Annotated in this window: 43 protein-coding genes and 1 riboswitch (1 of these 44 running past the window's edge); of the genes, 13 read left to right on the top strand and 30 right to left on the bottom strand. The window is 73.6% G+C overall.

What is annotated here, in order from left to right:
• Positions 1 to 317: the 5' end (the start) of a ferrochelatase gene (locus ACFQ8C_RS12240; RefSeq protein WP_383455358.1), read on the bottom strand. 811 nt of this gene lie to the left of the window's left edge; 317 of the gene's 1,128 nt are visible here — the first part of the coding sequence; it begins with the start codon at positions 315 to 317; its stop codon lies off the left edge, out of view.
• Positions 318 to 476: 159 nt separating this feature from the next.
• Here ACFQ8C_RS12240 and ACFQ8C_RS12235 point away from each other — a divergent pair, with 159 nt between their 5' ends.
• Positions 477 to 1,742 (top strand): MFS transporter, encoded by a 1,266-nt coding sequence (locus ACFQ8C_RS12235; protein ID WP_383455357.1) that lies wholly within the window; start codon positions 477 to 479, stop codon positions 1,740 to 1,742.
• Complete coding sequence (locus tag ACFQ8C_RS12230; protein WP_383455355.1) at positions 1,678 to 3,030, top strand: D-arabinono-1,4-lactone oxidase; 1,353 nt, start codon at positions 1,678 to 1,680, stop codon at positions 3,028 to 3,030. Before ACFQ8C_RS12235 ends, ACFQ8C_RS12230 begins: the two co-directional genes overlap by 65 nt.
• A 7-nt stretch (positions 3,031 to 3,037) precedes the next feature.
• Here ACFQ8C_RS12230 and ACFQ8C_RS12225 read toward each other — a convergent pair whose 3' ends face one another.
• Complete coding sequence (locus ACFQ8C_RS12225) at positions 3,038 to 4,012, bottom strand: hypothetical protein (protein WP_383455352.1); 975 nt, start codon at positions 4,010 to 4,012, stop codon at positions 3,038 to 3,040.
• 411 nt (positions 4,013 to 4,423) lie between these two features.
• On the opposite strand from ACFQ8C_RS12225, the gene sepH reads away from it, so the two are divergent.
• Positions 4,424 to 5,476, top strand: coding sequence for a septation protein SepH (sepH, locus tag ACFQ8C_RS12220; RefSeq protein WP_383455349.1), 1,053 nt, complete (start codon positions 4,424 to 4,426; stop codon positions 5,474 to 5,476).
• 148 nt (positions 5,477 to 5,624) lie between these two features.
• On the opposite strand, the gene ACFQ8C_RS12215 is transcribed toward sepH, so the two are convergent.
• Positions 5,625 to 6,452 (bottom strand): sulfurtransferase, encoded by an 828-nt coding sequence (locus tag ACFQ8C_RS12215; protein WP_383455346.1) that lies wholly within the window; start codon positions 6,450 to 6,452, stop codon positions 5,625 to 5,627.
• 158 nt (positions 6,453 to 6,610) lie between these two features.
• Between ACFQ8C_RS12215 and ACFQ8C_RS12210 the strand changes: the two genes are divergently transcribed.
• Positions 6,611 to 7,384 carry a VOC family protein gene (locus ACFQ8C_RS12210; protein ID WP_383455343.1) on the top strand — a complete coding sequence of 258 codons (774 nt, stop codon included), beginning with the start codon at positions 6,611 to 6,613 and terminating at the stop codon, positions 7,382 to 7,384.
• A 22-nt stretch (positions 7,385 to 7,406) separates the two neighbouring features.
• Here ACFQ8C_RS12210 and ACFQ8C_RS12205 read toward each other — a convergent pair whose 3' ends face one another.
• The 8 genes from ACFQ8C_RS12205 to ACFQ8C_RS12170 form a co-directional block, all read right to left on the bottom strand.
• Positions 7,407 to 8,882, bottom strand: coding sequence for a polysialyltransferase family glycosyltransferase (locus ACFQ8C_RS12205; protein WP_383455341.1), 1,476 nt, complete (start codon positions 8,880 to 8,882; stop codon positions 7,407 to 7,409).
• Positions 8,883 to 8,884: 2 nt separating this feature from the next.
• Entirely contained in the window at positions 8,885 to 9,850 is a 966-nt protein-coding gene (locus ACFQ8C_RS12200; protein ID WP_383455338.1) for a glycosyltransferase family 2 protein, read from the bottom strand.
• A gap of 105 nt (positions 9,851 to 9,955) precedes the next feature.
• The gene (locus tag ACFQ8C_RS12195) at positions 9,956 to 12,733 is read right to left on the bottom strand and encodes a YfhO family protein (protein ID WP_383455335.1); all 2,778 of its coding nucleotides are present in this window, start codon (positions 12,731 to 12,733) and stop codon (positions 9,956 to 9,958) included.
• A 202-nt stretch (positions 12,734 to 12,935) separates the two neighbouring features.
• Positions 12,936 to 15,212 carry an FG-GAP repeat domain-containing protein gene (locus ACFQ8C_RS12190; RefSeq protein ID WP_383455332.1) on the bottom strand — a complete coding sequence of 759 codons (2,277 nt, stop codon included), beginning with the start codon at positions 15,210 to 15,212 and terminating at the stop codon, positions 12,936 to 12,938.
• Between the two features lie 93 nt (positions 15,213 to 15,305).
• Positions 15,306 to 15,956 carry a thymidine kinase gene (locus ACFQ8C_RS12185; RefSeq protein ID WP_383455329.1) on the bottom strand — a complete coding sequence of 217 codons (651 nt, stop codon included), beginning with the start codon at positions 15,954 to 15,956 and terminating at the stop codon, positions 15,306 to 15,308.
• 51 nt (positions 15,957 to 16,007) lie between these two features.
• Positions 16,008 to 17,213 carry an alkaline phosphatase family protein gene (locus ACFQ8C_RS12180; RefSeq protein ID WP_383455326.1) on the bottom strand — a complete coding sequence of 402 codons (1,206 nt, stop codon included), beginning with the start codon at positions 17,211 to 17,213 and terminating at the stop codon, positions 16,008 to 16,010.
• The gene (locus tag ACFQ8C_RS12175; RefSeq protein ID WP_043227249.1) at positions 17,213 to 17,812 is read right to left on the bottom strand and encodes a DUF5998 family protein; all 600 of its coding nucleotides are present in this window, start codon (positions 17,810 to 17,812) and stop codon (positions 17,213 to 17,215) included. Before ACFQ8C_RS12175 ends, ACFQ8C_RS12180 begins: the two co-directional genes overlap by 1 nt.
• A 39-nt stretch (positions 17,813 to 17,851) precedes the next feature.
• A complete protein-coding gene (locus tag ACFQ8C_RS12170) occupies positions 17,852 to 20,821 on the bottom strand; it encodes a GNAT family N-acetyltransferase (protein WP_383455323.1) in 2,970 nt (989 codons plus the stop codon).
• 204 nt (positions 20,822 to 21,025) lie between these two features.
• Between ACFQ8C_RS12170 and ACFQ8C_RS12165 the strand changes: the two genes are divergently transcribed.
• Positions 21,026 to 21,307, top strand: coding sequence for an HPr family phosphocarrier protein (locus ACFQ8C_RS12165; protein WP_043227291.1), 282 nt, complete (start codon positions 21,026 to 21,028; stop codon positions 21,305 to 21,307).
• 164 nt (positions 21,308 to 21,471) lie between these two features.
• Here the strand turns inward: ACFQ8C_RS12165 and ACFQ8C_RS12160 are convergent, their stop codons facing one another.
• The 4 genes from ACFQ8C_RS12160 to ACFQ8C_RS12145 all read right to left on the bottom strand — a co-directional run bounded on the left by ACFQ8C_RS12160 (position 21,472) and on the right by ACFQ8C_RS12145 (position 26,234).
• The gene (locus ACFQ8C_RS12160; protein ID WP_383455319.1) at positions 21,472 to 22,155 is read right to left on the bottom strand and encodes a GntR family transcriptional regulator; all 684 of its coding nucleotides are present in this window, start codon (positions 22,153 to 22,155) and stop codon (positions 21,472 to 21,474) included.
• Positions 22,156 to 22,354: 199 nt separating this feature from the next.
• Positions 22,355 to 23,125 carry a M23 family metallopeptidase gene (locus tag ACFQ8C_RS12155; protein WP_383455316.1) on the bottom strand — a complete coding sequence of 257 codons (771 nt, stop codon included), beginning with the start codon at positions 23,123 to 23,125 and terminating at the stop codon, positions 22,355 to 22,357.
• Positions 23,126 to 23,133: 8 nt separating this feature from the next.
• Positions 23,134 to 23,294, bottom strand: a riboswitch (cyclic di-AMP (ydaO/yuaA leader).
• A gap of 199 nt (positions 23,295 to 23,493) precedes the next feature.
• Positions 23,494 to 24,858: a M16 family metallopeptidase gene (locus ACFQ8C_RS12150; protein ID WP_383455383.1), complete on the bottom strand. Its 1,365-nt coding sequence runs from the start codon at positions 24,856 to 24,858 to the stop codon at positions 23,494 to 23,496.
• A gap of 26 nt (positions 24,859 to 24,884) precedes the next feature.
• On the bottom strand, positions 24,885 to 26,234 hold the full coding sequence (locus tag ACFQ8C_RS12145; protein WP_383455314.1) for a M16 family metallopeptidase: 1,350 nt from the start codon (positions 26,232 to 26,234) through the stop codon (positions 24,885 to 24,887).
• A 182-nt stretch (positions 26,235 to 26,416) separates the two neighbouring features.
• Here ACFQ8C_RS12145 and ACFQ8C_RS12140 point away from each other — a divergent pair, with 182 nt between their 5' ends.
• Positions 26,417 to 28,876 carry a DNA topoisomerase (ATP-hydrolyzing) subunit A gene (locus ACFQ8C_RS12140; RefSeq protein WP_383455311.1) on the top strand — a complete coding sequence of 820 codons (2,460 nt, stop codon included), beginning with the start codon at positions 26,417 to 26,419 and terminating at the stop codon, positions 28,874 to 28,876.
• Between the two features lie 318 nt (positions 28,877 to 29,194).
• Here ACFQ8C_RS12140 and ACFQ8C_RS12135 read toward each other — a convergent pair whose 3' ends face one another.
• On the bottom strand, positions 29,195 to 29,863 hold the full coding sequence (locus ACFQ8C_RS12135; RefSeq protein ID WP_383455308.1) for a TetR/AcrR family transcriptional regulator C-terminal domain-containing protein: 669 nt from the start codon (positions 29,861 to 29,863) through the stop codon (positions 29,195 to 29,197).
• 93 nt (positions 29,864 to 29,956) lie between these two features.
• Between ACFQ8C_RS12135 and ACFQ8C_RS12130 the strand changes: the two genes are divergently transcribed.
• Positions 29,957 to 31,423, top strand: coding sequence for an FAD-dependent monooxygenase (locus ACFQ8C_RS12130; RefSeq protein ID WP_383455305.1), 1,467 nt, complete (start codon positions 29,957 to 29,959; stop codon positions 31,421 to 31,423).
• A gap of 4 nt (positions 31,424 to 31,427) precedes the next feature.
• Here the strand turns inward: ACFQ8C_RS12130 and ACFQ8C_RS12125 are convergent, their stop codons facing one another.
• Entirely contained in the window at positions 31,428 to 32,477 is a 1,050-nt protein-coding gene (locus ACFQ8C_RS12125; RefSeq protein WP_383455302.1) for a CobW family GTP-binding protein, read from the bottom strand.
• A 226-nt stretch (positions 32,478 to 32,703) separates the two neighbouring features.
• Between ACFQ8C_RS12125 and ACFQ8C_RS12120 the strand changes: the two genes are divergently transcribed.
• Positions 32,704 to 34,395, top strand: a complete 1,692-nt coding sequence (locus tag ACFQ8C_RS12120; protein WP_383455300.1) for an ATP-binding protein — start codon at positions 32,704 to 32,706, stop codon at positions 34,393 to 34,395.
• Entirely contained in the window at positions 34,392 to 35,072 is a 681-nt protein-coding gene (locus ACFQ8C_RS12115) for a response regulator (RefSeq protein WP_383455298.1), read from the top strand. The genes ACFQ8C_RS12120 and ACFQ8C_RS12115 overlap by 4 nt, the downstream gene beginning before the upstream one ends.
• A 38-nt stretch (positions 35,073 to 35,110) precedes the next feature.
• Here ACFQ8C_RS12115 and ACFQ8C_RS12110 read toward each other — a convergent pair whose 3' ends face one another.
• The 3 genes from ACFQ8C_RS12110 to ACFQ8C_RS12100 all read right to left on the bottom strand — a co-directional run bounded on the left by ACFQ8C_RS12110 (position 35,111) and on the right by ACFQ8C_RS12100 (position 39,472).
• The gene (locus ACFQ8C_RS12110; protein ID WP_383455295.1) at positions 35,111 to 36,703 is read right to left on the bottom strand and encodes a cation acetate symporter; all 1,593 of its coding nucleotides are present in this window, start codon (positions 36,701 to 36,703) and stop codon (positions 35,111 to 35,113) included.
• A complete protein-coding gene (locus ACFQ8C_RS12105; RefSeq protein ID WP_383455381.1) occupies positions 36,700 to 37,083 on the bottom strand; it encodes a DUF485 domain-containing protein in 384 nt (127 codons plus the stop codon). The genes ACFQ8C_RS12110 and ACFQ8C_RS12105 overlap by 4 nt, the downstream gene beginning before the upstream one ends.
• Positions 37,084 to 37,354: 271 nt before the next feature.
• Complete coding sequence (locus tag ACFQ8C_RS12100) at positions 37,355 to 39,472, bottom strand: type IIA DNA topoisomerase subunit B (RefSeq protein WP_383455292.1); 2,118 nt, start codon at positions 39,470 to 39,472, stop codon at positions 37,355 to 37,357.
• A gap of 435 nt (positions 39,473 to 39,907) precedes the next feature.
• Between ACFQ8C_RS12100 and ACFQ8C_RS12095 the strand changes: the two genes are divergently transcribed.
• Positions 39,908 to 40,138: a hypothetical protein gene (locus tag ACFQ8C_RS12095; protein ID WP_030495106.1), complete on the top strand. Its 231-nt coding sequence runs from the start codon at positions 39,908 to 39,910 to the stop codon at positions 40,136 to 40,138.
• Positions 40,139 to 40,263: 125 nt separating this feature from the next.
• Here the strand turns inward: ACFQ8C_RS12095 and ACFQ8C_RS12090 are convergent, their stop codons facing one another.
• The 7 genes from ACFQ8C_RS12090 to ACFQ8C_RS12060 form a co-directional block, all read right to left on the bottom strand.
• The gene (locus ACFQ8C_RS12090; protein ID WP_383455289.1) at positions 40,264 to 41,085 is read right to left on the bottom strand and encodes a serine protease; all 822 of its coding nucleotides are present in this window, start codon (positions 41,083 to 41,085) and stop codon (positions 40,264 to 40,266) included.
• Between the two features lie 140 nt (positions 41,086 to 41,225).
• On the bottom strand, positions 41,226 to 42,779 hold the full coding sequence (locus ACFQ8C_RS12085; protein ID WP_383455287.1) for an RNA polymerase sigma factor: 1,554 nt from the start codon (positions 42,777 to 42,779) through the stop codon (positions 41,226 to 41,228).
• Positions 42,780 to 43,159: 380 nt separating this feature from the next.
• On the bottom strand, positions 43,160 to 44,050 hold the full coding sequence (locus ACFQ8C_RS12080) for a FadR/GntR family transcriptional regulator (RefSeq protein WP_383455284.1): 891 nt from the start codon (positions 44,048 to 44,050) through the stop codon (positions 43,160 to 43,162).
• A 160-nt stretch (positions 44,051 to 44,210) separates the two neighbouring features.
• Entirely contained in the window at positions 44,211 to 46,019 is a 1,809-nt protein-coding gene (locus ACFQ8C_RS12075) for an ATP-binding cassette domain-containing protein (protein WP_383455281.1), read from the bottom strand.
• A 121-nt stretch (positions 46,020 to 46,140) separates the two neighbouring features.
• Entirely contained in the window at positions 46,141 to 46,902 is a 762-nt protein-coding gene (locus tag ACFQ8C_RS12070; RefSeq protein ID WP_383455278.1) for an NUDIX domain-containing protein, read from the bottom strand.
• Positions 46,903 to 47,010: 108 nt separating this feature from the next.
• Positions 47,011 to 49,065, bottom strand: coding sequence for a glycogen debranching N-terminal domain-containing protein (locus tag ACFQ8C_RS12065; protein ID WP_383455275.1), 2,055 nt, complete (start codon positions 49,063 to 49,065; stop codon positions 47,011 to 47,013).
• A gap of 115 nt (positions 49,066 to 49,180) precedes the next feature.
• Complete coding sequence (locus ACFQ8C_RS12060) at positions 49,181 to 50,575, bottom strand: DUF4192 domain-containing protein (protein WP_383455272.1); 1,395 nt, start codon at positions 50,573 to 50,575, stop codon at positions 49,181 to 49,183.
• Positions 50,576 to 50,716: 141 nt separating this feature from the next.
• Here ACFQ8C_RS12060 and ACFQ8C_RS12055 point away from each other — a divergent pair, with 141 nt between their 5' ends.
• Together ACFQ8C_RS12055 and ACFQ8C_RS12050 are read left to right on the top strand one after the other, a co-directional pair.
• The gene (locus ACFQ8C_RS12055; RefSeq protein WP_383455269.1) at positions 50,717 to 52,900 is read left to right on the top strand and encodes a RecQ family ATP-dependent DNA helicase; all 2,184 of its coding nucleotides are present in this window, start codon (positions 50,717 to 50,719) and stop codon (positions 52,898 to 52,900) included.
• Between the two features lie 228 nt (positions 52,901 to 53,128).
• Positions 53,129 to 53,758, top strand: coding sequence for a hypothetical protein (locus ACFQ8C_RS12050; RefSeq protein ID WP_383455266.1), 630 nt, complete (start codon positions 53,129 to 53,131; stop codon positions 53,756 to 53,758).
• 52 nt (positions 53,759 to 53,810) lie between these two features.
• Here ACFQ8C_RS12050 and ACFQ8C_RS12045 read toward each other — a convergent pair whose 3' ends face one another.
• The 3 genes from ACFQ8C_RS12045 to ACFQ8C_RS12035 all read right to left on the bottom strand — a co-directional run bounded on the left by ACFQ8C_RS12045 (position 53,811) and on the right by ACFQ8C_RS12035 (position 55,945).
• Positions 53,811 to 54,419, bottom strand: coding sequence for a hypothetical protein (locus tag ACFQ8C_RS12045; RefSeq protein WP_383455264.1), 609 nt, complete (start codon positions 54,417 to 54,419; stop codon positions 53,811 to 53,813).
• 106 nt (positions 54,420 to 54,525) lie between these two features.
• Positions 54,526 to 55,233 (bottom strand): ribonuclease HII, encoded by a 708-nt coding sequence (locus ACFQ8C_RS12040; RefSeq protein WP_383455261.1) that lies wholly within the window; start codon positions 55,231 to 55,233, stop codon positions 54,526 to 54,528.
• A gap of 85 nt (positions 55,234 to 55,318) precedes the next feature.
• A complete protein-coding gene (locus ACFQ8C_RS12035; RefSeq protein ID WP_383455258.1) occupies positions 55,319 to 55,945 on the bottom strand; it encodes a TetR/AcrR family transcriptional regulator in 627 nt (208 codons plus the stop codon).
• Between the two features lie 133 nt (positions 55,946 to 56,078).
• On the opposite strand from ACFQ8C_RS12035, the gene ACFQ8C_RS12030 reads away from it, so the two are divergent.
• Complete coding sequence (locus ACFQ8C_RS12030) at positions 56,079 to 57,632, top strand: MFS transporter (protein WP_383455256.1); 1,554 nt, start codon at positions 56,079 to 56,081, stop codon at positions 57,630 to 57,632.
• The last annotated feature ends 39 nt before the right edge of the window (positions 57,633 to 57,671 follow it).

The following is a 57,671-nucleotide window of genomic DNA, read 5'->3' as shown; positions in this document are numbered from 1 at the left end:
TCGTGGATCATCTCGCGGAGGGTGTCGGTGAGGTACGGGGCCCAGTTGCGGTTGCCCCAGTAGACCGGCAGGCGGAGGCCGGCCCCGTCGAAGTCGGCCCGCAGCGCGTCGAGCAGCGCGCGGTTCTGGCCGTTGATCGGGCTGACGCCGCCGAAGAGGAAGTAGTGCTGCCCCACCTCTTTGAGGCGCTCCTTGGGGATGCCTCGGCCGCGCGTCACGTTCTCCAGGAACGGGACGACGTCGTCCGGGCCCTCGGGACCGCCGAAGGAGAGCAGCAGCAGGGCGTCGTACGGGGCGGGATCGTGCTGATCGGACATGGCACCGATCCTGCCACCCGGCGCCGACGGCCCGGGGCGCGGCCCGTCCGGAATTCGGGGGTGACCCGATGGCTTCGAACCCTTAGGCTTTAGCTATTAATTACACGTGTTGACCGCGACGAGCGGACGGCACGCCGCGTCGCAGAGCCGGAGAACCCCTTGCCCAGTCCCTACCGCGCGATCTTCTCGGCGCCCGGTACCACCGCGTTCTCCGTGGCCGGCTTCTTCGGCCGGATGCCGCTGTCCATGATGGGCATCGGCATCGTCACCATGATCTCCCAGGTCACCGGCCGGTACGGCCTCGCCGGCGCCCTGTCGGCGACGCTGGCGATGTCCGCCGCCGTGCTCGGCCCCCAGGTCTCCCGGATGGTCGACCGGTACGGGCAGCGCCGGGTGCTCCGCCCGGTCACCCTGATCTCCATGGCCGCGGCGGCCGGGCTGCTCCTCTGCGTGCAGCAGAAGGCGCCGGACTGGACCCTCTTCGCCTTCACGGCCGTGATCGGCGTCGTGCCGAGCGTCGGCGCGATGACCCGGGCCCGCTGGGCGGACATCTACCGGGGCGACGCGCGCAAGCTGCACACCGCGTACTCGTGGGAGTCGATCGTCGACGAGGTGTGCTTCATCTTCGGCCCGATCATCTCCATCGGCCTGTCGACCATCTGGTTCCCCGAGGCCGGCCCGCTGCTGGCCGGCGTCTTCCTCGCGATCGGCGTCTTCTGGCTGACCGCCCAGCGGGACACCGAGCCGGAGCCCCACCCGCAGCCCGCCGTCAAGGCCGGTTCGGCGCTCCGCTCCCCCGGCCTCCAGGTCCTCGCCCTGGCCTTCGTGGCGACCGGCGCGATCTTCGGCGCGGTGGACGTGGTGACCGTGGCCTTCGCCGAGGAGCGGGGCCAGAAGGCCGCCGCGAGCCTGGTCCTCGCCGTCTACGCGCTGGGCTCCTGCCTGGCCGGCGCGGTGTTCGGGCTGCTCCACCTCAAGGGCGAGCCGTCCCGCCGGTGGCTGCTGGGCGTCTGCGCGATGGCCGTGAGTATGATCCCCCTCCTACTGGCCGGGAACCTGCCGTTGCTGGCCGTGGCGCTCTTTGTCGCGGGCCTCTCCATCGCGCCGACGATGGTGACCACGATGGCCCTCGTCGAGAAGCACGTACCGCACACCCAGCTGACCGAGGGCATGACCTGGACGGGCACCGGCCTCGCGGTCGGCGTGGCGCTGGGCTCCTCGGCGGCCGGCTGGGTGGTCGATGCCTCGGGGGCCCAGGCGGCGTACGTGGTACCCGTCGTCGCGGGCGCGCTCGCGGTCGTGGTGGCGCTCCTCGGCCACCGCCGGCTGCGCAGGCCGGTGCCGAACCGGGAGGGGCGAGATGAGCACGAGGACAGCGGGACCGGCGGGGCCGACGAGCGCCGGGGCGGGCAGCCCGTGGCGTAACTGGGCGGGGAACGTCATCTCCCGTCCGGTACGGGAGGTGAGCCCCGCCTCGGCCGAGGAGCTGGCCGCCGAGCTCCGCCGGGCCACCAGGGACGGGCTGCGGGTGAAGACGGTCGGCACCGGCCACTCCTTCACCTCGATCGCGGCCACCGACGGCGTACTGGTCCGCCCCGATCTGCTCACCGGCATCCGGCGGATCGACCGCGAGGCGATGACGGTGACGGTGGAGTCCGGCACCCCGCTGAAGCGGCTCAACGTGGCGCTGGCCCGGGAGGGCCTGTCGCTCACGAACATGGGCGACATCATGGAGCAGACGGTCGCCGGGGCCACCTCGACCGGCACCCACGGCACCGGCCGCGCCTCCGCCTCCCTCGCGGCCCAGATCCGCGCCCTGGAACTGGTGACCGCCGACGGCACGCTGATGACCTGTTCGGAGGAGGGGAACGCCGAGGAACGCGCGGTCTTCGCGGCCGCCCGGATCGGCCTCGGCGCACTCGGCGTGATCACCGCGATCACCTTCGCCGTGGAGCCGCTCTTCCTGCTCACCGCGCGGGAGGAGCCGATGCGCTTCGACCGGGTGATCGCCGAGTTCGACCAGCTGCACGCGGAGAACGAGCACTTCGAGTTCTACTGGTTCCCCCACACGGACAACTGCAACACCAAGCGCAACAACCGCAGCGACGGCCCCGCCGCCCCGCTGCCGCGCCTCGCCGGCTGGTTCGAGGACGAGTTCCTCTCCAACGGCGTCTACCGGGCGGCCTGCGCGCTCGGCCGGGCGGTGCCGCCGGCCATCCCCTCGATCGCCCGGGTCTCCAGCCGCGCGCTCTCCTCGCGCACGTACACCGACGTCCCGTACAAGGTCTTCACCACCCCGCGCCGGGTCCGCTTCCTGGAGATGGAGTACGCGCTGCCCCGGGAGGCGGCGACGACGGCGCTGCGCGAGCTGAAGGCGATGGTCGAGGGCTCACCGCTGAAGGTGAGCTTCCCGGTGGAGGTGCGCACCGCGCCCGCCGACGACATCGCGCTCTCCACGGCCTCCGGCCGGGAGACGGCCTACATCGCCGTGCACCTCTACAGGGGGACGCCCCACCGCGGGTACTTCACCGCGGTGGAGCGCATCATGACCGCCCACGGGGGCCGGCCGCACTGGGGCAAGGTCCACACCCGGGACGCCGCCCACCTGGCGGCCGCCTACCCGCGCTTCGCCGAGTTCACGGCCCTGCGCGACCGGCTCGACCCGGAGCGCCTCTTCGCCAACGACTACCTGCGCCGGGTCCTCGGCGACTGACGGGGACTCACCCCGTCGGGTCGCCGGACGGGGCCGTGGGAGCCGCGTCCCCGGAGGCCGGGCCGGTGCCGGGGTCCCCGGTGGGCGCGGTCGGGGTCCCGGGCGCCGTCGGCTCGGCCGTCGGCTCGGCGGGCTCCTCGGTCGGGTCCGTGCCGTCGTCGGCGGAGCCGGTCGGGTCCGGGGCCGGCGCCGTCGTGGCCCCGTCGCTCGGCGTCCCGGTCCCGGTCCCGGGGGCGGGGGTGGCGCCGCCGGACGGGGTGCCCGCGTCCGGGCCGGCGTCGGGGCTCGCGGAGCCGGTCGGCGCGGGGGTCCGCGGCTGCCGCTCCCGCTCCTGCCCGGGCTGTTCGGGGGCGTCCCGCTGTCCTCCTCCGCCGCGGACCACGGAACCGAAGGTGGTGGTGCCCTTGGTCCCGCTGAAGTCCTCGCCGGAGACCAGCTCGTAGGTGGTGATGCCGCCCATGGTGACGCCGAAGACGAGCGCGGCGGCCAGCACCGGGCGCTTCCAGCCGCGCAGCCGGGTGCCGTGGGTGGTGGCCGAGCCGAACTCCTCGTCGTACGGGAACGGGGCCGCGGCCTCGGGGACGGTGCCGAGCATCAGCGTGTGGCGGTCCCCGGCCGGGGCGTGCCCCGGGGCCGCGAGCGGGACCTGACGCGCCTTCGGCTTGGCGGCGACGGTCGCGTCCCGCACCTGCTCTCCGGTGTGTTTGAAGAGCTGCTGGAAGAGCGGGCCGCCGCAGGTCGCGATGACGCTGATCACGCCGGCGCCCAGGATCGTCCCGTAGACGCCGAGCGTGGAGGCGAGTTTGGCGGCGATCACCGCCGCGACGGCGCTGCCGGCCACCTGGGGCACGCTCAGGTCGATCTTCCGCTTCGCCCCGGGTCCGGGCTCCGGAGGCTCGCCCCCGGGCTCCGGAGTCCGTATCTCCGGGTCGTCCGTACCGGTCGGCTGCCTGTGACGCATCTCCACCCTCTGCTTGCTCATCTGTTCCACCGTGCACCCAGAAGGGACATATGAGCGAAGCGAATAGTTCCGGTTCAGGGGGTTCTGTGAAGAGTGCCACGCGGGAGGAATGGGGACGGAGGCCCAACTCCCGCGCACCCCGAGAAGTTGGGCGGCGCGCCGGTCCACCCGAGTGGCCCGAATGGAGTACATTGACGAACCCTGGGTCCGGACGCCTTCCGGGGCGCCCGGGAACGGAACCGCTACCCAGTGTGACCCCCGGTCACTCCGGGTAGTGATCAGGTAACCGTGCCATAACGGCGGCCCCGGGTCCACGCCCGACACGCCGGGCAACTCGGCAAGGTAGTGGCAGGCTGCACCCGGGCAGGCCACACTCGACTAGCGGAAGCAGCGACGCACGTGACGTCGGCAGGCACCACCCGGGAGGTCCCCATGCCCGAACTGCGTGTCGTGGCCGTCTCCAACGACGGCACACGACTGGTGCTCAAGGCTGCCGACAGCACGGAGTACACACTTCCGATCGACGAGCGGCTCCGGGCCGCCGTGCGCAACGATCGCGCGCGCCTCGGGCAGATCGAGATCGAGGTCGAGAGCCACCTCCGCCCCCGGGACATCCAGGCGCGGATACGAGCCGGTGCCTCCGCGGAGGAGGTCGCCCAGCTCGCCGGCATCCCCGTCGACCGCGTCCGCCGCTTCGAGGGCCCCGTCCTCGCCGAGCGCGCCTTCATGGCCGAGCGCGCCCGCAAGACCCCGGTGCGCAGGCCCGGCGAGAACAGCGGGCCCCAGCTCGGCGAGGCGGTGCAGGAGCGGCTGCTGCTGCGCGGCGCCGACAAGGACACCGTGCAGTGGGACTCCTGGCGGCGCGACGACGGCACCTGGGAGGTGCTGCTCGTCTACCGGGTCGCCGGCGAGGTGCACACCGCCAGCTGGACCTACGACCCGCCGCGCCGGCTCGTCCAGGCCGTGGACGACGAGGCGCGGGCGCTGATCGGCGAGACCGACGACACCCTCGCCGCCGCGCCGGAGCCGAGCTTCCCCTTCGTACCGCGCATCGCCCGGCTGCCCCGGGACCGGCCGCTCGACCGCACCCTGGACCGGCCGCTGGACCGCGCCCTCGACCGGCAGCTCGACCGGGCCCCGCTGACGGCCTCGGCGTCGGAGCCGGAGGAGGAGCGGGACTCGCTCACCAGCCTCCTGGAGGCGGTGCCGAGCTTCCGAGGCGACCTGGTGGTCCCCGAGCAGCCCGACACCGAGCCGTCCGACGAGGTCGAGGCGGAGGAGCCGCCCGCTCCCGCCGCCTCCGCGGGGGCCGGCGCGGCCTACGCCGACGTCCTCATGCCCCGCTCCGTCTCCGGCCACCGCGACCGGCTGCACGGCGCCACCGACCGGCAGGCGGAGGCCGACGGCGTCCGCCCCGGCCGCCGCGCGGCGGTCCCCAGCTGGGACGAGATCGTCTTCGGGACGCGCAGGAAGAAGCAGGAGTAGTCCGGCATACGCCGGCCGGGCCGCCCACACCGTCCGGTGCGGGCGGCCTTCCGCGCCTCACGGCGGCGGATCCGGGACCTGCCGCGGGTCCGGACCTGCCGCGGATCCAGGCCCTACCGCGGGTCCGGACCTGCCGCGGACCCGGGACCTACTGCGGGTCCGGGCCCGTCGCCACCGGGCGGGACGGGTCCGACGACCACTCCGACCAGGAGCCGGCGTAGAGCGCCGCCGGGATGCCGGCCAGCTCCAGGGCCAGCACCTCGTGGGCGCCGGAGACGCCCGAACCGCAGTAGACGCCCACCTCGGGGGTTTCCGCCGCGCCCAGCGCGGCGAACCGGCCCCGGAGCGCCTCGGAGGCGAGGAAGAGGCCGTCCCCGCCGACGTTCTCCGTCGTCGGCGCCGAACGGGCGCCGGGGATGTGACCGCCGACCCGGTCGATGGGCTCCACGTCGCCGCGGTAGCGCTCGGCCGCCCGGGCGTCCAGGAGCAGCCCCGACCGGGCCAGCGCCGCCGCCTCGTCCGCGTCGAGCAGCCGCAGCCCGCCCGGCTTCGGCGTGAAGTCGCCCGCCTCCGGCTCCGGCACCTCGGTCGACAGCTCCCCCGGCCAGGCCGCCAGGCCCCCGTCGAGCACCCGCACGTCCTGGTGGCCCGCCCAGCGCAGCAGCCACCAGGCGCGGGCGGCGCCCCAGCCGAGGCCGCCGTCGTAGACCACCACCGGACGGTCGGCGCGGACACCCGCCCGGCGCATGGCCGCCCCGAAGACCTCCGGGTCGGGCAGCGGGTGCCGGCCGCCCTCCCCGGGCGGCCCGGCCAGTTCGGCGTCGAGGTCCACGTAGACCGCGCCGGGCAGGTGCCCGGCCTCGTACACGGGGCGTCCCGGCGGGCCGCCGAGGGACCAGCGCACGTCCAGGAGCACCGGCGGCCGGGCTCCCGCCGACTCGCTCACGAGTTCGCTTGCGGAGATGATGGGCTTCATGGGGCCATCCTCGCGCAGCCATGCCCGCGCCGGGGAGGGACCCGGCGTCCTCCCGAAGGATCGCGCCAGGCACGGTGCGACCGGGGCGCGCCGTGCGCGGACCGGCGAACCCACCGGCGGCGGGCACGGTCACGACCAGGTCCGAGGAGAGAGTGACGATGACCGAGGCGGCTCGACGCAGCCCGGGAACACCCTGCTGGGTGAGTCTGATGGTGCACGGGATCGACGCGACGCAGGAGTTCTACCGGGAGCTCTTCGGCTGGGAGTTCGTCCCCGGCCCACTGCAGCTCGGACCGTACGTGCGGGCGCTGCTCGGCGGCCGTGAGGTGGCCGGCATCGGGCAGCTGCCCCCCGACCGGCACCTGACCCCGGCCTGGACCACCTATCTGGCCACCGACGACGCCTACGAGACCGCCGAGGCCATCCGCTGCTGCGGCGGGACGGTCGCGGTGGGCCCGCTGGACGCGGGCGAGGCCGGCCGGCTCGTCATCTGCGCCGACCCGACGGGGGCCGTGTTCGGCGTCTGGGAGGCGGAGGCCCACCACGGCACCGCGCTCGCCGGGCCCGCCGGGACGCCGGTGTGGAACGAGCTGCTCACCTACGAGACGGCCACGGTCGGCAAGTTCTACCGGACGGTCTTCGGGTACGAGGTCGAGCCGGTGGTCTCGGCCGACTTCGACTACGCCACCCTGCACGTCGGCGGGCGCCCGGTCGCCTCGCTGCACGGGGTGGGCGAGGCGCTGGCCCGGGACCGGGGCCCGCACTGGATGACGTACTTCGAGATCGACGACACGGACGCGGCGGCCGGTCTGGTGACGGAGCTGGGCGGTCATGTGCTGCGGCCGCCCCGGGACGGAACCGCCGGGCGGCTGGCGCTGGTCTCGGACCCGGAGGGCGCGGTGTTCACCCTCGTGAGGTCGCGCTCCCGTTGACGGCACCGGCCCGGCCGCCTCCTCAGCGGCGGGTGCGGGCGAGGCTCCGCCGGAGCAGCGAGGGCCCGGCCGGGGCCGGGTCGCCGCCCGGGAGGCCCAGCTGGGTGAGGCGTCCGGAGTCGAAGTGGTGGGCGACCGCCGGGTCGGCGTGGTGCGCCGCCAGGTAGAGCTCGGTCTCGGCCCGCATGCCGGGGTGGGCCTTGTGCCGCATGCAGTAGCCGACGGCCCGGACCAGCGGGGCCAGCGACTCCGGGGCCGGGCCCGGCACGGCCGGCTCCGCGCCGCCCTCCAGGTCGGGGACGAGGTGGTCGACCACGGTGAGCGGGATGCGGTTGCTGTTCTCGAAGGGGGTCAGCCGTTCGAGGAGCTCCTCGGTGCCGACCCGGGCGACGGGGACCCCGTAGTAGACGGCGGCGGTGAGCATCGCCGTGGAGAAGCAGCCGACGACAAGCCTCAGCCCGCAGCGCTCGTAGAAGGTCTCGGCGAGCAGCGGCACGTCCAGGACGGTGAGCCGGACCCCGGCCTCCTCGGCCGCCTCGCGCAGCGCGGTGGAGTAGCCGGCGGGCGCGGTGGGGTGCGGCTTGAAGACGATGCTGCGGTGGCCGAGGGCGGCGGCGCCGCGGACCATCCGGACGTGCAGTTCCTCCTCCTCCTCGACGGTGAGGAGGCCGAGCGCGGCGAGGTACTGGCCGAGGAGCAGTGCCGTGGGCTCGGCGGCCACGGCGGCGGCGACCGCCGGGTCGTCGCCCGCGTCGGCGGCGATCTCGGCGAGGACCGCGCGGAAGGCGGCGTCGGGGACCAGCTCGGAGGGGGTGCCGTACTCGGTGAGGAGCAGCGGGGTGAGGCCGGGCACCAGATCGAGGTGGAGGAGCCGGCGGATGCGGCAGGCCAGGGACTGGGCGACGTCCGTGCGGGTGGGGCCGTAGCTCATCAGCCCGTCGGCGTACACCTCGACGGAGCTCTCCGGGAAGCAGGCGCCGAGCGCCTTGGCCGGGTTGACCTGGATGGACTCCACGATCAGCTCGACGCGGGCGGCACCGAGGTCCCAGGCGGTGCGCAGCACCCGCTGCCAGAGCGGGGCCTCCTCCGGGCGCGGGGCCCAGGCGGCCGGGTGGTACGGGTGGATCGTCTCGTTCCAGTCGAGGACGCCGTCGAAGCGGGCGGCGATCCGCGCGTAGCCGGTCATCGACTCCAGGCGGAGCGCGGTCTCCGGGATCTCGGCGTTGTGCGAGAGCAGCAGCAGGCGGCGGGCGTCGCCGGGGGCGCCGTACAGGCCGGCGTCGATCGCGGCGGCGACGGTCGCGGCGCCGTAGAGGGTGGAGACCTGGAAGATCTGGACCGGGCGGAGGGCGGTGGCAGCGCCGGTGGGCACGGCCTCGTCGGTGGGCACGGCCTCGTCGGTGGGCACGGCCTCGTCGGTGGGCACGGCCTCGTCGGTGGGCACGGCCTCGTCGGTGGGCACGGCCTTGTCGGTGGGCACGGCCTTGTCGGTGGGCATGGTCAGCGGGTCCTTCCGGTCTCGCGCAGGCTCCGCAGGAGGGTGGCGCGCGGCGTGTCCATGGTGGCGAGGGTCTCTTCGAGAACGTCCTGCGGCATGCGGTGCAGGGCGTCGGCGACGTCGGCTCGCAGCCGCTGGGCGACCTCGGGCTCGTACTTCCCGGCCTTGTTCACGTGGAAGGCGATCATGGCGCAGTAGGTGCGGACGGCCTTCGGCAGGAAGCGGTCGGCGTCGCGGTCCCGGGAGACCTCCTCCAGGAGGAGGTCGTAGGAGGGGATGAAGTCCAGCTGGCGGTTGTCGCTGATCTGCGTCAGCGAGGTGGTGACGCCCCGGCGGTAGAAGACGCCGTGCAGGGAGAGGGCGGCGTAGGTGCGGGCCTTGAGGTGGAGGCGCCAGACCCAGAGCCGGTCCTCGGCGGTGCGCAGCTTGGTCTCGAAGCGGGACCCGCCGTCCTCGAAGAGGGTGCGGCCGTAGATGCCGAAGGGGACGAAGGGGTAGTCCACCATCGTGATCATGCTGGCCGGGGCGATGCCGTCGCGGGGGTCCATGACGGCGTCGCGGACCTTGGCGGGGGCGTACTTGACGTTCCGCTTGCGGCCCTCGGCGAGGACGTGGTCGGTCCGGGCGAAGTCGCAGCCGAGGCGCTCTATGCCGTCGACGGCGGCACGGAGGTGGCCGGGGGCGTACCAGTCGTCGCCGTCGAGGAAGGTGACGTAGTCGCCGGTGGAGGCGTCGATGCCGGTGTTGCGGGCCTGGGCGACGCCGAGGTTGGTCTCGTGGCGGATGACCCGGGCGTTCGGGATGCGGTCCTTCCAGCGGTCGAGGACGTCCGGGGTCTCGTCGGTGGAGCAGTCGTCGATCAGCAGGAACTCGAAGTCCGGGTCCGCGTTGCGGGCGAGGCTGCGCACGGTGTCGGGGGCGTACGGCCCGACGTTGTGGAAGGGGACGACGACGGAGAGTTTGGGCACGCGGAGAATCCCCACACTGGATCGGAGGCGGACACGGACGGCTCGGAGCGGAGGCGGCGTACGGAGTGCCGTACACCGGTGGAAATCGGGGGTGTCCTCCGGCTGTCAGGCGTCGGTACGGCGGGCAGCGTATGCGGCGTCCTGGCCGCTCGAACGAGCCTCGTGTGGACGGTCGGTGAACTCTTGCCGTCCCTCGTGCGAACCGCCCCGCGTCCGCCGTGCGCGGCGTCGCGCGAGGAGCGCGGTGGCGAGGAGGGCGAGGAGCGCGGCGCCTCCGGCGGCGGCGCCGAGCCGGACGCCGGGCGGCCGGAAGGAGCAGCTCACCCGGGTCGCGCGGCCGTCGAGGGGGACGGCGAGCAGGCCCCGGTGGGAGCGGGCGGAGACGGGTTCGGCGTCGCCGGCCGCGCACCGCCAGCCGGTGGCCCTGGGGACGGCGACGACGGCGAGGCCGGTGCTGCCGGGCGGCAGTTCGGCGGTGAGGCCGTGGCCGGTGGCGGTGACGCGGGTGGCTCCGGTGGCGGTGAGCCGGGTGACGGCGGCGGCGAGCCGGGCGCGGTCGAGGCAGCCGACGGACCGGTCCGGCAGGGTGGGCTTCCGGTCGGTGACCAGCTCGATGCGGACCCCGCCGTCGGCCGGGACGGTGCCGAGGGCGCGCATCGGGGCGCGGACGGCGGGCGGGCGGCCGTCGTAGTCGGCGGGGGCGGCGCCGGCCAGGGCGGCGGTGCCCTTGTACTCGGGCGCCCAGAACCAGACCTCGGCGCCGGCCGGGCAGCGGGCGGTGAGCGTGCGGCCGGCGCGGCGGACGGCGGGCAGCGCGTAGACGGAGGAGCCGAGGAGGAGTTCCTGGTTGCGGAAGGCGGAGTCGGCCGGGTCGACGGCGGCCGGCCGGCCGGGGTGGACGGTGACGAGCGGCGGTACGGGGGTGCGGGCGGTGGTCGCGGTGCCGTGCGGCGCGGCGTCCTGGCGTACCGGCTCGGTGGCCTCGGAGCGGATCCGGGCACCGACGGAGAAGATCGCGTCGGTGACCGGGTTGTCGAGGGTCTCGGGGTGCCGGCCCTTGGCGTAGTGGCCGAAGCCGAGGGAGTCGAGGGTGCGGGAGGTGTTCTCGGTGGTGAGGCTGGAGTACGCGTCGGCGCCCTCGCCGCCGAGCAGCAGGGGTTCGTTGCCGCCGGGCAGCGGACCGGGGTCGGTGCGGTACGCCGGCCAGGCGTCGGCGCGGGCCACCTCGTCGCCCACCGCCCGCTGCCACGGCCCGATCCGGGGCGCCCAGGAGACGTCGGCGCGCTGCTGCCGCTCGATCCGGGCTCCGCTGACGACCGTCTCGCCCGTCTGGGCGGCGAGCAGGAGGACGGCTCCGGCGACGGGCAGCACGCGGGAGGTGGCGGCGGAGGCGGCGGACCGGAAGGCGGGCCGGGCGACGGCGGCCGCGGACCGGGTGGCCGCGGACCGGTCGGCCGCGGACCGGTCGGCGCGCGACCCGAGGAGCACCGCGGCGAGGGCGAGCAGGAGGACGGCGACGCCGGCTGCGGGGTAGGTCCAGCTGTCGAGGTCGGCGCTGGTCCGGGCGGCGAGGGCGAGCGCCCCGAGGAGGCCGGCGGCGCCGAGCAGGGCGGCCGGGCGGGGCACGCCGGGGGCCGCGGAGAGCCAGGCGGCGACGAGCAGCAGGCCGCACAGGACGAAGGTCTGCCGGTAGGGGTTGCCGTTGGGCGAGGCGCCCGCGTGCCAGAGGAGGTGGGTCGGTCCCCACTGGAGGGAGAGCGTCACCAGGACGAGCAGCGCCGTCCAGCCGGCCCGGACGCGCGGGGCGACGGCCCGGTTGAAGGGCAGGCTGAGGGCGAGGAGGAGCGCGGGCGTGCCGATGAAGAGCGCCGGGGTGTCCACGTTCGCGGTGGCGGGCAGGAAGCGGCCGGACAGCTCGGCCCAGGAGGCGGGCGCGAAGACGGTCTCGGGCGTCGGGTCGGCGTACCTGGTCCCGCTGAACACGACGAGGACGAGCGGTGCGGCGAGCCCGACGCCGAGGCCCACGGTCCACGCGGCGCGGAGCAGGGCGGCGAGCCGTCGGCGGGCGCCGGTCGTGTCGCCGGTCCTGTCGCCGGTCCTGTCGCCGGTTGTGTCTCCGGTCCTGTCGCCAGTCGTGTCGTCGGTCGTGTCGTCGGTGAGGAGCCGGACGACGAGGAAGAGCGCCGCGCCCAGGGTGGCCATGTAGGCGGTGTAGAAGTTGGCGGTCCAGGCGGCGGCGACGACGAGCGGGCCGAGCACCGGCCGCCGGCCGGCCCGGGCCCACTCCGCGACCAGGCAGAGCAGCGGGAAGGCGATGAGCCCGTCCAGCCACATGGGCACGGAGGCGCCGTGGTTGAAGGTCCATCCGCAGAGCGCGTAGGCGGCCCCGAGAAGGACGGCGAGCGGCCACGGGCCGCCGGGCCCTCCGGCCGGGCGGAGCCTGATCAGCAGCGCGGCCATCGCCGCCCCCGCCGCGGTGATCTTGAGCGCGGTGATGACGTACAGGGCGAGTTCCGGCCGGTCGGCCGGGAAGAGGACGACGAGGAGCGAGAAGGGGCTGCTCAGGTAGGTGCCGATGTCGCCGAGGAAGCCCGCGCCGAAGCCGGAGTTCCAGTTGAGGAAGGCGTCGCCGTGGGTGTCGCCGAGCAGGAAGGCGCGCCAGTAGGCGTGGTACGGCAGGTACTGCTGTCCCAGGTCGACGACGTTCCGGGTGTACGGCCCGAGGGGGTGGCTGCGGGCGAGCGCGGTGGCCAGGACGAAGACGGCGGCGGTGAGCGCTCCGGCGCCTGCCGGGGCGAGCAGCAGCGGGTTCCGGACCCGGCGGGGACCGCCCCGCGCCCCCTCCCGGTCGGGGATGGGCGCGGGTGTGGCGGCGGGTGGCACGGGTCCTCCAGGGAGCACGGGGCTCTCGTCGGTCACCCGCGGCGAACGCACGGCGGGACGAACCCATTACTCCTGGTTCGGGCGACCCGAAGTGGATCACCCGGCGATCTCCCGGCAGCCCCCGGGTGAACACCCGGTGTCTCCCCCGGCCCGCCGGTCCTGTCGGAGGACCGGCGAGGGGGCTTCCTCTTGCCCGGGCGGGTCAGAGGACGTGGTCGAACGCGGGCTGTCCGGTGAGGACGGGGCTGGCGACGCGGGTGCCGAAGGGCTTCCGGTAGTCGCCGGTGCCGGCGTAGAAGTAGGCGGTCTTGTTCGGGCCGTACGCGAACAGGTCGGGGCGGCCGTCGTAGTTGCCGTCACCGATGCCGATGGTGTCGGTGTAGGCGTTCCAGCCGCCGCCGATCTGCTTGCGGGCGACGAACGTGCCGTCGCCCTTGCCCAGGTACAGCCAGAGGACGCCGTCCTTGTCGCGGGCGACCAGGTCGCCGGCGGCGGCGCCGCCGATGTTGCCGGTGGCGGTGATCTGGTTGTAGATCCCCCAGCCGCCGGTGCCGATCTTCTTCCGCGCGGCGAACGGAGCGGCGACGTTCCCGGTGTTCTTGTAGAGCCACAGGGCGCCGGCCTTGTCGACGGCGACCAGGTCGGAGCGGCCGTCACCGTCCAGATCGCTGCCGCCGGTGAGCCGCGTGTACGTGTTCCAGCCGCCGCCGATCCGCTTCCGGGCACCGATCTTCGCCTCGGAGCTCACGTCGTACAGCCACAGGACGCCGTTCCGGTCACGGGCGACGAAGTCGGCGGGGCCGTAGCCGACGGACCCGAGGGCCTCGATCCGGTCGTAGATCTGCCATCCGCTGCCGGCCTCGTGGAACCCGTAGACCCCCGTGAGGGTCTTCTTGGCCGCGTCGTAGCCGGTGTCGGTGCGCCACAGCACGCCCTGCGCGTCCCGGGCCAGCAGCCCGGCGGTGCCGCTCCAGGAGAAGTCGTGCTGGGTGGCGAGGTTCCGGCCGGCCGTGAAGCTGCCGGAGGCCTTCAGGTCCGGGCCGATGCCGTTCTGCGGGACGGCCGTGTACGACCAGTCGTACGTTCCGGTCGGGGCGTCCGGGCCCAGGCCGGCGGCGACCTCGGCCCAGCGGATGCCGAACTCCCCCGGACCGTAGTAGTAGTCGCTGCCGGCGGACTCGGTGTAGAGGTGCAGCTTCTTCGAGAAGGACCGGCCGGTCGCACGGTGGACGATCTTCAGGCTGACATCCGCGTTGTCCCGGGACATCTTCCACTTGAGCGGGATCGAGGAGGCGAGGTCGAACGGCTGCGGGAACCGCGTGCCGAGGTGGACCAGCTGCGTCGGCTCGCCGGTGGAGGCGACCAGCGTGGCGGTCGGCCTGCCGTCCGCGCCGAGGGAGATCCGGTAGAGCCCCTCGCCGTGCTCGACGGTGCCGCCGCGCACGAACACCGAGCCGTCGGCGCCGGTGAGGGGCACGCCGACGTAGTCGAGGAGCTTGAAGGTCTCGCCGGAGTCCAGGGACCTGGCCGTGTACGGGACCACCTGCTCGGTCCTGCCGTAGCCGTCCCCCTGGAGGGAGGTCGGGGTCCCGTAGGTCACCCACGAGCCCAGGAGGCCCGCGGTGAGACCCAGCCCGTCGCCATCCTGGGGGTCGAGCGAGGACTTGGCGCCGGTGGCGCGGTCCACGGTGACGACCTTCCCGCCGGCCCCCACCCAGGCGAGGTGCGTCGCGGAGATCGAGGCGTACTCCCGGTAGGAGCCGCGGGCGATCGCGGCGTCCTCGTCGGTGAAGGTCGCCTTGGCGGTGGCGAGGTCGACGGCGGCGACCTGGTACGGGGAGGTGGCGCCCGACCGGTAGTAGTCGACGAGGACGGAACCGTCGCGGGCGGGGGTGGCGTTGAAGCCCTGGGCGTCGGACGGGATGCCCTCGACCTTCCGCCGCGTGACGGTGTCGCCGGTGCGGGTGACGAGGCTCAGCTCCGCGGAGCCGTCCGCCTTCGTCACCTCCGCCAGGATCGTGTCCTTGGAGACGGCCTGCACGTAGACGGCGTTCAGCGGGCGGAGGTCGATCGTGACGGACCTGCCGCCGTCGGCCATGTCGTGGAGCTGGAGGACCAGCGAACGGCGGGGAGTCGACCCCTTCCCGGTCATGATCACGTCCGAGCCGGTGGAGTCGGCCACCGGGGCGTCGATCGTGGTGGTCGAGCCGTCCGCGAACCGGGTCCACGTGAACACGCGGGGCGTGTCGCCCGCCCACGCCTTGGTCAGGAAACCGGTCCTTCCGACCGCCTCGAACGAGGACACGCCCGACGGGTACGCGAGGGGCGTCGCCTGAGCTCCCGTACCGGCCGTCACGGCGGCGGGCAGGGCGGCCGCGCCGGCCGGGACCGACAGGGCGCCCGCGCCGAGCGTGACGGCGAGGACGGTGGTGATCGCGGCGGACACACCCCGACGGCCGTTCGTACGTACGGAGTTCATGGTTCTCCCGGGGAGTCTGAGCGGCACGCCTTCCTGCGTGCGTCGTCCCTGAGACCTTCGTCCCGACCGGAAGGTTGTACGGACGTTCGAAGGTCAGGCCGGGGTGACCGGCAGCACGTCCGGCGACAGCGCCGCCGCGCGGGCGCTCGCGCTCGTCATCCGGCGCCGGTGGTGGCGCCGGCACAGCACCTCGTAACCGACGACCTCCGCGGCGGTGTTCACGTCGCCGATCACGACCTGCTCGCCCTCGACGACCATGTGGCCGCCGACGGTCCGGGCGTTGTGGGTGGCGCGGGCGCCGCACCAGCAGAGCGCCTCCACCTGGAGCTGCTCGATCCGGTCGGCGAGCTCGATCAGCCGCTGCGAGCCGGGGAAGAGCTTGGTCCGGAAATCGGTCGTGATGCCGAAGGCGTAGACGTCGAGTCCGAGGTCGTCGACGATCCTGGCGAGCTGGTCGATCTGGACCGGGGCGAGGAACTGCGCCTCGTCGACGATCACGTAGTCGGCCTTGCCTCCCTGGGAGAGCTGGTCGACGAGGTACGCGTAGAGGTCCATGCCCTCCGGCGCCTCGACGGCCTCGGTCACCAGGCCGAGCCGGGAGGACAGTTTCCCGGTGCCCGCCCGGTCGTCCCGGGTGAAGATCACGCCCTGGAGTCCGCGCGCGTCGCGGTTGTGCGCGATCTGGAGAGCCAGTGTGCTCTTTCCGCAGTCCATCGTTCCGGAGAAGAACACCAGCTCGGGCATGACGGGTCGGGGACCTTTCGGGTCGGAGGGGAGGGGGACGGAAGGAACGGGTCAGGACCGGACTTCGAGGAGCGGCACGAACTGCTCGGCGGGGGTCATCGACCCGTGCATGCCGGTCATCCGGGTCTCCAGCGGCTCGCCGACGGACGCGACGAGCGCCACGTCCTCGTGGGCCGCGGCGACGACGTCGCCGATCCGGCCGTACACCCGCTCGTCGACCGTGTCGCCGAACCAGCCGAGGGCGATGGCCTCGTCGCGGCCCGCCACCCAGAACTGCTCGCCGAGGACCTCGCGCCAGCAGGTGAGGACGTCGGCCTCGGCGCCGGGGACGGCGTAGACGTGGCGGGCGCGGCCCTCGCCGCCGAGGAGGGCGACGCCGGCGCGCAGCTCCCAGTCCTCGTCGACGTCGATCCGGTGCTCCTCGTCGAAGGGCACGTCGACCATGCCGTGGTCGGCGGTGACGTACAGCGCCGAGTGGGCGGGCAGCTGCTCGGCGAGCCTCTGGACCAGCCGGTCGACCAGCATCAGCTGACCGCGCCAGGCGTCGGAGTCGAGGCCGAAGCGGTGCCCGGCGCCGTCGAGCTCGCTGTAGTACGTGTAGACCAGCGAGCGGTCGCCGCCGGCCAGCTGCTCGGCGGCGAGGTCCATCCGCTCCTCGCCGGAGAGGCGGCCGTGGAAGGTGCCGCCGCTGAGCGCGATCTGGGTGAGCGGGGTCTGCTCGAAGATCGGGGAGGACACCTGCGCGGTGTGGATCCCGGCCGCGTGGGCCTGCTGGAAGACGGTCGGGTACGGCTGCCAGGCCTTCGGCGGGGTCCAGGGGCGCCACTTGAGCTGGTTCATCAGCTCGCCGGTCTGGGGGTTGCGCACGGTGTAGCCGCCGAGGCCGTGGGCGCCGGGGGTGCGGCCGGTGCCCACGGAGGCGAGCGAGGTGGCGGTGGTGGCGGGGAAACCCGCGGTGAGGGGCCGGCCGGTGCCGCCGCGCGAGGTGCCGAGCAGTGAGGTCAGGTACGGGGCCTCGTCCGGGTGGGCCTTGATCTGCTCCCAGCCGAGCCCGTCGACGAGGAAGACGCAGACGCGGTCGGCGGGGGTCAGCTCGGCTATCCGCGCGTCGAAGCCGGGCACGCCCTGGCCGGCGACGAGGGTGGGCAGCAGGTCGCCGAGGGAGCCGGAGCCGTACTCGGGCACCGGAGCGGTTTCGGGCGCGAGCGGGACCGGGTCGTCCGGCCAGCCGTGGGCGACGGAGGTCGGCTGGGCCATCAGCGGCCGGCCGTCGGGGCGGTGTCGGCGGTGGCCTCGGAGAGCGCCTGGGCGAAGGTGAGGGTCTGCCGGACGGTGTCCGGGCCGTCGCCGGCCTCGCTGACGCGCAGGCTGAGGTCGTCCGCGGTGGCGTTGCCGGTGTAGCCGTGGTCGGCGTCGCAGTTCGGGTCGCCGCAGGCGGCGGGCTCCAGGTCGATCCGGGAGACGGCGCCCCAGCCGATGGTGAGGACGACCTCGCGGGGCACGGTGCCCGGGGTGTACGACTCCGGGTTGGCGACGACCCGGCTGACCACGACCGACGAGATCCGGTCCAGCTTCACGGACTCGGTGGACGTGGTGGCGTACGGGCTCGGCGAGCTGTTGTCGGCCGCCTGCTCGTCGGTGTGGCTGACGATGAAGCGGCTCGGGGTCAGCACCAGGACGGTGACGTGGCGACGGACCTCGTTGGCGTCGAAGGTGGTCTCCTGGTGGACCACGTACGACGCGACGTCCTCGCCGCCTACGGCGGCCTCCACCGCCTCGGCCACGAGGGCCGGGTAGTAGCCGCTGCGCTCGATCGCCGCGCGCAGCCCCTGGGTCGTCGTACCGCTCTTCACCATGGACTCCATCCTACGGGGCCGTGGGCACCCTCCGACCCTTCAGTAGCTGGGCAGGCGGCGGGGGCCGAGGTCGGTGGTGGGCGCCGGTGGGGCCAGCCGGACCACGGCGCCGAGGACGGAGACGCCGGACTGGGCGACCACGGCCGGTTCGAGCGCGACGGAGACGATCTCCGGATGGTCGTCGACCAGCCGGGAGACCCTGAGCAGCAGCTCCTCCAGGGCGGGGGTGTCGACCGGGGCGGAGCCGCGCCACCCGAAGAGCAGCGGGGCGGTGCGGATGGAGCGGACCAGCTCGGCCGCGTCCCGGTCGGTGGCCGGGACCAGCCGGTGGGCGGTGTCGCCGAGGAGTTCGGAGGCGGCGCCGGCGAGCCCGAAGGAGAGCACGGCGCCGGCCGCGGGGTCGATCGCGGCGCGCACCACGGTGTCGACGCCGCGGGGCGCCATCGCCTGGACGACCGGCTGGAGCTCCTCGGGCTTGCCGAGGGCCTCGGTCAGCTCGGCGTAGGCGGTGCGCAGCTGCCCCTCGCTCGCCAGGTCGAGCCGGACGCCGCCGAGGTCCGGGCGGTGGCGCAGGTGCGGGGCGGTGGTCTTGAGCGCCACCGGGTAGCCGAGCCGGGCGGCGGCCGCGACGGCCTCGTCGGGCCCGGGCGCGGGCAGGGTGGGGCGGAGGGTGATGCCGTACCGGCCGAGCAGTTCGGCGGCCTCGTCCGCGGTGAGGGTGACTCCCCGGGACTCCTGTCCCGCGCCCCGCTCGCCGAGCACCCGGTCGATCAGCGCGGCGGCGCCGGCCTCGTCGATGGAGTCGTACTCCGGCACGCGGCCCGGATCAGCGGCCTGGCGCCGCCACTGCCCGTACCGCACGGCCTCGGCGAGCGCCCGCACGGCCCGCTCGGCGGCGGGGTAGGCGGGGATGTTCCGGGCGGGGGCGGCCGGGGCCGGTGTCTCCTGTGCGTCCCGTGCGGCCTGCGGGTCCCGTGCGGCCTGCGCGCCCTGTGGCTCCGTCGGTGCGGGCACGGGGGCGGGGGCCGGCGCGGCGGCGGCCGGGCGGCGGGGGCGGGCGGGGGCGGGGCGGGTGCTGGTGGCGGCGGACAGGGCCTCGGCGAGGCCGCCCATCTCGACGTGCACGACGACGACCGGCTTGGCGGCGCCCGCGGCGCCGCCGCCGGCGACGGCCTCGCGGAGGGAGGCGGCCAGCACTTCGGTGGTGCCCTCGATGCCGACCCAGGGGATCGCGGTGACGACGACCGCGTCGCAGGAGTCGTCGGCGAGGGCGGCGGCGAGCGCGTCCCGGAAGTCGGCGGGCGTGGCGGCGGTCGTCAGGTCGAGGGGTCGCTGCGGGCGCAGCCCCTCGGTGAGGCAGGCGTCGTACGCGAGGAGGCCGAGGGACTCGGAGTTGCCCAGGATCGCGACGCGCGGTCCGGCGGGGAGCGGCTGCTCGGCGAGCAGCACCCCGGCGTCGACGAGTTCGGTGACGGTGTCGACGCGGATGACGCCGGCCTGGCGCAGCAGCGCGGAGACGGTGGCGTGCGGGATGCGGGTGACGGGGACGCGGTGCCCGGGCGGGGCGCTGCCGCTGTGGCGGGCGCCCTTGACGACCACGACCGGCTTGACGGCGGCGGTGCGGCGGGCCAGCCGGGTGAACTTGCGCGGGTTGCCGATGGACTCCAGGTAGAGGAGGACGACGTCGGTCGCCGGGTCGTCGTACCAGTGCTGGAGCACGTCGTTGCCGGAGACGTCGGCGCGGTTGCCGGCGGAGATGAAGGAGGAGAGGCCGGCGCCGCGCCGGTGCAGCCCGGCGAGGAGGGCGACGCCGATGGCGCCGGACTGGGTGAAGAGGCCGATCCGTCCGGCGGCGGGCATCTCGGGGGCGAGGGAGGCGTTGAGCCGGACGTCGTCGGCGGTGTCGATGATGCCGAAGGCGTTGGGGCCGATGATCCGCATGCCGTACGAGCGGGCCTGGCGGACCAGGGCGCGCTGCCGCTCGCGCCCCTCGGGGCCGCCGCTCTCGGCGTAGCCGGCGGAGAGGACGACGAGGCCGCGCACCCCGTGCTCACCGCAGTCGGCGACGGCCTCGGGGACCCGCTCGGCGGGGACCGCGACGATCGCCAGGTCGACGGGGGCGCCGATGGCGGCGACGGAGGGGAAGGCGGGCACGCCGTCGAGCAGGGGCTCCGCCTCCGCTCCGAGCGCGGGGTTGACCGCGTACACCTGCCCGGTGAAGCCGCCTCCGAGCAGGTTCCGCAGCACGGTCCTGCCGACTCCGCCGGGGGCGCGCCCGGCGCCGACGACGGCGACCGAGCGGGGGGCGAGGAGCCGCTGGACGGAGTGGGCCTCGGCGCGCTGTTCGCGGGCGCGCTGGACGGCGAGGGAGCGGTCGGTCGGTTCGAGGTCGAGGTGGAGGCGGACGGAGCCGTCCTCGAAGCTGCGCTTCTGGGTGTAGCCGGCGTCCGTGAACACCTTGATCATCTTGGTGTTGGCGGGCAGCACCTCGGCGGCGAAGCGGCGGATGCCGCGCTCGCGGGCGACGGCCGCGATGTGTTCGAGGAGGGCGGAGGCGACGCCGCGGCCCTGGTGGGCGTCCTGGACGAGGAAGGCGACCTCGGCCTCGTCGGCGGGTGCCGAGGCGGGCAGGCCCCGGCCGTCGATCCGGTCGTAGCGGACGGTGGCGATGAACTCGCCGCCGACGGTGGCGGCGAGGCCGACCCGGTCGACGAAGTCGTGGTGGGTGAAGCGGTGGACGTCCTTGGCGGAGAGCCGGGGGTAGGGGGCGAAGAAGCGGTAGTACTTCGACTCGTCCGAGACCTGCTCGTAGAAGCTGACGAGCCGGTCGGCGTCGTCGGCGGTGATGGGCCGGATGCGCGCGGTGCCGCCGTCGCGGAGCACGACGTCGGCCTCCCAGTGGTCGGGGTAGGCGTGCTCCTCGGGGGCCGGGTGGTCGCCCGCTCCCCCGCCCGCTCCTCCGCCCCCGGTCCCGCCCGGTCCGTCCGTCTGCTCCGACGCGCTGCGCATGGGGCAAAGCCTACGGCCGGGGTCCGACACCGGCACGGCTCGCGCGCCCACTCCCTGGCGGTACACGGCTCGCGCGCCCTCCCCGCCCCGTGCAAGGTGAGAGGGCCGAACGTCGCACGGATGCGGGACGAATGTCGACAGGAGCACGCCGCAACCCGTGAGAGACTGGTCTAGACAACCGCTGAAGACCCGAAGGGCAACACCATGGCTGAGCGCCGCGTCAACGTCGGCTGGGCCGAGGGCCTGCACGCCCGCCCCGCCTCCATCTTCGTCCGTGCCGCCACGGCCTCCGGTGTCCCGGTGACCATCGCGAAGGCCGACGGCAACCCGGTCAACGCCGCGTCGATGCTCGCGGTGCTCGGTCTGGGCGCGCAGGGCGGCGAGGAGATCGTGCTCGCCTCGGACGCCGAGGGCGCCGAGGCCGCGCTGGAGCGCCTCGCCAAGCTCGTCGCCGAGGGTCTCGACGAGCTCCCCGAGACGGTCTGACCCGGCGGGTCGAGCCACACCCCTCCCCGACGGCCGTGCCCCCGGAATTCCCGGCGGACACGGCCGTCCGGCATTTCCAGAGCCCAGCAATTACCTATTCAGGAAGTTTTCGGGCAGCACGAAAGAAGCCCTGGAATTGCTATTCTTTGTATACGGCGTCCGTGTTAATTCCGGACGCTCGCCGTGTTGACGGCATGTTGCGAAACCCTCACACGGCCCCGATCCGGCCTTTTCAGCCGGTGCAGCGGGAGCGTGTGCTCGGCGTGCTGCGCCGTGAGCGCGCGGGCCCGCTCGGCGTCCCCGCGGGCGATGGCGTCGACGATCGCCCCGTGCTCGGCCCAGGCCTCGACGGGCCGGTCCGGCTGGTCCACCACGTACATCCAGGCGATCTTGTGGCGCAGCTGGGTGAGGAGCGCGGCGAGCGCCGGGGACCCGGAGGCCTGCGCGAGCGTCTCGTGGAACCAGCCGCCGAGCGCCCGCAGATCCTCGCCCTGCCCCCGGCGGGCCCTTTCCTGCCCCAGCCTGACCAGGCCGCGCAGCACCTTGAGGTGGGCGTCGGTGCGCCGCTGGGCGGCCCGGGCGGCGCCGAGCGGTTCCAGCAGCGCCCGTACGTCGAGGAGGTCGGCGGCCTCCTGGTCGGTCGGCTCGGCGACATGGGCGCCCGCATGCCGGCGGCTGACGACGAAGCCCTCGGACTCCAGGGTGCGCAGCGCCTCGCGGACCGGGACGCGGGAGACGCCGTAGCGGCGGGCGAGCTGTTCCTCGGTCAGCCGGCTGCCGCGCTCGAAGACCCCCGAGACGATGTCGTCCCGGATCGCCGTGCATACCGATTGCGCGGGAACCCGCATGTCCGACCTCCGCTTTCGCTCCGCGCGCACCGAATTCGAGCAGCGCTGTTTCCGCGACTCTATTGCAGCGCGCCGGAAATTCCGATGCCCCCTCGGAATTCGTCCGGTTCGCGGAGGCGGCCGTACGGTACCGGGTGCGACGAAAAGGCCCCGGCTCACCAGGAGCCGGGGCCTTTCGGTACAGCGGGGACGCGAGGCGTCAGAGGCTGACGCCCCGGGCGCGGAGGTACGCGACGGGGTTGATGTCGGAGCCGTACTCGGCGGTGGCCCGGGCCTCGAAGTGGAGGTGCGGGCCGGTGGAGTTGCCGGTCGAGCCGGAGACGCCTATCTGCTGGCCGGGCTCGACGGACTGGCCGACGTAGACGCCGATGGACGACAGGTGGCCGTACTGGGTGTACGTGCCGTCGTTCATCCGGATCACGATGTTGTTGCCGTAGGCGCCGCCCCAGCCGGCCTCGACGACGGTGCCGGAGCCGACGGAGACGACCGAGCTGCCGTAGGCGGCGTGGAAGTCGACGCCGGAGTGGCTGCCGGAGGACCAGAGCGAGCCGCCGGTCTTGTAGCCGGTGGAGACGTACGAGCCGGCGACCGGGAGGTTGAAGGAGGCGAGCCGGCGGCGCTCGGCCTCGCGGGCCGCGCGCTCCTTGGCCTCGCGGATCTCCTGGGCGCGGGCCTCGGCCTTGCGCTTCGCCTCGGCGCGGACCTTGGCCCGGGCCTCGGCCTCGGCGGCCTCCTGCTCCTGGGCGGCGGCCTGCGCGTTGATCTGGTCGGCGATGGACTCGTCGGCGATCACCTGGGTGAGGCCGGTGTCCTCGGAGGAACGGTTGTCCGTGTCGGCGGCGAGCGCCGGGGAGGCCAGGGTGCCGACGACGCCGGTGGTGGCGAGTGCGGCCACGCCGGCGATGCCGACGCTGCGGCGAGCCAGTCGGCTCGCACCACGATGCTTCCCGGTGGCACGGGTGAACGCCAAGACGGTTCCTTTCCTTCCTTCTCGCCTACCGGGTTAGCTGACGGGTTCGGAGCAGGAAGGTCTCCTACGGGCCCCTCCGCGTGGCGAAGGCGTCCGATTCACCCCAGGGACTGCGTGGGTCCCCGGCTCCCCAGGCTCGCGCCTGACGGGGACTCGGCGATGACTGCCCGGTTGCCGCGGGTGCGGCGCGTGCGTCGGGTCGGACAGACGGACTGACGCTAGGCCGGACGGATGTCAATCGCCAAACAGACACGCCCATTTGTAAGACATGCCACAGGGCATACGATCATCCTTGACTCCATAACGGACAAAGCGGAGGTCTCCGGCGCTTCCGCGCATCGGAGACCTCCGCCGGAGCCGACGGGAGGTCAGCTCACCACGGTCACCTCGCCGATGCCGAGGGCCCTCACGGGCTCCTCGATCTGCGCGGCGTCGCCCACCAGGACGGTGACGAGCCGGTCCACCGGGAAGGCGCTGACGACGGCCGCCGTGGCCTCGACCGTGCCGGTCTCGGCGAGCCGCGCGTACAGCCGCGCCTGGTAGTCGTCCGGCAGGTGCTGCTCGACCTGGTCGGAGAGGGTCGCGGCGACCGACGCGGCCGTCTCGTACTTGAGCGGGGCCACGCCCACCAGGTTCTGCACCGCGATGTCCCGCTCGGCGTCGGTCAGACCGCCCTCGGCCAGCGTCCGGAGCACCTTCCACAGGTCGTCGAGGGCCGGACCGGTGTTGGGGGTGTCGATCGAGCCGCTGATGGCGAGCATCGAGGCGCCGTGCCCCTCGCCGTCCGACCGCAGCACCTGCCCGAAGGCGCGCACGCCGTACGTGTACCCCTTCTCCTCGCGCAGGACGGCGTCCAGACGGGACGTCAGGGTGCCGCCGAGGCAGTAGACGCCGAGGACCTGCGCGGCCCACACGGAGTCGTGGCGGTCCGGGCCGATCCGGCCGATGAGCAGCTGGGTCTGGACCGCTCCGGGGCGGTCGACGATGACGACCCGCCCGGTGTCGTCGGCGGTGATCGGCGCCATCGGACGCGGCGCGGCCGGCTTGCCGGTCCAGCCGCCGAGGGTCTCGGCGAGGACCTTGTCGAGGTCCACACCGGTGAGGTCGCCCACGACGACCGCGGTGGCAGCGGCGGGCCGCACGTGCGCGTCGTAGAAGGCCCGGACGGCGGCGGCGTCGATGACCTCGACGGTCTCCTTGGTTCCCTGGCGGGGCCGGGACATCCGGGTGGCGGCCGGGAACAGCTCCTTGTAGAGCTGCTTGGCGGCGCGGCGGCTCGGGTTGGCGGCCTCGTGCGGGATCTCGTCGAGCCGGTTGTCCACCAGGCGCTTGACCTCGTCGGCGTCGAAGGCCGGGGAGATCAGGGCCTCGGCGACCAGCCCGAGCGCCTTGGGGAGCCGGGAGACGGGGACCTCGAGGGAGACCCGGACGCCGGGGTGGTCCGCGTGCGCGTCGAGGGTGGCTCCGCAGCGCTCCAGCTCGGCCGCGAACTCCTCGGCGCCGCGCTCGGTGGTCCCCTCGGAGAGGGCGCGCGCCATGATCGTGGCGACGCCGTCGAGGCCCTCGGGCTCGGCGTCCAGCGGCGCGTCGACGAAGATCTCGACGGCGACGACCTGCTGGCCGGGACGGTGGCAGCGGAGCACGGTCAGGCCGTTGTCGAGCGCGCCGCGCTCGGGCGCCGGGAAGGCCCACGGCCTGGCGGCCCCGGCCTGCGGCTGCGGGTGGAACTCCATGCTGGTCAGGGACACGGCGGCGTCGGTCACTGGTCCGCTCCTTCCTCGTCGTCGCCGTCGGCGCTGTCTTCGGTGGCCACCGGCTCGTAGACCAGCACCGCGCGGTTGTCGGGACGCAGCCGGGCCGCGGCCACCTCGCGCACCTCGTCGGCGGTGATGGCGAGGACGCGGTCGACCGCGGTCAGGGCGAGCTGCGGGTCGCCGAACAGCACAGCGAAGCGGCACAGTTCGTCGGCGCGGCCGGCCACCGTGCCGAGCCGGTCGAGCCATTCGCGCTCCAGCTGGGCCTGGGCGCGCTCCATCTCCTCGGCGGTCGGGCCCTCGGCGGCGAAGCGGGCGAGCTCCTCGTCGACGGCCGACTCGATGGCGGGGACCTCGACGCCGCCGGACGTCTTGACGTCCAGCCAGCCGAGCGAGGGGGCGCCGGCGAGCCGCAGCAGGCCGAAGCCGGCGGCGACAGCGGTGCGGTCGCGGCGGACCAGCCGGTTGTGCAGGCGGGAGGACTCGCCGCCGCCGAGCACGGTGAGGGCGAGGTCGGCGGCGTCGCACGCGCGCGTGCCGTCCTCCGGCAGCCGGTAGGCGGCCATCAGGGCGCGGGCCGGGACGTCCTCGACGAGGACCTCGCGCAGCTGCTCGCCGATGACGTCCGGCAGGCCGCCGTCGCGCGGGGCGGGCTTGCCGTCGTGGCCGGGGATGGAGCCGAAGTACTTCTCCACCCAGGCGAGCGTCTGCTCGGGGTCGATGTCGCCGACGACCGACAGGACCGCGTTGTTGGGCGCGTAGTACGTGCGGAAGAAGGCCCGCGCGTCCTCGAGCGTCGCCGCGTCCAGGTCCGCCATCGAGCCGATGGGGGTGTGGTGGTACGGGTGGCCCTCGGGGTACGCGAGCGCGGTGAGCTTCTCGAAGGCGGTGCCGTACGGCACGTTGTCGTACCGCTGGCGGCGCTCGTTCTTCACGACGTCGCGCTGGTTCTCCATCGACTCGTCGTCGAGGGCGGCCAGCAGCGAGCCCATCCGGTCGGCCTCCAGCCAGAGCGCGAGCTCCAGCTGGTGGGTGGGCATGGTCTCGAAGTAGTTGGTGCGCTCGAAGCTGGTCGTGCCGTTGAGCGAGCCGCCGGCGCCCTGCACCAGCTCGAAGTGCCCGTTGCCGTGCACCTGCTGGGAGCCCTGGAACATGAGGTGCTCGAAGAGGTGGGCGAGGCCCGTGCGGCCCTCGACCTCGTGGCGCGAGCCGACGTCGTACCAGAGGCAGACCGCGGCGACCGGGGTCAGGTGGTCCTCGGAGAGGACGACCCGCAGACCGTTCGCCAGGCGGTGCTCGGTCGCTGTCAGGCCGCCGGAGCCGGCCTCGGCCGTGGCCGTGTGACCCATGGGCATGTACGTCCCTTCGATCGCGATCTGGAAAAGTCCTGCCACTGTATGCAAGCGCGCCGCCACCTGGCGAAGTTCCCGGAGTCCTCCGATGTCCCTCGTCCGGGTCGCGGTCCGCGTTGTCGGTGGCACAGTCCACAATGGTCCGCGTCAGATCAAGCCTTGTCGGATAAGGAGCCGCAGCCGCGATGGCCCGCCGCAGCACGAAGACACCGCCGCCGGACGACGCGTACGAGGAGAGGATCCTCGACATCGACGTCGTCGACGAGATGCAGGGCTCCTTCCTCGAGTACGCCTACTCGGTCATCTACTCGCGCGCTCTGCCCGACGCCCGCGACGGCATGAAGCCGGTCCAGCGGCGCATCGTCTACCAGATGAACGAGATGGGCCTGCGCCCCGACCGGGGGTTCGTCAAGTGCGCCCGCGTGGTCGGCGAGGTCATGGGCAAGCTGCACCCCCATGGCGACGCCTCGATCTACGACGCCATGGTGCGCATGGCGCAGCCCTTCTCCATGCGTGTGCCGCTGGTCGACGGCCACGGCAACTTCGGCTCGCTCGGCAACGACGACCCGCCGGCCGCCATGCGGTACACCGAGTCGCGGATGGCCCCGGCCGCCCTGCTGATGACCGAGTCGATCGACGAGGACACGGTCGACTTCGCGCCCAACTACGACGGCCAGGAGCGGGAGCCGGTCGCGCTCCCCGCCGCGTACCCGAACCTGCTGGTGAACGGCGCCTCGGGCATCGCGGTCGGCATGGCGACCAACATGCCCCCGCACAACCTCGGCGAGGTCGTCGCGGCCGCCCGCCACCTGATCCGGTACCCGAACGCGGACCTGGACGCGCTGATGCGCTTCGTCCCCGGCCCCGACCTGCCCACCGGCGGCCGGATCGTCGGCCTCAACGGCATCCGGGACGCGTACGAGTCGGGCCGCGGCACCTTCAAGATCCGCGCCACCACGTCGGTGGAGACCGTGACGGCCCGCCGCAAGGGCATCGTCGTCACCGAACTGCCCTTCACGGTCGGTCCCGAGAAGGTCATCTCCAAGATCAAGGATCTGGTCGGCTCGAAGAAGCTCCAGGGCATCGCCGACGTCAAGGACCTGACCGACCGGGCCCACGGGCTCCGCCTGGTCATCGAGATCAAGAACGGCTTCGTGCCCGAGGCCGTCCTGGAGCAGCTCTACAAGCTGACGCCGATGGAGGAGTCCTTCGGCATCAACAACGTGGCCCTGGTCGACGGCCAGCCGCTCACCCTCGGCCTCAAGGAGCTGCTGGAGGTCTACCTCGACCACCGCTTCGAGGTCGTCCGCCGCCGCTCCGAGTACCGCCGCGGCAGGAAGCGCGACCGGCTCCACCTGGTCGAGGGACTGCTCGTCGCCCTCCTCGACATCGACGAGGTCATCCGCCTCATCCGGGAGAGCGAGAACTCCGCGCAGGCCAAGGAGCGCCTGATGGAGCGCTTCTCGCTGAGCGAGGTCCAGACCCAGTACATCCTGGACACCCCGCTGCGCCGGCTCACCAAGTTCGACCGCCTGGAGCTGGAGACCGAGCGCGACCGGCTGACCGGCGAGATCGACGAACTGACCGGGATCCTGGAGTCCGACTCCGAGCTGCGCAAGCTGGTCTCGGCCGAGCTGGCCGCGGTCGCGAAGAAGTTCGCCACCGACCGGCGCACGGTCCTCCTGGAGTCGGCGGGCGCCCCGGTGGCGGCCGTGCCGCTGGAGGTCGCGGACGACCCGTGCCGGGTGCTGCTCTCCTCGACCGGCCTGCTGGCCCGGACGGTCTCGGCGGAGCTGCCGCCGGCCGATCCGGAGGCCAAGCGGACCAGGCACGACGCGATCGTCTCGTCGGTGGCGGCCACCCAGCGCGGTGACGTGGGCGCGGTGACCTCGACGGGCCGGCTGCTGCGGATCGCGGTCATCGACCTGCCGCAGCTGCCCGACACGGTCGCGGCGCCGAACCTGGCGGGCGGGGCGCCGCTGACCGAGTTCCTCTCCCTGGAGGCGGACGAGACGGTGGTCTGCCTGACCACCCTGGACGAGGCCTCCCCCGGCCTGGCGATCGGCACCCTCCAGGGCGTGGTCAAGCGGGTCGTGCCGGACTATCCGGCGAACAAGGACGAGCTGGAGGTCATCACCCTCAAGGACGGCGACCGGATCGTCGGGGCGACCGAGCTGCGGACGGGCGAGGAGGACCTGGTCTTCATCACCTCGGACGCGCAGCTGCTGCGCTACCCGGCCTCCCAGGTGCGGCCGCAGGGCCGCCCGGCCGGCGGCATGGCGGGCATCAAGCTGACGGCCGGCGCCGAGGTGCTGTCCTTCGGCGCGGTGGATCCGGCGGCGGAGGCGGCCGTCTTCACGGTGGCGGGTTCGAGCGGCACCCTGGACGGCTCCGCGGCGACCTCGGCGAAGCTGACCCCCTTCGACCAGTACCCGCGCAAGGGCCGGGCGACCGGCGGTGTGCGCTGCCAGCGCTTCCTGAAGGGCGAGGACGCGCTGGTCCTGGCCTGGGCGGGCGCCCTGCCGGCCCGCGCGGCGCAGAAGAACGGCACCCCGGTCGACCTGCCGGAGGCGGACCCGCGCCGCGACGGCTCGGGCACCCCGCTGCCGGCGCCGGTGGACGTGGTGGCGGGCCCGGCGAGCTAGCCGACCGCGCCCGATCCGTACGCGAAGCCCCCCGCTCCCGACCGGAGCGGGGGGCTTCGCCGTGCCGGGCCGGACGCGGGACCCGGGCGCCTCGGGCGCGGGCGTCCGTCGGCGCGGGGCCGACGAGGCGCGGGAGGCCGTCGGGCGCGGCTCGGCGAGGCGCGGGAGCATCGGGCGCGGGAGTCCGTCGGGCGCGGGCGGCGCCGGGGCGCGGGCTCCGTCAGGCCCGGCTCGGCGAGGCTCTGGAGGCCGTCGAGCGCGGCTCGGCGAGACGCGGGAGGCCGCCGGGCGCGGGCTCCTCCGGGGCGCGGGGCTCCGTCAGGCGCGGGCGGTGCCGGGGACGTACACCGTCTCGATCCCGGCGAGGATCAGCCGCAGGCCCTCCTCGAAGCGCTCGTCGTAGCCGGCGAAGAGCTCCGCTCCGGCCGCCGCCGCGAGGGGGTAGGCGGCGAGACGCCCGGCGCGCTCCTCGATGTCGAAGCCCTCCCGGGGCTCCCCGGGCTGGGACTCGGTGCCCTGCTCCTCGGTGACGAACCCGAGCGTGTACATGTACGCCGTGGTGCTGGCCCGCACCGCCTCGCGCAGCGAGAACCCGGCGTCGACGAGGGCGCCGAGCTGGCGCTCCATGTCCTGGGCGTGGTCGGTGCCGGTGAACCGGGCACCGCTGTAGACCTTGGCGCCGTCGCGGTAGCGCAGGAGTCCGGCGCGCAGCCCCCGGTTGGCGGTGAGCATCAGCTCCTGCCAGCTCTGCCCGGCGGCCGGCCGGGCGGCCGGATCGGCGACCATCCGCCGGTACATGACGGTCGCCATCTCGTCGAGCAGCGCCTGCTTGTTCTTGAAGTGCCAGTACAGGGCCGGGGCCTGGACGTGCAGCTCCTGGGCGATCGCGCGGAGCGTGAGCCCTTCCAGCCCGCGCTCGTTCAGCAGCCGCAGGGCGGTCTCCGCCACCTGGCCGGGGTCCAGCTTGCTCGTCTTCTTGGTCGCCACCCCGTCACGGTATCCCCTTGACTCCTTAACGACGTTAAGGCCATGCTGTCCTCAGTGGAATTTAACAGCGTTAAGGAATGGAGGCGGTCACCCATGGCAGCGGACGGGGACACGGACGTCGTCATCACCGGAGCGGGCCCCACGGGGCTCGTGCTCGCCCTCGACCTCGCCCGCCGGGGCGTCCGGGCGCTCCTCCTGGAGCGGGCCGGCGGACTCTTCCCCGGCTCGCGCGGCAAGGGGCTCCAGCCCCGCAGCCAGGAGGTCCTGGACGACCTCGGCGTTCTCCCCGGGGTGCTGGCGGCGGGGGGCCCGTACCCCCGGATGCTCGCCTGGGAGGGGACCGAGCGGCGCGGCGAGTGGGACATGATCGAGCGCTCCGAGCCCACCGAGCAGGTGCCGTACGCGAACACCCTGCTCATCCCGCAGTCCCGCACCCAGGAGCTGCTGTACGCCCGGCTGGCGGAGCTCGGCGGCGGCGTCCGGTTCGGGGCCGAGGTCACCGCGTTCCGCCAGGACGACGAGGGGGTGGAGGTCGAGCTGAGCGGCGGGAAGACGATCAGGGCCGCGTATCTGGTCGGCGCCGACGGCGGCCGCTCCACCGTCCGCAGGGCCCTCGGCATCGGCATGACGGGCGAGACGGTCGACCCGCGCCCGATGCTCGTCGCCGATGTGCGGATCACCCCGGGGGCGGTGACCGACCGGGACCACTGGCACGTCTGGCGGGCCCCGGACGGCGGTGTGGCGCTCTGCCCGTTGCCGGGCGGTGACGACCTGTTCCAGCTCGCCGCCACCTTCGAGGACGCGGCCGCCGCGGTGGACACCACTCCGGAGGGCGTCCGCGCGCTCCTCGTCGCCCGGACGCCGCTGGCGGCGGAGGAGATCACGGACGTCCCCTGGGCCTCGGACTACCGGGCCCGGGCGGCGCTGGCGGACCGGTTCCGGGAGGGCCGGGTCTTCCTCGCGGGCGACGCGGCCCACGTCCACTCCCCCGCCGGGGGCCAGGGCCTCAACACCGGGGTCCAGGACGCGTACAACCTCGGCTGGAAGCTCGCCCAGGTCCTGCTCCACGGGGCCCCCGCCACGCTCCTCGACAGTTACGAGGCCGAGCGCCGCCCGGTCGCGGCGGACGTCCTCGGGCTCAGCACCCGCCTCCACAAGGCGACCGCCGACGGCGAGGCCACCCAGCGGGGCAAGGAGGTCCAACAGCTCGGCCTCGGCTACCGGGACTCGGTACTCGCGGTGGACACCCGCCCGGAGGCTCCCGGGGACGCCCTGCGCGCGGGCGACCGCGCCCCGGACGGCCCCTACGGCGGGGAGCGCCTCTTCGACCTCTTCCGGGGCCCGCACTTCACCCTGCTCACGGTCGGCGACGCCGAGCCGCCCGCGGCCCTGCCGGAGACGGTCCGCCCGGCCCGGCTCGCGGCCCGCGAACCGTACGGCACCGGCGTCCTCCTGATCCGCCCGGACGGATACGTCGGCTGGGCCGGCGAGCGGGCCGACGCGAGCCTCGACGCCTATCTGACGGCGGTCGGCCTGGCGCCGGTCGGCATACGGCCCTGAGGCCCTACGCCTCCGCGGGCGGCTCGTCGCCCTGCGGCACGTACCGGAGGACGCCCCACATGCCGTGCTCGTCCGGGGCGTCCCCGGGTCCGTCCACCTCGCAGGCGGCGAGTTCCTTGCGCAGTGCCGCCCCGTCGACGCCCGAGCCGATCAGCACGAGCTGCGAGAGCCGCTCCTCCCCGGCCGGCCAGGGCTCCGGGTAGAACCGCAGGAAGCGCCCGACCGCGTGCACCAGATAGCGGTGCCCGGGGTCGGCGGCACCGAAGTCCACGAAGCCCTTGAGGCGGTACAGCCCCCCGGGGCGCGAGTCGAGGAAGGCCATCAGCCGCCGGGGGTGCAGCGGTACCGCCGTGGCGAGGGAGACGGTGTCGTAGGCGGCGTGCGGGTGCGCGTGGCCGTCCTCCTCGGCGTAGAGGATGTCCTCGATCGACATCTGGCCGGCGATCTCGTCCTCGGGGACGACCCGGTCGAAGAGCAGCTCGGGATCGATCCGGCCGTGCGCCGCCTCGACCACCGCGGCCCGTCCGGCGAGCCCGGCCACGGTCTCCCGGACCGCCCTCAGCTCCTCCTCGGAGACCCGGTCGGCCTTGTTGACCACGACCAGGTCGGCGAGGGCAAGGTGCCGGTCCGTCTCCGGGTGCCGCCGCCGGGTGGCGTCGAACTCGGCGGCGTCGACGACCTCGACGAGACCGCCGTAGACGATCCGCCGGTTCTCACTGGCGAGCACCATCCGGACCAGCTCCTGCGGCTCCGCCAGACCGCTGGCCTCGATCACGATCACGTCCAGGCGCAGCTCGGGCCGGGTCAGCACCTCCAGGTACTCGTCCAGCTCGCTGGCGTCCACCGCGCAGCACAGACAGCCGTTCCCGAGGGAGACCGTCGACCCCACCTGCCCGGCGACGGTCATCGCGTCGATCCCGATGTCGCCGAAGTCGTTGACCATGACCCCGATCCGGGTCCCCCGCGCACCGCGCAGCAGATGGTTGAGGAGCGTGGTCTTCCCGGCTCCGAGAAACCCGGCGAGGACGACGACGGGGATCTGCTGCGCACTCAAGAAGCATGCCTTTCGCTGGAAGGACTCGGAGTCGGAGTCGGATTCGGAGTCGGATTCGACGTCGGATTCGGCGTCGGGTACGAGGTACGGGGACGCGGGCGGGAGCGGGTACGAGCTGCGCGGCCCGGCGACGGGCCGCCCCCGGGACCGCCCGGACCGGCACCCAGGATAGGCAGCCCCCGCCCGCGTTTCCGGTCGCGCGGGCCGCCCCCGTACCGTTTCGGGCATGACCGGCACCGCTTCGTTCCCCTCCGCGCGGCCCGCCGTGCGCCGGCGGCGCCGACTGGGATGGCCGCGACGGGTCTTCTCGCAGGTGCTGCTGATGCAGCTGGCCGTCGCCACCGGCGTGACCGTCCTGGCCACCGGGCTCTTCCTGGCCCCGCTGAGCGCCCAGCTCGACGACCAGGCCATGCGGCGGGCCCTCGCCATCGCCGAGACCATGGCCTCCACGCGTACGGCCGCGGACCTGGCCGGCGGGCCGCCGTCGGCGACGGGACCCGTCCAGCACGAGGCGGAACGGATCCGGTCGGCGACCGGCGCCGAGTACGTGGTCGTCATGGACACCCGCGGAGTGCGCTGGTCGCACACCGACCCCGCCCAGATCGGCGGGACCGTCTCCACCGACCCGAGCGAGGTACTCGCCGGCCACGAGGTCATGGAGATCGACAGCGGCACCCTCGGCCGCTCGGCGCGCGGCAAGGCGCCGCTGCTCGACGCCGACGGCCGGATCGTCGGAGCGGTCTCCGTCGGCATCGAGTACGACAACGTCCGGGACCGGCTCCTCTCCGCCATCCCCGGCCTCCTCGCCTACGCGGGCGGCGCGCTCGCCGCCGGCGCCCTGGCGGCGTACCTGATCTCCCGGAGGATCCAGCGTCAGACCCGCGACCTGGCCTTCTCCGACATCTCGGCGCTGCTCGCCGAGCGCGAGGCGATGCTGCACGGCATCCGCGAGGGAGTGGTGGCCCTGGACCGGAAGGGGTCCGTACGGCTCCTCAACGACGAGGCGCAGCGGCTTCTCGGTCTCGGCCCCGAGGCCGCCGGGCGACCGCTCGACGCGCTCCTCGGACCGGGCCGCACGGCGGACGTCCTGACCGGCCGGGTGACCGGCGCCGACCTCGTGACCGTCCAGGGGCACCGGGTGCTCATCGCCAACCGGATGCCGACGGACGACGGCGGCGCCGTGGCGACCCTGCGCGACCGTACCGAGCTGGAACGGCTCGGCCGGGAGCTGGACTCCACCCGCGGTCTGATCGACGCCCTGCGGGCGCAGGACCACGAACACGCCAACCGGCTGCACACCCTCCTCGGCCTCCTGGAGCTGGAGCTGTACGAGGAGGCGGCGGAGTTCGTCACCGAGGTCGTCGGGGTGCATCGGGCGACCGCCGAGCAGGTGACCGAGAAGGTCCACGACCCGCTGCTCGCGGCCCTCCTGGTCGGCAAGGCGACGGTCGCCGCCGAGCGGGGCGTGTCGCTGCGGATCGCGCCCGACTCGCTGCTCCCCGACCGGCTGGTCGACCCGCGCGAACTGGTCACCGTCGTGGGCAACCTCGTCGACAACGCCCTGGACGCCGCCGCCGGCACCCCGGACGCCCGGGTCGAGGTGGCGCTGCGCGCCGACCGCCGGACGGTGGTCCTGCGGGTCGCCGACAGCGGCCCCGGCGTCCCCGAGGACAGCCGGGAGCTGATCTTCACCGAGGGGTGGACGACCAAGGAGCCGCCCGCCCACGGCAAGCGCGGTCTCGGCCTCGCGCTCGTGCGGCGGCTCGCCGAACGGCGTGGCGGCAGCGCGCGCGTGGCGGCGGGCCCGGCCGGCGGCGCGGAGTTCACGGTGGTCCTGCCCGACGCCCTGACGGACCGGACGCCGCCCGCCCCGCGCGGGCCGTCGGACCCGACCGCGGCCGAGGAGGTGTCCCGGTGATCGACGTGCTCGTCGTCGACGACGACGTCCGCGTGGCGCGGGTGAACGCCGCGTACGTGACCAAGCTGCCCGGCTTCCGGGTCGCCGCCACCGCCCACTCGACCGCCGAGGCCCTGGCCGTCCTCGACGGCCGGCCGGTGGACCTCGTCCTCCTGGACCACTACCTCCCCGACGAGAACGGCCTCGCCGCCATCCGCGAGCTGCGGGCCCGGGGCCACCAGTGCGACGTGATCATGGTGACCGCGGCCAGGGACGTGGCGACCGTGCAGGCGGCGATGCGGCACGGCGCCCTCCAGTACCTGGTCAAGCCGTTCGGCTTCGCGGGACTGCGCTCCAAGCTGGAGGCGTACGCGACGCTCCGCCGCACCCTGGAGGGCGGCGGCGAGGCGGAGCAGGCCGAGGTCGACCGGATCTTCGGCACCCTGGCGGCGGGCACCGCCGCCCCCGACCTGCCCAAGGGGCACTCCCCGACGACGGCCGAGCTGGTCCGCCGGGTGCTGCTGGCCGCCGACGGTCCGCTCTCCACCCAGGAGCTGGCCGAGCGGGCGGGCGTCAGCCGCCAGACCGCCCAGCGCTACCTCAAGCTCCTGGAACGGAGCGGGCGGGTCCGGCTCTCCCTCCGGTACGGCGAGACCGGCCGCCCCGAGCACCGCTACACCTGGCTCTCCTCCCCCTGAGCCACGCCCTGGCCCCGGCCCTGCCCTTCCGGGGGAGCTCAGACGGCCCCGGCCCCGGTGAGCGCCCGCACCTCGGTCTCGGCGTGCCGCGCCTCGTCGGGCGGCTCGGACGAGGTGACGGTGCCGAGCCAGCCGGCGAGGAAACCGAGCGGGATGGAGACCACGCCCGGGTTCTGGAGCGGGAAGAGCCGGAAGTCGACGCCGGGGAAGAGCGCCTCCGGGCTGCCGGAGACGACCGGCGAGAACAGCACCAGGAGCACCGCGGGGACGAGACCTCCGTAGACGGACCAGACCGCGCCCCGGGTGGTGAAGCGGCGCCAGAAGAGCGAGTAGAGCAGCACCGGCAGGTTGGCCGAGGCGGCGACCGCGAAGGCGAGGCCGACGAGGAAGGCCACGTTGAGGTCGCTGGCGAGCAGTCCGAGACCGATCGCGACGGCCCCGATGACGGCGGCGGCCACCCGCGCGACGGCGACCTCGCTGTACTGCCGCTTGCCGGGCCGGCGCAGCGAGGCGTAGAGGTCATGGGCGACGGAGGCCGAGGAGGCCAGCGTGATCCCGGCGACGACGGCGAGGATGGTCGCGAAGGCGACGGCCGCGACGACCGCGAAGAGCACGGTGCCACCGGTCGAGCCCGCTCCCCCGCCGAGGTCGAGCGCGAGCAGCGGGACGGCCGTGTTCCCGGAGGCGTTGGAGGCGCGGACCTCGTCGGAGCCGATGAGGGCGGCGGCGCCGAAGCCGAGGACGATCGTCATCAGGTAGAAGCCGCCGATGAGGCCGATGGACCAGACGACCGAGCGGCGGGCGGCCCGCGCGGTGGGCACGGTGTAGAAGCGGGACAGGATGTGCGGCAGTCCGGCGGTGCCGAGGACGAGCGCGAGGCCGAGGCTGATGAAGTCGAGCCGCGCCGTCCAGTCGCCGCCGTAGCGGAGCCCGGGGCCGAGGAAGGCGCTGCCGTGCCCGCTGCGCTCGGCGGCGGTGCTCAGCAGGCTGTTCACGTCACCGTGGAAGCGGACCAGGACCAGCACGGTGAGCGCGACGGTGCCCGCCATCAGCAGCACCGCCTTGACGATCTGGATCCAGGTGGTGGCCCGCATCCCGCCGAGCGACACGTAGACCACCATCAGCGCGCCGACGCCGATGACGGTCCAGGTGCGCGCCGCCTCCCCGGTGCCGCCGAGGAGCAGGGCGACCAGGCTGCCGGCGCCGACCATCTGGGCCACCAGGTAGAGCACCGAGACGGCCACGGAGGAGGTACCGGCCGCGATCCGCACGGGCCGTTCGGCCATCCGCGCGGCCACGACGTCGGCGAGCGTGAACCGGCCGCAGTTGCGGACGAGTTCGGCCACGAGGAGGAGCACGACCAGCCAGGCGACCAGGAAGCCGACCGAGTAGAGCATGCCGTCGTAGCCGTAGAGCGCGATCAGGCCGGAGATACCGAGGAAGGAGGCCGCCGACATGTAGTCGCCGGCGATGGCGAATCCGTTCTCCATCGGCGAGAAGAGCCGGCCGCCGGCGTAGAACTCCTCGGCCGAGCCCTGCCGGTCGCGGCTCACCCAGGTGGTGATGGCGAGGGTCACGGCGACGAAGGCGCTGAAGAGGACCAGGGCGAGGGTCTGATGGTCTCCGGTCACCACTGTCCGGCTCCCCTCGTCATCTCCTGGGTGTCCCAGCGCAGTTCGAGCGCCGCCCGGTCCCGGCGCAGCCGCGCGTGCCGCGCGTAGGCCCAGGTGAGGAGGAAGGTGGTGAGGAACTGGCCGAGGCCGGCCACCATCGCCACGTTGACCGCCCCGGCCACCGGACGGGCCATCAGGCCGGGGGCGGCGGTGGCGGCGACGACGTAGGCGAGGTACCAGAGGAGGAAGGCGAGGGTTGCGGGGAAGGCGAAGCGGCGGTAGCGGCGGCGCACCTCCTGGAAGGCGGGGCTGCGCTGGACCTCCAGGTAGATCCCGGCCGCCCCGGGCGTCCCGTGCGCGGCCCCGTCGTGCCGCTGCCGGGGCGTCGTTTCCGCCACCCCGTCGTCACGCGCCCCCGCGCGCTCCTGCTCGTCCAGCTGCTCCACCGGTCAACTCTCCTTGTCAGCGAACCGTTTCGGCCGCGTGCCCAAGGATGGACAGAGTGGGCAGATCCCGGACTCTTCTCCCTCTGCTCTTCACCCCATCAGGTGACTCTTCGCCCCGGTTCCTGACCGGACCGCACCGATATGCGTATGGACGCCGAACGGCCCGGCCCCCGAGGTGCGGGGGCCGGGCCGGCGCGGTGTGCGCGGATGACCGCGGTACGGCTCAGGCGTCGATGCGCGAGCGGTCGAGCGTCGCCGCCGAGCTGGTGATGAACTCCTTGCGGGGTGCCACGTCGTTGCCCATCAGCAGGTCGAAGACCTGCTCCGCCGCGTCCAGGTCACCGATGTTGATCCGGCGCAGGGTGCGGTGGCGCGGGTCCATCGTGGTCTCCGCGAGCTGGTCGGCGTCCATCTCGCCGAGACCCTTGTAGCGCTGGATGGAGTCCTTGTAGCGGACGCCCTTGCGCTGGAACTCCAGGAGCGTCTGCCGCAGCTCGTTGTCGGAGTAGGTGTACACGTACTTGTCCTGGCCCTTCTTGGGCTGGACCAGCTCGATCCGGTGCAGCGGCGGCACGGCCGCGAAGACCCGGCCCGCCTCGACCATCGGGCGCATGTAGCGCTGGAAGAGGGTCAGCAGCAGCGTCCGGATGTGCGAGCCGTCGACGTCGGCGTCGGTCATCATGATGACCTTGCCGTAGCGGGCCGCGTCGATGTCGAAGGTGCGCCCGGAGCCCGCTCCTATGACCTGGATGATCGCGCCGCACTCGGCGTTCTTGAGCATGTCCGAGACGGACGACTTCTGGACGTTGAGGATCTTGCCGCGGATCGGCAGCAGCGCCTGGAACTCGCTGTTGCGGGCGAGCTTGGCGGTGCCGAGCGCCGAGTCCCCCTCGACGATGAAGAGCTCGCTGCGCTCGACGTCGTCGCTCCGGCAGTCGGCCAGCTTGGCCGGCAGCGAGGAGGACTCCAGGGCGGTCTTCCGGCGCTGCGCCTCCTTGTGCTGGCGGGCGGCGATCCGGGTGCGGGCCGCGGCGACGGCCTTCTCCAGGACGGCCCGGGCCTGCGCCTTCGCGTCCCGCTTGGTGGAGGTCAGGAACGCCTTCAGCTCGCGGGCGACGACGGTGGCGACGATCCGGCGGGCCGCCGAGGTGCCGAGGACCTCCTTGGTCTGGCCCTCGAACTGCGGCTCGGCGAGCCGGACCGTGACGACGGCGGTCATGCCCTCCAGGGCGTCGTCCTTGACGATGTCGTCCTCGGCGACGCGCAGCATCTTGGCCGAGCGCAGCACCTCGTTCACGGTCTTGGTGATGGCCTGCTCGAAGCCGGAGACGTGGGTGCCGCCCTTGGGGGTGGCGATGATGTTCACGAAGGACCGGACCGTGGTGTCGTACCCGGTGCCCCAGCGCAGGGCGACGTCCACACCCAGCTCGCGGGTGACCTCGGTCGGGGTCATGTGGCCGCGGTCGTCCAGGACGGGGACAGTCTCCTTGAAGGTGCCCTGGCCGGTGAGGCGCAGCACGTCGCAGACGCCCTTGTCCTGCGCGAGGTACTCGCAGAACTCGCTGATGCCGCCGTCGAAGCGGAAGACCTCCTCGCTCTTGCCGATCCCCTCCAGGTCCCGCTGGTCGCGGACGACGATGGTGAGGCCGGGCACGAGGAAGGCGGTCTGGCGGGCGCGCTGGTGCAGCCCCTCCAGGGCGAGCTTGGCGTCCTTGAGGAAGATCTGGCGGTCGGCCCAGTAGCGGACGCGGGTGCCGGTGCGGGTCTTGGGCACCCGCTTGCCCTTGACCAGCCCGCTCGACGGGTCGAAGGGGCTGTCCGGGCCCTGCTCGGTGAAGATGCCGGGGACGCCGCGCCGGAAGCTGATCGCGTGCGTGGCGCCGTTCCGGTCGACCTCGACGTCGAGGCGGGCCGAGAGCGCGTTCACCACGGAGGCGCCGACGCCGTGCAGACCGCCGGAGGCCGCGTAGGAGCCGCCGCCGAACTTTCCGCCGGCGTGCAGCTTGGTCATGACGACCTCGACGCCGGAGAGACCGGTCTTCGGCTCGACGTCGACCGGGATGCCACGGCCGTTGTCCCGGACCTCGACCGAGCCGTCGTCATGGAGGATGACGTCGATGTGGTCGCAGAATCCGCCGAGGGCCTCGTCGACCGAGTTGTCGATGATCTCCCAGAGGCAGTGCATCAGGCCACGGCTGTCCGTGGACCCGATGTACATTCCGGGGCGCTTGCGTACCGCTTCGAGCCCTTCGAGGACGAGCAGGTGCCGCGCGGTGTAGTTGGAACCGTCACGGTCTGCGGTCAGCAGCGCACTGGACGGCACGGACGTTTCGGCGGTCACGCGGTTCGCTCCTCGCTGAATTTGAAATCTTGCCCGATGGGGTGAGTATCGGCGTCGCTCACCGCTCAGAGGGTACCGATGCCTGGTGGGGCCGCTGTCACACCACCCTCCCGGTTTCCCCATGCTAGTCCAGGCTCGCATGGATGTTCGATCCCTCGAAGGGGTGACGCGAACATCACGTTCCCTTCCAGGCATGAACCATCTAGGCTCCGGGCACGTCCTCATGAACAACCGGCAACCCCGCCGGGAGGGCTACGACACTCCACAGCAATGCGAAACCCGTAGAGCGACGCAATACGGCTCATTCGCCGCCAACCGGCAGCAAACAGCCACCTTGGGAAAAAGTTTCAAGGAAAAGCCACGAGCGGGAACGTTTTCGGCCTGGTTGGATGTTGACCCTGGTACGACAGCTCGTCGAGCTAGAGAAGAGGCGACGTGACTACTGTTCTGACCCCCGCGAGCCCCCTGACGGCCGCTGACCGCTGCGACCGCTGCGGCGCCCAGGCTTACCTGCGTGTCGTCCTGGCCAGCGGAGGTGACTTGCTCTTCTGCGCCCACCACGGTCGCAAGTTCGAGCCGGAACTCAAGAAGATCGCCGTTGAGATACAGGATGAGACGGACCGGCTGACCGACGTGCCGGCCCGCACTGTGGGCGACGAGCACTGACGCCGCGCGACCACGACGAGCTCGGGACCGGTCCCTGACGACCGGACGACGGGCGGTCATCCCCGTGACCGGGGGATGACCGCCCGTTCTCGTACCCGCGGCCCCGGAGAGGGACCCCGGTCCCCTCAGAGCCGTTCGGGCAGCACGCCGGACACCCGCGTGTAGACCCCGGGGTTCTCGGCCTGCCCGCAGCCGCTGCCCCAGGACACGAGACCCACCAGCACCCCCCGCGCCACCAGCGGGCCGCCACTGTCGCCCTGACAGGCGTCCCGGCCGCCCCGGGGGTCCCCGGCGCAGAGCATCGTCTCCTTGCGGTACGAGACGCCCCCGAAGCCTCCCGGGTACGCCCGCTCACAGGACGCGTCCGGGAGCACCTGGACCTGCGCGGAGCGCAGCGACGAGGCGTAGCTGCCGTTGCCGCTCGTGTCGCCCCAGCCGTACACCTCCGCCGCCGTCCCCGGGGTCTCCGCCGTGTCCCCCGGCGCCGCCACCTTGATGACGTACGACTCCGGCAGGGACTCGGCGAGGGTGAGCACGGCGAGGTCGCCCGAGTTGGTCGTCGGGTCGTAGTCGGGGTTCACCCAGGTGTCCGCGATCCGCACCTCCTGTCCGCCCTGCCCGCGCAGCGCGGCCCGGCCGGCGATCACCGAGAAGTCCCCCAGCTGCCAGGGGGCGCCGCCGAGCACCTCGCGGCCGAGGCAGTGGGCGGCGGTGAGGACCTTGGTGGGCGCCACGACGACACCGCCGCAGAACTGACCCGCGCGCGTACCTCCGAACCGGTCACGGCTGGACAGCGCCACCACCCAGGGCGCGTCGGTGATCTCGGTCGGGCTGCCGCCCACCACGACGCTGTCGGCGGCGGCCGGGGCGGCACCGGCCACCGGTCCGGCCACCGCCGCGACCAGACCCAGGGCACCCGTCAACGCTCGGGTGAAGGGACCACGCATGGAGCCTCCTGACTCTCCGCTGATATCCGTTCACCCAGCGTCCTGTACAGACGGGCTCACTGCACCCGCGAACGGCCGAAGGGCCCGGCCCCCGAGTGGGGAACCGGACCCTTCGTCCACTGTCGTGCGCCTCGGACGGATCAGTCGAGGTAGTCGCGCAGGACCTGCGAGCGCGACGGGTGACGCAGCTTCGACATCGTCTTCGACTCGATCTGGCGGATCCGCTCGCGGGTCACGCCGTAGACCTTGCCGATCTCGTCGAGCGTCTTCGGCTGACCGTCGGTGAGGCCGAAGCGCATCGAGACCACGCCGGCCTCACGCTCGGAGAGCGTGTCGAGGACGGAGTGCAGCTGCTCCTGGAGGAGCGTGAAGCTGACCGCGTCGGCCGGCACGACCGCCTCGGAGTCCTCGATGAGGTCACCGAACTCGCTGTCGCCGTCCTCACCCAGGGGGGTGTGGAGGGAGATCGGCTCACGGCCGTACTTCTGGACCTCGATGACCTTCTCGGGGGTCATGTCGAGCTCCTTGGCCAGCTCCTCCGGGGTGGGCTCGCGGCCCAGGTCCTGGAGCATCTGGCGCTGGACGCGCGCGAGCTTGTTGATGACCTCGACCATGTGCACCGGGATGCGGATGGTGCGAGCCTGGTCGGCCATGGCGCGGGTGATCGCCTGACGGATCCACCAGGTGGCGTACGTGGAGAACTTGTAGCCCTTGGTGTAGTCGAACTTCTCGACCGCGCGGATCAGACCCAGGTTGCCCTCCTGGATCAGGTCCAGGAAGAGCATGCCGCGGCCGGTGTAACGCTTGGCCAGCGAGACCACCAGGCGGAGGTTGGCCTCCAGGAGGTGGTTCTTGGCGCGGCGGCCGTCCTCGGCGATGATCTCCAGCTCGCGCTTGAGCTTGGGGGCGATCTTGTCCGAGTTGGCGAGCTTGTCCTCGGCGAAGAGACCGGCCTCGATGCGCTTGGCGAGCTCGACCTCCTGCTCGGCGTTGAGCAGCGGGACCTTGCCGATCTGCTTCAGGTAGTCCTTGACCGGGTCCGCGGTGGCACCGGCGACGGCGACCTGCTGGGCGGGAGCGTCGTCCTCGTCCTCGTCGGACAGGACGAAGCCCTTGGCCTCGCCCTCGGTCTCCTCCTCGTCCTTGCCCGGCGCGACGTCCTCGAGCAGCTCCTCGCCCTCGGCCATCTCGTCGTCGGACTTCTTGGACGCGGTCTTCTTGGCCGCCGTCTTCTTGGCGACGGTCTTCTTGGCCGCCGTCTTCTTGACGGCGGTCTTCTTCGCGGCCGCCTTCTTGGCGGGCGACGCGGCCTCGTCGGCCGGGTCGGCGCCCTCGGCCGCGGAGGTCGCCGAGCCGGTGGCGACGGTGGTCCTCGTCACCGTCGCCGCCCTGGCGGTGACGGTGGTCTTGGCGGCGGTGCGCTTGGCCGGGCTCTTCGCTGCTGCGCTCTTGCGGGCGCGCTTCGGCGACTCCGCTGCACTGACCATCAGCGTCACACCCTCTTCCTCGAGGATCTGATTGAGGCTGCGCAGAACATTCTTCCACTGGGTTGGCGGAATCTGGTCAGCCTCGAAGGCCCGACGCACGTCATCGCCGGCGATCTGCCCATCAGCCTTTCCCCGCTCGATGAGCGCCATCACAGACTCGGACTCGGCGATCTCCGGCGGGAGCGTACGGGATGTGCTGGCCGACACGAACAACCTCTCGGAACGATGGAAACGGCTTCCGGCCCCGCCCGAAGATCGGGCCGGAGCCGACGACCGTCGACGGGGAATGTGCCGACGGCGCGGGCTGGACCGGGGAACTGCACAGCGCCTGCACCGGCTGCTGTATTCCTTCCTCGGCTGTCACCTCTTAGGTCATCGCACGGCTCGGAGGAGTGTTACGCCCAATCTTCGTGTCCCGAGTCACACCACATCCGCGACGAACCGGACGGAACAGTACTCAAGCGTACATTCGGTGCCGCCGATACCCTGGCGCGGCCCGGGGAACCCGGACGGGCTCCCGGACCGTGCTCGGATCCGGCCGCTCTCCCTGCGTACGCGCCCGTGCGCTTCCGGCCACGGCCCGCGGATCAGTGTTCGCGGGGGGCGGGGACCACGCGGGGCTCCACCTCGGGGTGGACCATGAGCAGTTGGCGCATGGCGGTCTCGGCACCGAGGGCGTCCCCCGCGGCGAGGGCGTCGACGATCCGGCCGTGGTGCGCCAGGCAGGTCTCGCTGGGGCGGTCGCAGGCCGTCACGGGGCCCCCGGAGACCTGGAGGGCGGCGGCGACGATGCCGGAGAGGTGCTCCAGCATGCGGTTGCCGGCGAGCTGGATGAGCAGGGAGTGGAACTCGGTGTCGGCGCGGGTGAAGGTGATGCCGTCACCCTGCGCGTACGCGTGCCCCATGATCTCGACCATGTCGGCGATGCGCTGCTGCACGTCCTCACGGCCGTGGCCGGCGGCGAGGCGGGCGGCCAGCGGCTCGATGGTCCAGCGCAGCTCGTTGAGCTCACGGCGCTGGTCGTCGCGCTGCGGGCCGAAGGCGCGCCACTCGATGATGTCGGGGTCGAGCAGGTTCCAGTCGCTGACCGGGCGGACCCGGGTGCCGACGTTGGGGCGGGCGCTGACGAGGCCCTTGGCCTCCAGGACGCGGAGGGACTCGCGCACGACGGTGCGCGAGACCTCGAAGCGCTGCCCGATCTCCTCGGGGACGAGGGGGCGGTCCGCGCCGAGGTCGCCGGAGACGATCATCTGGCCGAGCTGCTGGACAAGCTGGCCGTGCAGACCGCGGCCGCGGCTGCCGGCGGTGCGGCGGCCCACGCGGCCGAGGTCCGTGTCCACCCCCTCCCAGGCGGGAGGGCTCACGCGGTCGGCGGCGGGCGCCTCCGCGTAGGGGTAGCGGTCGAGATCGCCCGGGGCGCCGAGGCCGGAGTCGACGGAGCGGGCGGCGGTCATCATCGTGTGCGCAAGGGTACTCACGCATCCTTTGTCGGCGTGGCCTCCGTGGCCCTTGAGGTCTTTGGTGAAAAGCACACGAAAGGGTGATCGGCACTCGCTACACAATTGACGATTATTCAGACATAACTGGCATTCCGTAAGGGAGTTGCGGGTGAAACGGAAGATGCCGATCCGAAAGTGATCACCAACGGGCCTGCCGGCGAAGTCCCGTGAACACGTAGGCACAGAGCAGGACCGTCAACGTGAGCGCGAGGGCCACTCCCGAGGGCTGCGCCACCACCTCCAGCGCCCCGGCGAGCCACCGGTCGAGGGACGGCGCCCACCGGGGGCCGACGAACTCGCCCAGTCTGCCCGGCAGTCCGGCCACGGACCGGACCGCGGGCCCGCTCATCACCTGTTGCAGCAGCGGCACGAAGGCCACCGGGACGAAGAGGACCGCGGCCACGCCCGCCGCCGCGGCTCGGAACACCCCCGCCCCCAGCACCCCCGCCCACGCGCAGCCGACCGACAGCCCCAGCCAACTCGCCGCCATGCTGTGCCAGTTGTCGGGTACGACGATCAAGTCCGGGCCATAGAGGAGGCGGAGGGCCGCCAGGTCGGCCCCCGCCGCCAGCGCGCCGAGGAGCACGGCGACCGCCGCCGAGACGGCGAGCTTGGCGAGGAGCAGCGCCAGACGGCGCGGTACGGCGCCACGACCCGCGGCGAGGGCGGGGTAGCGGTACTCCTCACCGAAGGAGAGCGCGCCGATCAGGCCCGCGCCGAGCGCCGCGGGCGGCAGCGGCAGCAGGTCGGGCCAGGCGGCGAGCACCGCCGGGAGCGGAGTGCCGCCACCCCGCCCGAGCAGCGCCGCGAGCACGGCCGACACCGCCAGGGCACCGGCCAGGACCAGCCCCGTGGAGGGCACCCCCGCGATCCGCCTCAGCTCGTACCGGAGTGGCCGCAACGGCGAGCGCACCGGCCGACGCGCCTCCCGGAGAGACGCGCGCCCGCCCCTCGCCGAGGGCCCGGCGGGACCGGGGTCGGCAGGAGCGCGGCCGGCGGGGTCGGTGTCGGTGTCGGTGTCGGCCGGGCCGATGTCGGCCGGACGGGGGGTGGCGGCACCGGGGGCGACGGGACCGGGGGCGGCCTCGTCCGTCTCCTCCGCGAGCCGGTGGACCGGTACGCCGTGCCGGAACGCGGTGTCCCCCACCTGGGCGCAGTCGCCGCCGTACACCAGGAGGGTGCCGCCCTCCGTGGCGACCTCGATCGGGCGTCGGGCGGCCCGGGCCTCCTGGGTCACCGCTGCGGCGAGCCGGGCGGCGTGCGGGGTGCGGACGGCGACCCTCTGCCGCAGCCGGGTGCGGGCGAAGTCGTCCGCACCCTGGGCGGCGACGAGACGGCCCCCGTCGAGGGCCACGACGCGGTCGGCGTTGCGGGCCGCGTCCTTGGGGTCCCTGGTGGCGTAGAGGACGGTGCCGCCGGCCTCCGCGTGCGCGCGCAGCAGTTCGTGCAGCCGGAGCCGCTCCGCCGCCGAGAGCCCCGCCCCCGGCTCGTCCAGGAGCAGCGTGTGCGGTGCCCCCAACAAGGCAGCGGCCAGGGCGAGTCGACGGTCGGCCCCGCGCGGCAGGGTGCCGAGCCGCGCGGCCTCCAGTCCGCCGAGGCCCACGTCGCCGATCACGGCGTCGGCCCGGGCGACCGGAACCCCCGCTCCGGCGGCGAGCATCCGCAACTGCCCCCGGACGGTACGGGACGGATGGCCGGGCACCTCGCCGAGGACGACCCCGACCTCGCGCGCGGGCTGGGCGATCCGGCGCAGCGGCCGCCCCCGGAAGTAGGCGAGTCCGCGCCCCGGGTCGAGCTCGAGGAGCAGACGCAGGGCGCTCGTCTTGCCGGAACCCGGCGGGCCGACGAGGGCGGTCACGGCCCCGGGCGGGGCTTCGAAGGTCAGATCGTCCACGGCAGGCGGGCGATCACGGCGGGGGGCACTGGTCAGTCCGATGGCCTGGAGCATCGCTTCTCTCGCGGTAGGAGTCACCGCTCCGCGGCAGGGCGGCGCTATCGCAGCAAGATAACGCCAGATTTCGGACTTTTGCCGCAGGGTTGCCGCCCGGGGGCGGCGGAGGCACGCGCCCTCAGACCTCGGGGCGCAGCATCGGCGGGTTGAGCAGGGTCGCGCCGCCGGCCCTGAACAGCTGGGCGGGGCGCCCTCCCTGACGGGTGGTGGTCCCCCCGGTCGGGACGAGGAAGCCCGGGGTGCCGGTCACCTTGCGGTGGAAGTTGCGGGGGTCGAGCGTGACGCCCCAGACCGCCTCGTAGACCCGGCGCAGCTCGCCGACGGTGAACTCCGGCGGACAGAACGCCGTGGCGAGCGAGGAGTACTCGATCTTGGAACGTGCCCGCTCCACCCCGTCGGAGAGGATCTGGGCGTGGTCGAAGGCGAGCGCGTCCGGGGAGTCGGCGTCGGCGACCCACGCCTGGTCGAGCAGCTTCTCCACGGGCGCCCAGCGCGCGCTGTTGGCGTCACCGCCGGGCCGCGGCGCGGGCAGGTCCGGGGCGAGCGCGAGGTGGGCGACGCTCACCACCCGCATCCGCGGGTCGCGCTTGGGCGCTCCGTAGGTGGCGAGCTGTTCCAGGTGCGCCCCGTTGTCCGGCACCGGCCTCGGTGCGGAAGGGTCGTGGGCGCGCAGTCCGGTCTCCTCCGCCAGTTCGCGCGCGGCGGCGGCGCCGAGGTCCTCGTCGTCACGGACGAAACCGCCGGGCAGTGCCCATCGCCCCTGGAAGGGCGCCTCCCCCCTGCGGACGACCAGGGTGCACAGTGCATGGCTCCGCACGGTGAGGACGACCAGGTCGACGGTGACAGCGAAGGGCGGGAAGGCCGACGGGTCGTAGGGCATGCCGCGATCATAGTCGTCCTTTTGACGATAAACACGCCCCGTGCGCACTCCGCCTCCGACCTCCCCACCTGGCCGCGAAGGCTTCCTCGTCTCCGTGTCCGGCATGCGTCACACCCCTAGTTGCAAGGACTCGGCGGCCTCCTCGACCATACCGAGCCCGAGACGGCTCACCCGCACGGCGAAGGGTTCCCCGGCGACCACGAGTCCCGAGAGCCGGAGCGCTCCCAGCGGCGCGGAGGCCATGGGCTGCACGGCGACGCTCCGGCCCGGGGCGTCGGGGCGGACCCCGGCGAGGGCGGTGAGCGCGTGGACCGCTCCGGCGGCCGCGACGGCCGCGGGACGGCAGGCGGCCGGGTGCGGCACGGGGCGCGAGCCCGTGGTCCGCTGCTCGCCCGCGTACATCTCGGGCAACCGGTGGCCGAAGAGCTCCGCGGCGTCGATGAGGCCCCTGAGCAGGGACACGGCCTCCTTCTCGTATCCGGCGGCGGCCAGCCCGGCGACGGCGACGGCCGTCTCGTGGACGCGGACGGATCCGGCCCGGTGCCCGAACGGGTTGTGGCCGGGCTCCTTGGCGCCGAGGCTGCGAAGTCCCCAGCCCGAGTCGAGCGCGGGGGTGCCGAGCAGTCGCGCGACCTGTTCGGTCTCCGTCCGGTCGAGGAGCCCCTGGGCGTACCGGCCGCCGCCGAGGAGCCCGGTGTCCAGGAGGTGAGCGGCCCATCCGCCGAGCTGGGGCCAGGAGCGTCCCTCCGCCGACCGGGCCGCGGCGGGCCGGCCGCCGGAGGGGTCGTCGAGCCAGAACTCACCGCGGAACCGCCGGCACAGTGTCCGGGCGGCCGCCCGGAGCTCTTCCCCGCCGGTCCGTCCGCAGCCGTCGAGGAGATCGGCCCCGAGCAGGGCGGCCCGATGCGCGTGGGCCTGCGTCTCGGCCCGCCAGGGGCCGCCGGGCGCCGGGTCCGGCAGGAGCCCGTCCGCGTCGAGACGGCGGCGCAGCCAGCCGAGGCAGCGCTCCGCCACCGGAAGGAGCTCGTCGAGCTCGGCAGCGGGAAGGCCCCACCGCCGGGCCTCGGCAAGGACGACGGGGAAGGCGAGGGTGGCCTCGACGCCGGTGCAGCGGGGCGGGAGGTGCGGTCCCGCGTCCCGCAGCGGGCCGGGGATGCGCCCGGCCTCGGGTCCGCCGGGGACCTGGGTGCGGCCGAGGGCGCGGAGGGTGGTGGCGGCGAGCCGGGTGCCGAGCGGCAGGGCCATGCGGGCCGCCCAGAGCGCCTCCGCGGTGACGGGCCCGCAGCGCCACGGGACGCCGGCCGCGAGATGGACGTCGGCGGGGTGCGCGGGATCGCGCTGGAGAAGGGCCCGCAGGTCCTCGACGGAGGCGCGGAGCAGCGCGCCGGTCCTGCGGTCGTCTCCCTCCGCCTGGATGTCGGAGAACAGGTTCCCGCCGGGGCGGCCGCCCCCGACGGGCGCGGCGCCGCCGGGAGGGCGGTCGGCCTGGACGCGGAGGTGGAGGGTGAGAGAGGTGCCGGGGGCGAGGTCGGCTTCCCAGCGCAGGACCCCTGCCGCCGCCAGGGAGTCCGTCGGTGCGGGGTCGGCGGTGACGGCGACGGACCGGCCGTCGGGGGCGGTCCAGCGGAGGCCGGTGCCGTGGACGCTGGGCCTGAGTTCGGGCCGGGGCCGGCCGGACGCGACCGCGCCCAGCTCCGCGAGATCCGTGCCCAGAGCGAGTTCCACCGGGACGCGGACGGGCCGGGGACCGGCGCTGCGCAGGGTGATCCGCTCGGTTCCGTCGGCGCCGCGAGAGCGCTCGACGGTGACGCCGGGATCGGGTCCGGTGTCGCCGGGGACGCGGAGGGCGCCGACGAACACGGCCCGGTCCGCGGCGGCGAGTCGCCCCTGGAGGGGAACGGGCTCGCGTCCGGCGACCCGCAGGACGCTGCGGGAGAGGAGCCGTCGCCCCGACGCGTAGACGCCTTCCGGTCCGTGCCCGGTGAGCTGGCCGTGCTCGGGGGAGACTGCGAAGGCGGGCAGGGCGACGCACAGAAGGGCGTCGTGGACCGGAGGGAGCTCCCCGGGGCGGGGCCCGTGGGGTGCGGGGGCGCCGCCCACGGACGGTTGCCTGGTGGGGTGTCCGGTGGGGTGTCCGGGGGCCGGGACAGGGCTGAGAACCATGGGGGGTGTGGCGTGCTCTCTGTGCGATCCGGACGGCCGGCGGGGTGTCGGCGGCACGGCTCGCCCGGCTCCGCCACAGAGGTGAACGGTCCGGCGGCGTGCGGGGTCACGGTCGTCATCGGCCACTCCTCGTCCCGCGCCGCCCGCCGTGGTGCGGGGCCGGGCTCCCCGGCCGGGTCGCGGCCCGTCCGGCGGGCCGGACGCCCGGCGCTCCCCGCCCTCGCCGGTCGGCGCCGTGCTCCGCCCGTGGGAGCCCCGTCCGGGCTCCGCCGGGGCGGACTCCCCGCGTGCGGGTCCGGGTACGCGCCCGGCTGCCGCGCGTGGGGGCGGCGGGCGTCTCCGCCGCTGCGCGGGTCTCCCTCTCCTGCCGCAGACAGACGCGCAGCGACTCGGGGTCGAGGCCCTCGTTGCACGCCTGGTGCAGCAGCCGGGCGAAGACGTACTCGGGATCGGCCCGCAGGGCGAGGCCGAGGGCGACACGTGCGGTCGGCTCGTCACCGGTCGACCAGGCGGCCCAGCCGGCGAGGGCCAGTGGCGCGGCGGCGTACTCCTCGTACGGGGCGACACAGCGCCGGGCGAGGACGCGCCAGAGCCGCACGGCCGCGGAGCCTTCGGCGCCCTCCATCCATTCGGCGAGGCGGTCGCGGGTGACGCGGTCCTGGAGCCCCAGGATCACGGCCGCCGCCTCGCCGGCGTCGACCCGGGCGTCGTCGTCGGCCTCGGCCGCGGCGCTGCCCCGGCGGATGCCGTCCGCCCCGGTCCGGCGGGGCGGTTCGGCGAACCGGCCGAGGAGTCGGCCCGCGAGAGCCACGGTGGTCTCGCGCAGCCGCGCCCGGCCGTGCTCGTCCGCACCGTCGACGACGCGGGGGACGATCGCGGCCGCGGCCGCGTCGAGGGCGGCGCGCTGCTCCGCGTCGCCGGGTGAGCCGGTGGGCCTGAAGGCCGCCTCCATCTCCCGGAGCGAGCCCCGTACCCGGATTCCCGCGTAGGCGGCGGCCGCCGCCATGACCGAGGTGCCGGCGAGGGCGAGCGGGGTGCCCTCGGGCGGGCAGCAACGGGTGTCGGGGCAGCAGTACGAGAAGTGGCGCCCGCCGGAGATGCACAGCACCTCGTAGACGGGGATGTCGAGGGCTCCGCAGGCGGTCCGGAGGCGCTGGGCGAAGGGCCGCAGCCGCTCGTGGACCTGGCGTGCGGTCTCGCCCGGGCGTGGGTCCTGGCAGAGGAAGCCGACGATGCCGTCGGGTGGCGTGGAGTGCTGCGCGGACGTCTCGACAAGGCATTCGGCGAGGTGGTCCGCGGTGGAGTCCCACTCGCCGGGCGAGCGGGGAATGCCGAGCCTGATCCGGCCGCCGAAGCGTCCGTTCGTGCCGTGCAGGGCGACGAGCACGACCGAGTCGGTCGGGTGGAAGCCGAGCACGAACGGCAGGGCGTCGGCGAGCTCGGACGGGCTGCGCAGGGTGATCTGCGGGCCTCGGGTGGATGCGTTGGTCTCGTGGTGATTCGCGTTCATGGCGAGGACCGTCTCGTGATCTCCGATTTCCTACAACCCCTGTGGATAACTACGCACATACGGTGTGATGATCTGATTTGCACTGTCCACAGATCGACGTCTCGTTCGCCGAATGTCCGAGGCATCGGGTTGCATGGGCACATGACCCACGCAGACCGCCCGGAAGACCGCGCCGCGCTCCGCGCCACCGCCGATGCCGTACTGGCCCGACTCGTCGGAGACCCGACCGGTACGGCCAGACTGCGCGAGGACCAGTGGCGCGCCATCGAGGCGCTGGTCGCCGACCACCGCCGGGCGCTGGTGGTGCAGCGGACCGGCTGGGGCAAGTCCGCCGTCTACTTCGTGGCGACCTCGCTGCTGCGCGAGCGCGGCAGCGGACCCACCGTCATCGTCTCGCCGCTGCTCGCCCTCATGCGCAACCAGGTGGAGGCGGCCGCGCGGGCGGGCATCCGGGCCCGCACGATCAACTCGTCGAACACCGAGGAGTGGGACAGCGTCCAGGACGAGGTGGCCGCGGGCGAGGTCGACGTCCTGCTCGTCTCCCCCGAGCGGCTCAACAACCCGGACTTCCGCGACCAGGTCCTGCCACGGCTCTCGGCCGCCACGGGACTGCTGGTGGTGGACGAGGCACACTGCATCTCCGACTGGGGCCACGACTTCAGGCCCGACTACCGGCGGCTGCGCACGATGCTCGCCGACCTCCCGGCCGGTGTACCGGTGCTCGCCACCACCGCCACCGCGAACGCCCGGGTGACGGCGGACGTCGCCGAACAGCTCGGCACCGGCGCCGGCACCGACGCCCTCGTCCTGCGCGGCCCGCTGGACCGCGAGTCCCTCAGCCTCGGCGTGGTCACGCTGCCCGACGCGGCCCACCGGCTGGCCTGGCTCGCCGACCACCTCGACGAGCTGCCGGGCTCCGGGATCATCTACACCCTGACCGTCGCGGCCGCCGAGGAGGTCACCGCCTACCTCCGCCAGTGCGGTCACACGGTCTCCTCGTACACGGGGCGGACGGAGAACGCGGACCGCCAGCAGGCCGAGGACGACCTGCTGGCGAACCGGGTCAAGGCCCTGGTGGCGACCTCGGCGCTCGGCATGGGCTTCGACAAGCCGGACCTCGGCTTCGTCGTCCACCTCGGCTCGCCCTCCTCGCCGATCGCCTACTACCAGCAGGTCGGCCGCGCCGGACGAGGCGTGGAGCACGCGGAGGTGCTGCTGCTCCCCGGCAAGGAGGACGAGGCCATCTGGCGGTACTTCGCCTCCGTGGCCTTCCCGCCCGAGGAGCAGGTGCGCCGGACGCTCGACGTCCTCGCCTCGGCCGGCCGACCGCTCTCGCTGCCCGCGCTGGAGCCACTGGTCGAGCTGCGCCGGACCCGTCTGGAGACCATGCTCAAGGTGCTCGACGTGGACGGCGCCGTCCACCGGGTCAAGGGCGGCTGGGAGAGCACCGGGCAGCCCTGGGTGTACGACACCGAGCGGTACGCGTGGGTGGCCGAGCAGCGGTCGGCGGAGCAGCAGGCGATGCGCGAGTACGCCACCACGACGGGGTGCCGGATGGAGTTCCTGAGGCGCCGGCTGGACGACGAGGAGGCCGTGCCCTGCGGCCGCTGCGACAACTGCGCGGGGCCCCGGTTCGACCCGAAGGTGACGGACTCGGCACTGGACGCGGCCAAGGGCGAGCTGGGCCGCCCGGGCGTGGACGTGGACCCGCGCCGGATGTGGCCGACGGGGCTGGCCGCCGCCGGTGTCGACCTGAAGGGCCGGATCCCGGCCGGTGAGCAGGCCTTCGGCGGGCGCGCCCTCGGGCGCCTCTCGGACATCGGCTGGGGCAACCGGCTCCGGCCGCTGCTGGCCGACACGGCGCCGGACGGCCCGGTGCCGGACGACGTGGTGCAGGCGGTGGTCCAGGTGCTCGCCGACTGGGCGAAGGGCCCCGGCGGATGGGCGTCCGGCGCCTCCGACGCGCCGGCCAGGCCCGCCGGGGTGGTCACGGTCGCCTCGCGGCGACGGCCGGCCCTGGTCGGCTCGCTCGGGGCGCGGATCGCGGAGATCGGGCGGATGCCGCTGCTCGGAGCGGTGGAGTACACGCCCGAGGCGGAGGACCTGCGTCTGTCCCGTACGAACAGCGCCCAGCGCGTCATCGGGCTCCACCGGGCGCTGGAGGTCACGCCCGACCTCGCGGAGCGGGTGGCCGCCGCGGGCGGCCCGGTGCTCCTGGTGGACGACCTGTCCGACACCGGTTGGACCCTGGCCGTGGCGGCGCGTCTGCTGAGACGGTCCGGAGCGGAAGGGGTCTTTCCACTAGTGCTCGCCGTCCAGGGGTGAGAAGGGTCGGCAAACGGCGAGTGAATACTGGGTAACTGGGCAGGGATATCAGTGGCATAACGGTTCATTACCGTCAGCCGCCTCAATTGCTCGTTGCCGCCCCCGCTCGGGCCACGCCAGAATTGGGGAACCGCCCCACACGGCTCGAAGCGGTCCGGAAGGACTGTGCCGTGCTGCGCCCTCACCCCACCTTGCCCGCCTTGCGGGCGCGTATCCGAAGGGAGGACCGTGACCCTCGGATTCGCTCCGTCCACCGCCTCGCTCGGCTCAAGCTCCGCCTCTGCGAGCCGTCTCGCCCGGATGCTGGAGCCCGCCGACTGGGCCGCGGCCGGAGTTCCCTTGCTGCGCAGTCCTCGTGAGGTCGTGAGCGGGCTGCACTCCCGCCATCGTCCCCTGCCCACGACCGCGGTCGTGGCGGTGCTCGACCATGAGGAACGCCTCACCGCGAGCGCCTCGTTCACCCGTCGCCCCGGCCCCGCCGACGGCTGGGAGTTCCGGAACGCGCTTCTCGCCCATCTGCGGCGCGTGGTGCCGCACGACCTCCGTCGGCGTACCCCCGTCCGGACGGCGGTACTGGTCTACTGCCGGGACGGTGACGAGCGTTGGACCGAGGAGGACGGGGCCTGGATGTGGGGGCTGCGTGACGCCTGCACGCTCCACGGCCTGCGCTGCGGTGCGTACATCACCCTGACCAAGGCCGGCTGGCAGGTCTTCGGCGAGGGCCGGGGCGGCCGCCGGCCGAGCTCGGACTCCACGCCACTGGCGCTGGGCGAGCAGCCGACCGGCGAGCTCGGTCACCTCACGCCGCGGACGGCGGGAGGGGCGGCCGAGCCCCTGCGCAGGGCCGCGGCGCGCTGACCTCGCCGACCGCTCCGCCGGACCGCTTCCGGTCCGGCGGAGACACGACCGGTCAGACTCCGGCGCCGAGGACCGAGGTGACCCGCTCCGGGTCTCCGCAGACCACGAGCAGGACACCCGCGCGGGACCGGGCGACCGGCAGGGCACGGGCGAGCACGTCGTCACCGCCGTTGTCGGCGACGATCACCACGGGGCGGGCGGCGACCCGGTCCACCGAGGCGGCGTCCGCGAAGAACACGTCCTCGGCGACGTCCTGCTGGGCCCAGTAGGACGTCTCGCCGAAGGACAGCTCGTGCGCGGTCCACGGGTGGCGTTCACCGGTGGTGAGTACCAGCACCTCGCCGGGCAGCCTGCCGCTGTCCAGCAGCAGGTCGAGGGCCTCCTCGGCGGCGTCGAGGGCGCCGTCGGCCGGAGCCGGGATGAGCTGGAGCTGCGGATTGTCGCCGCCGGAACGATTCTCCGGACGGCTCTTGGGTGCGGGCGGACCCGGGACGGGCCGCGGGGCCGGCGGCCCGGGGTGAGCCGCGCCGGGGCGAGGGGAGGCCGCCGAACGCGGGCCGGGGACGGGACGTGGGGTCGGCGCGGGACGGCCGGCGGCCGCGGTGGCGCTAGGACCCTGAGCGCTCTCGTGAATCTGAGGCTCCTCGGGAGGGAGAGGCATGGGTGGATGTCTATCAAATGCCGTTTCGGACGGCACCGTCGGGTGGGCGCACAAGGGCGCCCCCGGTCGACCGGGACCTCGTCGGTGAGGTCCCGCGACCGGAAGATCAGAAGTCGAAGCCGAGTTGGCCCCCGCTCTCCAGAGCGGCCGCCTCCGCGGAGAGACGGACCTTCTTGAGGTGCCGCCATCGGGGCATGGCGTCCAGGTAGGACCAGGAGAGCCGGTGGTACGGGGTGGGACCCAGCTCTTCGAGGGCTGCCTTGTGGACGGGCGAAGGGTAGCCCGCGTTGGCGGCGAAGCCGTAGCCGGCGCAGTCAGGACCGGAATCCAGCCCGGCCATCATGGCGTCCCGCCGCACCTTCGCGATCACGGAGGCCGCGGCGACGGCGATACAGGACTGGTCGCCCTTGATCACCGTACGCACCTGCCAGGGACTGCCGAGGTAGTCGTGCTTTCCGTCGAGGATGACCGCGTCCGGACGGACCGGGAGGCCGTCGAGGGCCCGGACCGCCGCAAGGCGCAGGGCCGCGGTCATCCCGAGTTCGTCGATCTCCTGCGGGGACGCCTCACCGAGCGCGTAGGCGGTGACCCAGCGCTCCAGCTCGACGGCGAGGGCGGTGCGCCGCTTCGGGGCGATCAGCTTGGAGTCGGTCAGGCCTTCGGGCGGACGGCGCAGACCGGTGACGGCCGCGCACACGGTGACGGGCCCGGCCCATGCTCCGCGTCCGACCTCGTCGACCCCGGCGACGATCTTGGCGCCGGTGGTCGCTCGGAGCGACCGCTCGACGGTGTGGGTGGGAGGTTCGTACGGCATGGCGCCTGACAGGTTACGCCGCCGGATGCCGCACGCGGTACCCGGATTCCCGTCAGGCGCTCCTCACCTCTCGCCGCGGGCCCGTTCAGGCCGGTCCCGAGCGGACCAGCGGCACCATGATCCGGTCGATGACATCGGCCATCTCGCCGTCGGTCCATTCACTGCCGCACACCTTCGAGCGGTACATCATCATCGCCGGGATGACATCGAGGACGAGGTCGTCCAGGGCGTCGGCGCGCACCTCTCCGCGGGCGACACCACGCTCCAGCACGCGCGCGAAGAGTTGCTTCGAGGGGCCGACGACGCCGTTCTCGATCAGGGCGCGGAAGCGGACGGCCGCTTCCTCGTCGCACTCGTGAAGGACCGCGCGCAGGGCGAGACCGGGACGCGAGTTCATGACGTCGCGGACCCGGCGGCAGAGCTCGTACAACTCGTCGCGGAAGCCGCCGAGGTCGGGGGCCTCGTCGAAGCGGGGCAGTCCGGCCCGGAGGGCGTCGGCGACCAGGTCTTCCTTGGACGGCCAGCGCCGGTACACCGCGGCTTTGCCCGTCTGCGCGCCGAGCGCGACACGCTCCATGGTCAGGCCGTTCCACCCGACGCTGCTCAGCTGGTCGAGCGCCGCGTCCAGGATGGCGCGTTCGAGCACCGGTCCGCGTCTACGGGACACCGCTCCGTCCGGCCGGGCGGCGGCCGTGGAGCGCGAAGTCATCATCAGGGTCTCTCCGTTGGGGACGAGGCGAACCACCGGCAGTACTCAGTGAACGGTTGCGTTCACTGAGGGGGAGTCACTACCGTGAAGGACAGTGAACGGTCACGTTCACTAATTCTTCCGTGGGGGATCCATAGTGACAACAACTCCGGTCGACACACAGGCCGAGAAAGGCCTCGCCGGCTCCGGGGGCCGGCCGGGAATCGCACTGACGGTCATCGCCGCCTGCCAGCTGATGGTCGTCCTCGACGCCACGATCGTGAACATCGCGCTGCCGCACATCCAGGACGCGCTCTCCTTCTCCACCACCGATCTGTCGTGGGTGCTGAGCGCCTACACGCTGACCTTCGGCGGCCTGCTGCTCCTCGGCGGCCGAGCCGGCGACATCCTCGGCCGCCGCCGGGTCTTCATGGCCGGCATCCTGCTCTTCACCTTCGCCTCGCTCCTCGGCGGCTTCGCGCAGGAGCCCTGGCACCTGCTCGCCGCCCGCGCGCTGCAGGGCGTGGGCGGCGCGATCGCCTCGCCGACCTCGCTCGCCCTGATCACCACCACGTTCCCCGAAGGGCCGGAACGCAACCGGGCGTTCGGCGTCTTCGCCGCCGTCTCGGCCGGTGGCGGCGCGATCGGACTGCTCGCCGGCGGCATGCTCACGGAGTGGCTGGACTGGCGCTGGGTGCTCTTCGTCAACGTGCCCATCGGCCTGTTGATCGTGTTCCTCGCGCCCCGGTACATCAACGAGTCCGAGCGTCATCCCGGCCGCTTCGACATCGCGGGCGCGGCGACCTCCACACTCGGCATGGCGGCGCTGGTCTACGGCTTCATCCGCGCCTCGGAGAATGGCTGGAAGGACTCGCTGACGATCGGTTCGTTCGTCAGCGCGGTGGTGCTGCTGGTCGCCTTCGCGCTGGTCGAGTCGCGTGCGAAGGAACCCATCACGCCCCTGCGGATGTTCGCCGACCGGAACCGCTCCGGGACGTACGTGATCATGCTGAGCCTCGCGGCCGCCATGTTCGGCATGTTCTTCTTCATCGTCCTGTGGGTGCAGGGCGTACTGGGGTACTCGCCGATCGCGTCCGGCCTCGCGTTCCTCCCGGTCACGGTGGCGATCGTGACGGGCGCCGGGCTTTCCCAGCGGTTCCTGCCCACACTGGGCCCGAAGCCGTTCATGGTGGCCGGCTCCACGATCACGGGCGTCGGACTCTTCTGGCTGACCTTCATCGAGGCGGACAGCAGCTATGTCGGCGGGGTCCTCGGCCCGATGGTCCTCTTCGGGTTCGGCATGGGCCTCAACTTCGTCACGCTCACCCTGACGGCCGTCTCGGGGGTCGCCCAGCACGAGGCGGGCGCGGCGTCCGGTCTGCTCAACGCGACGCAGCAGGTGGGCGGCTCGCTGGGCCTCTCCATCCTGGTCACGGTCTTCGGCACGGCGAGCCGCAACGAGGGCGAGAAGCAGGCGGCGGACTTCCTCGCCACCGCGACGCCGGAGCAGCAGGCCGAGTTCCTGCGGGCGAAGGAGCTCCCGGCGCCCTGGAGTCACGAGGTACTGACCTCGGGCATCTCGACCGCGTTCACCGCGGCGGTGGCGATGGTCGCGGTCGCGCTGCTCACGGCGGTCCTGGTGATCCGGGTCCGCAGGAGCGATCTGGAGGCGCTCAGCGGCAAGGCCGAGGCCGCGGGCCCCGCGGCCTGACGGCGGGCGCGGATGCCCGGACCCGGCGGGGTCCGGGCA

The organism is Streptomyces sp. NPDC056503 (genome assembly GCF_042794995.1).
Lineage (GTDB): Bacteria > Actinomycetota > Actinomycetes > Streptomycetales > Streptomycetaceae > Streptomyces.
The sequence above is the reverse complement of the archived record's forward strand: the minus strand, read 5'-3'. Positions and strand labels throughout refer to the sequence as shown.

Excerpts from the sequence above, each read along its gene's own strand:
- ACFQ8C_RS12230 (WP_383455355.1), top strand. The coding sequence starts at position 1,678 with ATGAGCACGAGGACAGCGGGACCGGCGGGGCCGACGAGCGCCGGGGCG.
- ACFQ8C_RS12225 (WP_383455352.1), bottom strand. The coding sequence starts at position 4,012 with ATGAGCAAGCAGAGGGTGGAGATGCGTCACAGGCAGCCGACCGGTACG.
- sepH (WP_383455349.1), top strand. The coding sequence starts at position 4,424 with ATGCCCGAACTGCGTGTCGTGGCCGTCTCCAACGACGGCACACGACTG.
- ACFQ8C_RS12215 (WP_383455346.1), bottom strand. The coding sequence starts at position 6,452 with ATGAAGCCCATCATCTCCGCAAGCGAACTCGTGAGCGAGTCGGCGGGA.
- ACFQ8C_RS12210 (WP_383455343.1), top strand. The coding sequence starts at position 6,611 with ATGACCGAGGCGGCTCGACGCAGCCCGGGAACACCCTGCTGGGTGAGT.
- ACFQ8C_RS12205 (WP_383455341.1), bottom strand. The coding sequence starts at position 8,882 with ATGCCCACCGACAAGGCCGTGCCCACCGACAAGGCCGTGCCCACCGAC.
- ACFQ8C_RS12190 (WP_383455332.1), bottom strand. The coding sequence starts at position 15,212 with ATGAACTCCGTACGTACGAACGGCCGTCGGGGTGTGTCCGCCGCGATC.
- ACFQ8C_RS12185 (WP_383455329.1), bottom strand. The coding sequence starts at position 15,956 with ATGCCCGAGCTGGTGTTCTTCTCCGGAACGATGGACTGCGGAAAGAGC.
- ACFQ8C_RS12180 (WP_383455326.1), bottom strand. The coding sequence starts at position 17,213 with ATGGCCCAGCCGACCTCCGTCGCCCACGGCTGGCCGGACGACCCGGTC.
- ACFQ8C_RS12175 (WP_043227249.1), bottom strand. The coding sequence starts at position 17,812 with ATGGTGAAGAGCGGTACGACGACCCAGGGGCTGCGCGCGGCGATCGAG.
- ACFQ8C_RS12170 (WP_383455323.1), bottom strand. The coding sequence starts at position 20,821 with ATGCGCAGCGCGTCGGAGCAGACGGACGGACCGGGCGGGACCGGGGGC.
- ACFQ8C_RS12165 (WP_043227291.1), top strand. The coding sequence starts at position 21,026 with ATGGCTGAGCGCCGCGTCAACGTCGGCTGGGCCGAGGGCCTGCACGCC.
- ACFQ8C_RS12160 (WP_383455319.1), bottom strand. The coding sequence starts at position 22,155 with ATGCGGGTTCCCGCGCAATCGGTATGCACGGCGATCCGGGACGACATC.
- ACFQ8C_RS12150 (WP_383455383.1), bottom strand. The coding sequence starts at position 24,858 with ATGGAGTTCCACCCGCAGCCGCAGGCCGGGGCCGCCAGGCCGTGGGCC.
- ACFQ8C_RS12145 (WP_383455314.1), bottom strand. The coding sequence starts at position 26,234 with ATGCCCATGGGTCACACGGCCACGGCCGAGGCCGGCTCCGGCGGCCTG.
- ACFQ8C_RS12140 (WP_383455311.1), top strand. The coding sequence starts at position 26,417 with ATGGCCCGCCGCAGCACGAAGACACCGCCGCCGGACGACGCGTACGAG.
- ACFQ8C_RS12130 (WP_383455305.1), top strand. The coding sequence starts at position 29,957 with ATGGCAGCGGACGGGGACACGGACGTCGTCATCACCGGAGCGGGCCCC.
- ACFQ8C_RS12120 (WP_383455300.1), top strand. The coding sequence starts at position 32,704 with ATGACCGGCACCGCTTCGTTCCCCTCCGCGCGGCCCGCCGTGCGCCGG.
- ACFQ8C_RS12090 (WP_383455289.1), bottom strand. The coding sequence starts at position 41,085 with ATGCGTGGTCCCTTCACCCGAGCGTTGACGGGTGCCCTGGGTCTGGTC.
- ACFQ8C_RS12075 (WP_383455281.1), bottom strand. The coding sequence starts at position 46,019 with ATGCTCCAGGCCATCGGACTGACCAGTGCCCCCCGCCGTGATCGCCCG.
- ACFQ8C_RS12070 (WP_383455278.1), bottom strand. The coding sequence starts at position 46,902 with ATGCCCTACGACCCGTCGGCCTTCCCGCCCTTCGCTGTCACCGTCGAC.
- ACFQ8C_RS12065 (WP_383455275.1), bottom strand. The coding sequence starts at position 49,065 with ATGGTTCTCAGCCCTGTCCCGGCCCCCGGACACCCCACCGGACACCCC.
- ACFQ8C_RS12060 (WP_383455272.1), bottom strand. The coding sequence starts at position 50,575 with ATGAACGCGAATCACCACGAGACCAACGCATCCACCCGAGGCCCGCAG.
- ACFQ8C_RS12055 (WP_383455269.1), top strand. The coding sequence starts at position 50,717 with ATGACCCACGCAGACCGCCCGGAAGACCGCGCCGCGCTCCGCGCCACC.
- ACFQ8C_RS12045 (WP_383455264.1), bottom strand. The coding sequence starts at position 54,419 with ATGCCTCTCCCTCCCGAGGAGCCTCAGATTCACGAGAGCGCTCAGGGT.
- ACFQ8C_RS12040 (WP_383455261.1), bottom strand. The coding sequence starts at position 55,233 with ATGCCGTACGAACCTCCCACCCACACCGTCGAGCGGTCGCTCCGAGCG.
- ACFQ8C_RS12035 (WP_383455258.1), bottom strand. The coding sequence starts at position 55,945 with ATGATGACTTCGCGCTCCACGGCCGCCGCCCGGCCGGACGGAGCGGTG.